A 56,684-nucleotide genomic window follows, 5' to 3' on the forward strand; every position below is an offset into this window, starting at 1 on the left:
CGAGCGGTCCGACAGCCTCGTCCTGGTGACCGCGGCCGGGCCGCTGGCGCTGGACGTCCCGGCCGCGCGCGTCCACGACCTTCCCGTGGAGCCCCTGACGGCCGGCGCCTCGCGCGAGTTGCTGACCGCACTCGGCGGGGACCGCGGGGCGGCGGGCCCCGGCGCCGGCGCCGAGGAGATCCGGCGGCTGTGCGGCGGCCTGCCGCTGGCGCTGCGCATCGCCGGAAGCTCGCTGCCCGAGCGCGGGGCCGGCGCCCTCGCCGCGGAACTGGCCGCCTACGGGCCGCTCGACCCGGTCGACCGGGCGCTGGCCCTGCGCTACCACGACCAGCCGGAGCCGGGCCGCCGGCTGCTGCGGCGCCTGGCGCTGGCCGGCCGTACCAGTCTCGGGGCGGCGGCCGCCGCGGCGCTGCTGGAGGCCGACGAGCAGGAAGCGGCACGGCGGCTGGGCGAACTGGCCGCGGCCGGGCTGATCGAGCACGTACGCGGCAGCCGCTACCGGCTGCACGACCTGGTGCGCCGCTTCGCGCACGCGCGCCTGCTCGACGAGGAGGACCCGGACGAGCGGGCCGCCGCCCAGGAGCGGCTGATCCGCAGCTACGCCGAACTCGCGGACTCCGTGATCCGCCTGGTGGACGGCCGCACCTCCACCCGCGCGGACCGGTTCGGGCCGCAGGGCTTCGCCTCGCTGGACCTCGCGCTGCGCTGGCTGGACGAGGAGTCCAGTTTCATCACCGCCGCCCTGCGGCAGGCCGACGGCGTCGACCAGCGGGTCGTGCAGCACCTGCTGGGCGCGCTGTGCGACTACTGCCTGCTGCGCGGGGACCTGTACCGGCTGGGCGAGATCAGCGAGCTGGCGCAACGGCACCAGCGCGAGGCCGACCAGAACGTGCTGGTGCGCTCCGTGCAGTGGCGCACGGGCATCGCCGCCCGGCAGCTCGGCGAGCTCGACAAGGCCCGTTCCACGCTGTCGTCCGTGGTCGACCTGTACTTCGAGGCGCAGCACCCGGCGGGCGCCGCCCGCGCGCTGTGCAGCCTCGGCATCACGCTCCAGCAGCAGGGCAGCCTGCACGAGGCGGAGGCCAGGCTCCGCGAGGCCCTGGAGCTCCAGGCGACCGAGGAACTGCGTGCCGACCGGGCATGGACGCAGCACGCGCTGGCGGCGGTGCTGCGGGACGCGGGCCGGCTGGCGGAGGCCGGCGAACTGCTGGCCGAGTCCCTGGCCCTGCACCGCGAGAGCGAGAGCGTGCACGGCCAGGCGTGGGCCCATCTGCAACTGGGGCAATGGCAGCTGGCGGTCGGCGACGCGGACCGCGGCGAGGCCGAACTCCGGGCCGCCGGCGAGTGCTACGCGGCCACCCGCGATCCGCGCGGAACCGCGTGGACGGCCACCCAGCTCGCCCGCGCCCAACTGCTGCGCGGCGACGCCCCGGCGGCCCAACGGGTGCTGGGCGACGCCCTGATGCGCCACCGGGCCAACGAGGACGCCCGCGGGGAGGCCTGGTCGCTGTACTACCTCGGCCAGGCGCTGGAGGAGGCCGGTGAACTCGATCCCGCGCTGCGGGCCCTGGAGCGTTCCCGCACGATGTTCAGCCGTATGCGGGACGTCTACGGGCTGGCCTGCGCCCGGCACCATTCGGCGCGGGTCACCCGCGACCAGCGCGCCGCCCTCACCGGCAACCTCCGCAACAGCGGCTTCGCCCGGCAGTTGCTCCAGGACGCCCGCGCCGACTTCCGCCGGATCGGCGTGCCGCACGGTGAGGCGTGGTCCTGCGTCGAACTGGCCGTCATAGACGCGGGCAACGGCCGCGTCCCGGAGGCGCTGGAGCTGCTGCGGGACGCCGGGCGCCTCTTCAGCGCCCTGCCCGACCGCCGCGGCGCGGACTGGTCGCGGTTCCTGCAGTGCACGCTGCTGCCGCTGCTGACCGAGGACGGCGCCGCCGAGGCACGCGAGGGGCTGGCGGCGCTGCTGCGGGACACCCACGAGGGGCGCGACCTGGACCTGGAGGAGTACGCGCAGGCGTACGCGCTGCTGCTGGAGCGCGGCGTCGAACCGGGCACCCCGTGGGAGGCCTGGCGGCTGGGCATGGTGCCGTCGCGCGGGGCGCGCATGGCGATGACGCCGCCACCGGCGGACCGCGCCCCCGACCGGCGTCCGGGCTGAGCGCCACGGCAGGAGGACCCCGGGCGGGAGACCGCCCGGGGTCAGCCGGCGCGGCCGGCGCCCTTGCCGGGAACCGGCTCCGCGTCGGCGGCGGGGTCCTGCTCCTCAACGAAGTCGATCTTGTGCATCTGCTTGTTCATGTTCTTCATCAGCCACCACAGGGACAGGCCGATGAGGGCGAAGATGACGAAGCCCAGAAGTCCGGGCGTCACCTTGTTCTCGTCGAGGTCCTTGACGGCGAGAGGAACGAGCTGGGCTGCGGCCGTGCCGAATGTCGCGTTCACGCGCTCAATTCTCCCGGATGCCCGCGAAGAGGTCGTCCTCGGGGAGGGTGGTGTCCACGCGGGACTTCGCGAGCTCGTAGTCCTCGTTCGGCCAGACCTCCTTCTGGATCTCCATCGGCACGTGGAACCAGGCGCCGTCGGGGTCGATCTGGGTGGCGTGCGCGAGCAGCGCCTTGTCCCGGATCTCGAAGAAGTCGGCGCACGGCACGTGGGTGGTGATGGAGCGCTCGGGCCGGTCGAAGGTCTTCCACCGCTCCAGCCACTCGCCGTACGGGGACTCCAGGCCGCGGGAGAGCAGCGCCTCGTGCAGGGCGACCGTGCGCTGCCGGTTGAAGCCCTGGTTGTAGTAGAGCTTCTGCGGCGTCCAGGGCTCGCCGGCCTCGGGGTAGCGCTCCGGGTCGCCCGCGGCGTCGAAGGCGACCATCGAGATCTGGTGGGTCATGATGTGGTCCGGGTGCGGGTACCCGCCGTTCTCGTCGTACGTGGTGATCACGTGCGGACGGAACTCGCGGATGAGCCGCACCAGCGTCCCGGCGGCCTCGTCCACGTCCTGCAGGGCGAAGCAGCCCTCGGGCAGCGGCGGCAGCGGGTCGCCCTCGGGCAGGCCCGAGTCGACGTAGCCGAGCCAGGACTGCTTGACGCCCAGGATCTCGCGGGCCTCGTCCATCTCCTTGGCACGGACCTCGTGGATGTGCTCCTCGATGTACGTGTCGCCCTGGAGCTTGGGATTGAGTACGGAACCGCGCTCGCCTCCCGTGCAGGTGGCGACCAGGACGTCGACGCCTTCGGAGACGTACTTGGCCATGGTGGCCGCGCCCTTGCTCGACTCGTCGTCGGGGTGGGCGTGCACGGCCATCAGTCGCAGCTGATCGGTCAAGGTTGGATCCTCAGTCAAGGGGCGGAGTAGCGACTTCTATAGTGACCGAAGCAAGGGGCTGATTAATTCCAGGGCGGGATTCCCCGCCCCCGGGAGGACTGATCGATGAGCGCGGTGACCCGGCAACTGCCCGAGGGCCGGTACGGCCGGGGCGCGGACGCGGATGCCCGCACCGACCGCAGACTCAAGGTCATCGGGGCCGTGCTGGGCGCGTTGACGCTGGTCCTGCTGGTGTGGATCGGCTGGGACAAGATCGGCGGCAGTGCGGTGAGCGGCCAGGTGATCGCCTTCCAGGTCGTCTCCGACCACGAGGTCCAGGTCCATCTGGAAGTGCGCAAGAACACGGACGTATCCGCGGTGTGCACGCTGCGCTCGGTCGCCGGGGACCACTCCGAGGTGGGCCGCCGTGACGTCCGGCTGAATCAGCACAGCGATCGCATCGACACCGTGGCCACGATTCGCACCACCAGTCGCGGGACTTCCGCGGAGCTGATCGGCTGCCAGCCGACACACTGATCATGCCGACTCGGACGACACCCTCCTGACCTGCGCTGATGCCCTCTTGATGGTTTTCCCCTCGCCGATTGTCGGGGGGAATTGTTAGGCTCGTGGTTTCGCCCTCCCGCGAAGACGCATCTTTCTGGGTAGGGCGTTCATTTGTAAGCAAGCGAGTACCGACGAGGAGCACCTGTGACCCAGACCAGTGAGAACGTCACCTGGCTGACCCAGGAGGCGTACGACCAGCTCAAGGCCGAGCTGGAGCATCTGTCTGGTCCGGCGCGCACCGAGATCGTCGCCAAGATCGAGGAAGCCCGCCAGGAAGGCGATCTCAAGGAGAACGCCGGCTATCACGCGGCGCGTGAGGACCAGGGCAAGCTCGAGCTCCGGATCCGCCAGCTGACGCAGTTGCTGCAGCACGCCAAGGTGGGCGAGGCCCCGGCGGACAACGGTGTGGTCGCGCCCGGCATGGTCGTCACGATCGCCTTCGACGGCGACCCGGACGACACGCTGATCTTCCTGCTCGGCTCGCGCGAGTACGTGTCGTCGGACCTGGAGACCTACTCGCCGCAGTCCCCGCTCGGCTCGAGCGTGAACGGCAAGAAGGTCGGCGAGGACGCGAGCTACGAGCTCCCCAACGGCAAGAAGGCCTCGGTGAAGATCATCGAGGCGAAGCCGTACAGCGGCTGACCGAAGCGGGCGCCTGCACACCGGCATCCCCGCCCACGGACACGGAAGGAGCCCCCGGCCTCGACGGCCGGGGGCTCCTTCGGTGTCCGCACGCTCACGCGGTCGCGGAGCGGTACTTGCGCACGGCCAGGGTCCGGAAGGCCAGGATGATCACGACCGACCAGATCACCGAGGCCAGCACCGGGTGCTGCATCGGCCAGGCGTCCGCCGCCTGGTAGCCCGGCGGAAGGTTGCCGAACAGCTCACGGCAGGCCAGCACCGTGGAGCTGAAGGGGTTCCACTCGGCGATGTGCCGCAGCCACGGGGTCATCTGGTTGGAGTCCACGAAGGCGTTCGAGATGAACGTCAGCGGGAACAGCCAGATCAGACCGCCGGAGGTGGCCGCCTCCGGGGTGCGCACCGACAGGCCGATCAGGGCGCCGATCCAGGAGAACGCGTAGCCGAGCAGGAGCAGCAGCGCGAACCCGCCGAGCGCCTTGGGCAGGCCCTCGTGGATGCGCCAGCCGACGAGCACCGCGACGATCGCGAGCACGACGACGGTCAGCGCCGTCTGCACCAGGTCCGCCAGGGTGCGGCCGGTGAGCACCGCGCCGCGGGCCATGGGCAGCGACCGGAAGCGGTCGATGAGGCCCTTGTGCATGTCGTCGGCGATGCCCGCGCCCGCGCCGGCGGTCGCGAAGGTGACGGTCTGGGCGAAGATGCCCGCCATCAGGAACTCGCGGTAGACGGACGGGCTCGTGGAGCCGCCGACGTTCATGGAGCCGCCGAAGACGTAGCTGAACAGCACCACGAACATGATCGGCTGGACGAGGCCGAAGATGACGACCTCGGGGATCCGCATCATGCGGATCAGGTTGCGCTGGGCGACCACCAGCGAGTCCCGTACGGACTGCACGAACGGGTTGGTGGTGGGGCGCGGCTGGGCGGTGGGTACCGCGTCGGTCGCCGTGGTCACTGGGACTCCTCTTCCTTCTCCTCGGCGGCGTGGCCGGTGAGCGACATGAAGACATCGTCGAGCGTGGGACGGCGCAGACCGATGTCGTCGATCTCGATGCCGCGGGTGTCGAGTTCGCGGATGACCTCCGCGAGCAGCTTCGCGCCGCCGGTGACCGGCACCGTGATCCGGCGGGTGTGGTTGTCGAGCGAGGTGTCGCCCTTGCCGAAGCCCTGGAGCACCTCGGTGGCCGTGGCCAGGTGCTCGCGGTCGTGCACCACGACCTCGACGCGCTCGCCGCCGGTGCGCGCCTTGAGCTCGTCGGAGGTGCCGCGCGCGATGACCTTGCCGTGGTCGATCACGCAGATGTCGTGGGCGAGGTGGTCGGCCTCCTCCAGGTACTGCGTGGTGAGCAGCAGCGTGGTGCCGCCGGCCACGAGGTCCTGGATGACCTCCCACAGGGCGAGGCGGTTGCGGGGGTCGAGGCCGGTGGTCGGCTCGTCCATGAACATCACCGGCGGCCGGACGACCAGCGCGGCCGCCAGGTCGAGGCGGCGGCGCATGCCGCCGGAGTAGGTCTTGGCCGTGCGGTCGGCGGCCTCGGCGAGGTTGAAGCGGTCCAGCAGCTCGGTGGCACGCGCCTTCGCGTCGCGCGCGGACATCTGGTAGAGCCGCCCCACCATCTGCAGGTTCTCGCGGCCGGTCAGGTATTCGTCGACGGCGGCGAACTGACCGGACAGACCGATCTGCCGGCGCACCTCGTTGGGCTGCTTGAGCACGTCGATCCCGGCGACGACGGCCTTGCCGCTGTCCGGCTGCAGCAAGGTGGTCAGGACGCGGACGGCTGTGGTCTTCCCGGCCCCGTTCGGGCCGAGCAGACCCAGGACGGTGCCTTCGGGGACGTCGAGGTCCACTCCGTCCAGTGCCCTTACGTCACCGAAAGTCTTCACCAGACCTTCGGCGTGGATGGCGCCTGGCATGCGTTGTCTCCCCTTCAGGGCGTGAGTGAGATGTGGGGGATGCGCGGGCGTGCGGCCGGAGCGCGGCACACGCCGATGCATCGCGAGCATCCCAGACGCGATATATCGCGTCAACCGGTTTTCCCGCGGCTCCCTCTCCCGCGTCCCACCGCGTCCGCAACACCCTCATCCAGCCTGCCCTACGCCACTGACAATCGGGCCCGGCCCGGAACCGCCCACGACAGCCGGCCCGGCACGCGGAGGTCAGAGCAGCACGTACCCCGCGGCCCGCAGCGCGGAGCCCACCGCTTCCCGGTGCTCCGGCCCGCGCGTCTCCAGCCGCAGTTCGACCTCGGCCTCGGTCAGGCCGAGCCGCGGATCGGTACGGACGTGTGCGATGTCCAGCACATTGGCGTCGCTCGCCGACAGGATCCCCAGCAGCGCCGCCAGGGCGCCCGGCCGGTCCGTCAGCCGCAGCCGGAACGACAGATAGCGGCCCGCCGCGGACATGCCATGACGAAGGATACGCTCCATGAGCAGCGGGTCGACGTTGCCGCCCGACAGCACGGCCACCACCGGCCCCTCGAACGCCTCCGGCCGGGCCAGCAGCGCGGCCACCGGGCTCGCCCCCGCCGGCTCGACGACCTGCTTGGCCCGCTCCAGGCAGAGCAGCAGCGCCCTGGACAGCTCGTCCTCGGTGACCGTGTGCACATCGTCCAGCAGGTCCCGGATGATGCCGAACGGCACGTCCCCGGGGCAGCCCACCTTGATGCCGTCCGCCATGGTGGCCACCGAGTCCAGCACCACCGGCCGTCCGGCCCGCAGTGACGGCGGGTACGCGGCCGCGCCCTCCGCCTGCACCCCGATCACGCGGACGTCGGAGCGCACCGACTTCACCGCCAGGGCCACGCCCGCGGCGAGCCCGCCGCCGCCGACGCCGACCACGATCGTGCGCACCTCGGGACACTGCTCCAGGATCTCCAGCCCCACCGTGCCCTGGCCCGCGATGATGTCCGGGTGGTCGAAGGGATGGATGAAGACGGCACCGGTCTCCTCCGCGTACCTGCGGGCGGCGTCCAGCGTCTCGTCCACCACCTGCCCCTCCATCCGCACCTCGGCCCCGTACTCGCGGGTCGCCGCGATCTTCGGCAGCGGGGCCCCGACGGGCATGAAGACGGTGGAACGCACGCCCAGCAGCGAGGCGGCCAGCGCCACGCCCTGCGCGTGGTTGCCCGCGCTCGCCGCGACGACCCCGGCCGCCCGCTCCTCGGGCCGCAGCCCGGCGATCCGCACATAGGCGCCGCGCACCTTGAAGGAACCGGTGCGCTGGAGGTTCTCGCACTTGAGGTGCACGGGCGCGGACACCAGCCCGGAGAGGTAGCGGCTGCCCTCCAGCGGGGTCGTCCGGGCGACCCCGGAGAGCATCTTGTGCGCACCGCGGACGTCGTCGATCGTGACCGGGTGCGACGGGGGCGGACCCACCGGGCGGCGCGCAGAACGTACAGGACTTGCCGGGCTTTCCATGAGCCCCAGTCTTGCAGCCGGGCGCCGGAGGAGCCGTGACCGAGGAGTTTTCCCCGGCAGGGTCCCGGGATGACGCTCTCCGCGTACTCTTCTCCCAACCTTCGCAGGACCGACAGAACGCGAGCTTCCGGCCATGCCCATTCCCTCGGAGACAACGACCGACCTCCTGGAGCGCCTCCAGCACCAGGTGGCACTCTTCGCCCGGCGCGCGGAGCAGACCCGACTGGGTGGCGTCGGCAAGGCCCGCAACTCCATGGACCGGGCCGCATACCTGCTGCTCAACCGGCTGGACAACGAGGGACCGATGGGCGTCAAGGCGCTCGCCGAGGGTATGGGCATCGACTCCTCGACCGTCACCCGGCAGGTCGCGCCGCTCGTCGACAGCGGTCTGGTCAAGCGCACTTCGCACCCCGAGGACGGGCGCGCGGTGGTCCTCGCGCTCTCCCCCCGGGGGCGCACGCGCCTCGAAGAGGTGCGCACCTCGCGCCGTGAGCTCATGTCGGTCGTGACGGAGGACTGGACCGAGCAGGAACGGGAGAATTTCACCGATCTCCTCGGCCGCTTCAACTCGGCGTTGGTGGACTATCACATGGCAATGACGTCCGGGGATGAGCAGAGCTCTTGACCTGAGGTCACCGTCTGCCGTCCCATGGCGCTGTGGGAGAGCGCCGGGCGGCAGCGGAACGCCAGCGCGACGCCGAGTTCGCGGCGTTCGCAGCGGGCGCGGCAGGGCGTCTGCTGCATTCCGCCACGCTGCTCGCGGGCGATCGCGACGAGGGGGCCGAGCTGCTGTACGCCGCGCTGTCGCGAACCTACGCCGACTGGTTCCGGCTGCGCGGCGAGGACCCGTACGTCCACACCCGCGGCGAGATCGTCCGCCGCTTCGCACTCAGGCCCCGGTGGCGCCGGCCGCGCGGCGGTCTGCTCGGGACGCTGACCGTCCAGGAGCGGCTGGTGGTCGTCCTGCGGCTGTACGAGGGGATCGCGGAGGAGCAGATCGCCGCTCAACTCGGCATGCCGGTCGACCGGGTGAGCGCGCTGTGCCTGCGGGCCACGACTGTCCTGCACGGCCCGCGCCCCGCGGCCGAGCCGGCGCCCCGGGTGCGGGAGGCGACCTCATGACGTGGGACCGCAAGGAGGACCAGGTCCGCCGGCTGCTGGACGGACCGCACCCCGTCGTGCCGGCCGGCCTCGCTCCACGGGCCGCCGAACGCGGCAGGCGCCTGCTCGCGCGCCGCCGCGTCCTGCATCTCGTCCTGTGGGTGCTGCTGCTGGCCGGCCTGATCGCCGCCCTGGTGGCGGCCGCCCTGTGGTGGCCCGACCCGCAGCCGCTGCAGACCACACCGCTGGTCTACTGGTAGCGGACGCCGCGGGAGCCGCGGCGTCCGCCGCGTCCGTCACGCGAGGGCGTGCCGCAGGTCCTCCAGCAGGTCGTCGACGGACTCGATGCCCACCGACAGGCGCACGAGGTCGGCGGGCACCTCGAGCGCGGAACCGGCCGCCGAGGCGTGCGTCATCCGCCCCGGGTGCTCGATCAGCGACTCGACGCCGCCCAGCGACTCCCCGAGGGTGAACAGCCGGGCCCGGTTGCAGACCTCGACGGCCGCCTCCTCGCCGCCGGCGACCCGGAAGGAGACCATCCCGCCGAAGCGCTTCATCTGCTTGGCGGCGACGTCGTGACCCGCGTGCTCGGCCAGGCCCGGGTAGAAGACCTGGGTGACCTTCGGGTGCGTGGACAGCAGGTCCGCGACCTTTTCCGCGTTGTCGCTGTGCCGGTCCATGCGCACCGCGAGGGTCTTGATGCCGCGCATGACCAGCCAGGCGTCGAAGGGGCCGGCGACCGCGCCCATCGCGTTCTGGTGGTAGGCCAGTTCCTCCCCGAGGCCCGCCTCGGCCGCGATCAGCGCGCCGCCGACCACGTCGGAGTGGCCGCCCATGTACTTGGTCGTGGAGTGCACGACCACGTCCGCACCGAGCGCCAGCGGCTGCTGGAGGTAGGGGCTGGCGAAGGTGTTGTCGACCACGAGCCGGGCGTCCGCGCCGCGCGCGATGTCCGCCAGCACGGCGATGTCGGTGATGCCGAGCAACGGGTTGCTGGGCGTCTCGACCCAGATGACACGGGTGTTGGGGCGGATCTCGGCCCGCACCGCCGCCGGGTCCGAGGTGTCGGCGACCGACCACTGCACGCCCCAGCGCTCCACGACCTTCGCGAAGAGCCGGAAGGTGCCGCCGTAGGCGTCGTTCGGGATGACGACGTGGTCGCCGGGCTTCAGGACCGTGCGCAGCAGGCAGTCCTCGGCCGCCAGCCCCGACGCGAAGGCCAGACCCCGCCGGCCGCCCTCCAGCGCCGCGAGGTTCTCCTCCAGCGCGGTGCGGGTCGGATTGGCGCTGCGGCTGTACTCGTAGCCGCCGCGCAGCCCGCCGACGCCGTCCTGCTTGTACGTGGAGACCTGGTAGATCGGCGTCACGACGGCCCCGGTCCGGTCGTCGGCCGCCTGACCCGCGTGGATCGCGAGGGTCTCGAAGTTCTGATGCTGCTGCTCGCTCATAGCGCCGAGAGTAGTGCGGCCGACGGGCCGGGGGCGTGCCGGCCGGGCGCGCGTACGCTTGCACATCATGGAATTCCTCTGGGTGCTGTACGGAGTGCTCCTGATCGCCGCCGTCGTGATGTGGCCCCGCCTGCTGCGCGGCCGCGCCGAGTGGGCCAGGGCGGCGGCCGACCCCGGCCTGTACGGGTTCGTGTCCCAGGACATGATCGACATCCGGCTGCCGGGACCCGACCCCGAACTGACCCAGGCCCTCACCGCGACCCAGCGGACGCAGGACTGGCACGCGGTGTCCGCCCTGCTCAAGGGCACCCCGGTGGAGGGCGAGGCCCGCTGGCAGCGGGTCCAGACGCTGGCCGGGGCCGCCTCGGTGGAGCTGGCGCGCGCGCCCGGCAAGGGCGGTGCCTGGCTGCACACCTGGCGGGTGGAGGAGCCGAAGGACCCGGGCGGTGCGGCCGTGCAGGCCGCGTTCCTGGTACAGCAGGCGCGGCGCGCCCCGGCGAGCTCCCCGGACGTGGCGATGATCCTGGAGGAGGCCCGCACGGTCGCCGCGGAGGCCGCGGCGCTGGCACCGGGCGACCCGGTCCCGTACATCGTCGACCTCGCCGCGGACGGCGACTTCACGGCCCCCTGGGAGAAGATCACCGCCCGCGCCCCGCACCACATGGGCGCCCACCTCGCCGCCCTGTCCCGGCTGCCCGAGGACGCCGCCCGCGACTTCGCCGAGCGCGCCGCCGCGTCGGGGCCGGAGGGCAGCCTGCTGCCGGCGCTGCCGCTCTTCCAGGTCTTCTCACACCTGCCGGAACTCATCCTGAGCAGCAGCTTCTACCAGAGCGAGGTCATCTCCCGAGCCGTCGGCGGCGCCCTCTACGCCACGGAGCACGCCTCCCCCAACGACCCGGTGCTGCCCCTGGTGCGGCACCTGCTGATCTCCTTCCTGGTGCGGGCCGAGCGCTACCCCGAGGCCGTCGAACAGTTCCGCCACGTCGACGGCTTCGCGGGCGCGGCCCCCTGGTCGTACGCCGCCGACCCCGCCGCCGCGTACGCCCTCTACCGCGCGCAGGCCATCGCCGGCCTCCAGCGCAACTCCGCTCCGGGCCCGGCCCGTTGACAACGCAGTCGTTCCCCCACCACGGTCTGCGGCTGCCCTCCGCCGAGGAGTCCCTGCCCGGCCGCGCCGCCCCGCCGCACGTCCTGCCCGCACGGCACCTGCTGCTCGGCACCCCGCTCGGCGGCCCCTACCCCGCCGGCCTGGAGGTCGCCGACCTCGCCCTCGGCTGCTTCTGGGGCGCCGAGCGCACCTTCTGGCGCCTGCCCGGCGTGTGGACCACTCTCGTCGGCTACCAGGGCGGCCACACCGCACACCCCGCCTACGAGGAGGTGTGCAGCGGCCTCACCGGCCACGCCGAAACGGTGCGCGTGGCCTTCGACCCCGCCCTCCTCCCCTACGGCCGGCTCCTGCGCGTCTTCTGGGAGGCCCACGACCCCACCCAGGGCTACCGCCAGGGCCACGACCACGGCACCCAGTACCGTTCCGCCCTGCGCACCCACTCCCCCGCGCAGCACGCCACCGCCCTCGCCTCCCGCGAGCTCTACGGATCCGCCCTCCACGCGGCCGGCCACGGGCCCGTCACCACCGAGATCGCCCCCGCCGGCCCCTTCTACCCCGCCGAGGCCCGCCACCAGCAGTACCTCGCCCAGAACCCCGCGGGCTACTGCGGCATCGGCGGCACCGGCGTGGCATGCCCGGTGGCCCCGGCCGGGGCCGGCCGGTGACCGCGCCGCCGGACCGCGTCCTCGCGGGCGGCTGGGTGTTCACGGAGAACCTCCGGCCGCTCTGCGAAGTCGTCTCCGACCTCATCGGCTACGCCTTCGACGACAGCGATTGGCAAGCGATCGACCACGGCCTGTCCACGACCGACGACGACCGCCCCACCGCCGACTGGTTCGTCTACCCGCTCGTCGGCCGGGGGCGCGTGGACATGCGCGTGGCCCGGTCGGCCGGCGGCTCGGTCGTCTCGCTGAGCCTCCTCGGCGACGCCGACGAGGCACTTGCGGCGCAGGCCGACGTCCTGCTCCGCGTTCTCTCGCAGTACCAGGTCCATGAGGGCCCTTGCGCGGCCCACTAAGCCCGCCCACCCGCATGAGGGGCTCCACGGGGCCGGGGCTGGCTCGATCGGCACCACTCGCACCGGGAAACTAAAGCGGCACCGGCCCGCTGCTGTCGCGCGCGGTCAGGCGGGGCTCGATGAGGTGGACGCCGGAGGAGGGGGCGGCGGCCGTGTGCCCGGCGAGTTCGGCCATGACGAGGTCGACGGCGCGGCGGCCCATCTCCTGTGCCGGGATGGAGACCGAGGTCAGCCGGGGGGCCGACTGGGTGGCGACCTGGTCGGGGCAGACGGCGACGACGGAGACGTCCTCGGGGACGGCGCGGCCCTGCTGACGCAGGAGGGACAGCAGGGGGCCGAGGGCGGCCTCGTTCTGGACGACGAGCGCGGTGGTGTCGGGCCGTTCCTCGAAGATGCGGGCGAGCGTTCCCGCGACCGATTCCCAACTGCCCTCGCAGGGCCGGTGGATGAGCCGTATGCCGCGTGCGGCGGCGCGGGAGCGCAGGCCCTGGACGGTGCGTTCGGCGAAGCCGGTGTGCCGCTGGTAGACCGCGACGGCCTCGCCGACGACGGCGATGTCGCGGTGGCCCAGGCCGGCCAGGTGGTCGACACAGAGCGCGCCGGTGGCCTCGAAGTCGAGGTCGACGCAGGTGAGTCCCGCGGGGTCGGCGGGCAGGCCGATGAGGACGGCGGGCCGGTCGCCTTCGCGGAGCAACGGGATGCGTTCGTCGTGGAGTTCGACGTCCATGAGGATCATCGCGTCGGCCAGCCCGCTCGCGGCGACCCGGCGCACCGCGGTCGGCCCCTCCTCGCCGGTGAGCAGCAGCACGTCGTGGCCGTGCTGCCGCGCGGTGGTGGCGACGGCGACGGCGATCTCCATCATGACGGGGACGTACATGTCTGTACGCAATGGCACCATCAGGGCGATGATGTTGGACCGGCTGCTGGCCAGCGCGCGGGCACCGGCGTGGGGGTGGTAGCCGAGTTCCTGGATGCTGCGCTCGACCCGGCGCCGCGTGGCCTCGGAGATGGACCGCTTGCCGCTCAGGACGTACGACACGGTGCTGGCGGAGACCCCGGCGTGCCGGGCGACCTCGGCGAGCGTGACCATCCGGCGACTCCCTCGGGTGAACGGGCGGCAAGCAGGGTGAAGCGTGGGTGGTGAAGCGCTTCGACAACTGACCGTATCCAGTGCGCGATTCCCTGTCCAGAGAGGCGTCGAAGCGCTTCAACTGCCCCTGCGTCACGCCCGTACGAACACACGGAGGACACTTGGCCGAATCCGCCACGCTGTTTACCTGTGGGGCTCTGGAGACCGGAGGAGCGCGAGGTGGATACTGCGTATCGAGGCGGGGGGCTTCGCCGGGGGATCGCCGCGGGGGGAACATCGCGAGCGCGCGCCCGGGAATGAGGACTCCCGCGTGTCATGACCCAGACACCAGGGGAGAAGTTGCACGCACACTGGAGCAAGGCGCGCGCGTCAGCGCTCGCAGCGGGAATCGTCACGGTACTGACGGCAGGCGTCGCCCTGCCGGCCACCGCGGCAGGACCGGCGGGAACGCCGGGAGCACAGTCCCCGGCCGACGCCGTGACCGCCCGGCAGTCCACGGGGCGGACGTGGATCACCCTGATCACGGGTGACCAGGTCGCCGTGAACGCCAAGGGCGTGCCCACGGCCCTGAAGCGCGCCAAGGGCCGCGAGGGCATACCCGTCCAGACGCGCCGGCAGCACGGCCACGTCTACGTGGTCCCGCAGGACGCGGCGCAACTCGTCGCTCAGGGCCGGGTCGACCGCCGGCTCTTCGATGTGACCACCCTCAGCCGCGCCGAGTACCGCAAGGCGGCGCAGCGGCACGGCCTCGGGCTGATCGTCACGTACCGGGGCGGCACGCCGGAAGCCAAGTCCGAACTGCACGCGGCCGAGGGCGCGAAGGTCACGCACACCTTCTCGCGGCTGAACGGCGAGTCCGTCACCGCCCCGGAGAAGGACGCGGCCGACGTCTGGTCGGCGCTGACGAACGACAGAAACGATTCGCCGTACGCCTCCGCGGAGTCCGGCCTGGGCACGGTCTGGCTGAACGCGATCCAGAAGGCCGCGCTCGACAAGAGCGTGCCGCAGATCGGCGCGCCGACCGCGTGGAAGGCCGGTTACGACGGTACGGGCATCAAGATCGCCGTACTGGACACCGGAGTCGACACCCGCCACCCGGACCTGCCCACGGGCACCAAGGTGGTGAAGGCCGTGAACTTCTCGCAATCCGGCGACGCCACCGACCACTTCGGCCACGGCACCCACGTCGCCTCCATCGCGGCCGGCACCGGGGCGAAGTCGGGCGGGAAGTACAAGGGAGTCGCCCCGGGCGCGCAGATCATCAGCGGCAAGGTGCTGGACGACGACGGCTTCGGTGACGACGCCGGCATCATCAAGGGCCTGGAGTGGGCCGCCGCGCAGGGCGCCAGGATCGTCAACCTGAGCCTCGGCGACACCGACACCCCGGGCATCGACCCGATCGAAGAGACCGTCAACAGGCTGTCCGCCGGCGCGAATGCCCCGCTGTTCGTCATCGCGGCGGGCAACGAGGGCGACGGGGCCTCCACCGTCGGCTCGCCCGGCAGCGCCGACGCCGCGCTGACCGTCGGAGCCGTCGACAAGACCGACCGGCTCGCCGACTTCTCCTCGCGCGGCCCGCGGGTGGGCGACGGCGCGATCAAGCCCGATGTCACCGCCCCGGGCGTGGACATCACCGCGGCCGCGGCCAAGGGCAGTGCCATCGACACCGACCCGGAGGTCCCGCACCCGGCGGACGGCTACCTGACCATCTCCGGCACCTCCATGGCGACCCCGCACGTCGCGGGCGCCGCGGCGATCCTCGCCCAGGAGCACCCGGACTGGACGGGGCAGCAGATCAAGGACGTCCTCATCGGCTCCGCGGAGGACGGCGGCTACACCCCCTTCCAGCAGGGGTCCGGCCGGATCGACGTGGCCCGCGCGATCGGGCAGACGGTCGTCGCCGAGCCGGCGTCGCTCAACTTCGGCACGGCACTGTGGCCGCACAACGACGACCCCGCGATGGCGAAGACCGTCACCTACCGGAACTCCGGTCAGCAGGACGTCACGCTCGATCTGTCGCTCACCGGCCAGGGGCCGCGCGGCGGGGCCGCTCCCGCGGGCTTCTTCAGCCTCGACCAGCAGCAGGTGACCGTCCCCGCGGGCGGCACCGCAGAGGCGACCGTGACCGTCGACTCCACCCTCGGCGGCACCATCGACGGCGCCTACAGCGCCTACGTGGTGGCCACCGGTGGCGGCCAGAACGTCCGCACCGCGGCGGCCGTGGTCCGCGAGACCGAGTCGTACAACCTCACGATCAAGAACCTGGACCGCACCGGACACGCGGCCCCGGCCTTCGACACGATGGTCACCAACCTGGACGACTTCAGCTCCCAGGAGCTGACCGCCGGCACCACTACGGTGCGGGTGCCCAAGGGCACCTACAGCGTGGACAGTCTGATCATCAAGCTGAAGGCCGACGGCAAGACTCCGCAGAGCGTCGACTGGCTGACCCGCCCGGTGGTGAAGATCACCGGCGACACCGCGCTGACCTTCGACGCGCGCATCGCGAAGCCCTACGTCCTGAAGCTGCCCGACACCGCGGCCAAGCGGACCGATCTGTCGGTCGGCTACGACCTGTCCTACGGCGACGGCGGCAGCGGGCTGACCTACGACACCGGCGACATGGCCGACTTCCGTACCGCGCACGTCGGTCCCGCGCTCACCTCGTCCCAGTTCCAGGCGGCGGTGTCGGGCACCTTCGAGCACGGCTCGAAAATCTTCAACGTGGCCTACGGGCGCACCAAGTCCTTCTTCACGGGCTACACCAAAACCGTGGCGAGCGGTGACCTGGCCAAGATCGCCACCACTGCCGGTGCCCCGGCGGCGAAGAAGCTCGGCCTGCTGTTCACCGAACCCGAGGTCAACGCCGCCTTCCTCATGACGGGCAGCGTCGCCGTCCGGCTGCCGTACACCAGGACCGTGTACGTCAACGGCACCGGCGTCACCTGGGCCCAGCGGTTCCTGCAGATCGACGCCTCGGGCAACCCCGAAGCGGCCTGGTTCGTCGACGAGCACGCCTACACCAAGGGCAAGAGCTACAACCGCACCTGGAACGTCGGCGTCTTCGGCCCGAAGCTCGACTCCCTGTCGGGACTGTTCCGCTCGGGTGACGAGATCTTCGGCTATGTCGGCACCTTCGACGACGGATCCGGCCACGACGGCGGCTCCCTCTACGACAAGGCCGGCACGACCCTCTACCGGAACGGCACGAAGGTCAGGACCGCCGACGGCATGCTCGACGAGGGCGTCACCTTCGTCGTCCCGAGCGGCAAGGCCGGCTACCGCCTCAGCACCACGGTGACCCGCAGCAAGCCGGCCGCCGTCAGCACCAGGATCACCACGACCTGGACGTTCACCTCCCAGCGCGCCCAGGGGAGGCTGCCCGTCTCCGTGGTCCGCTTCACCCCGGCGCTCAGCACGTCGAGCACCTCCGGGGCCGGAATCACCAAGACCATCCCGGTCACGGTCCAGGGCGCGGCGGCAGGCTCCAACCTCAAGTCGCTGAAGGTGTACTGGTCCGTCGACGGCGGCGCGCACTGGAAGGCGCTCACCGTCAAGAGCGGCAAGGTGACGCTGAAGAACCCCAAGGCCGGCACGGGCGTCTCGCTCAGGGCCCTGGTGACCGACAAGAAGGGCAACACGCTCGACGAGTCGATCTACAACGCCTACCGCACGAAGTAGTCCGCGCGGCCGACCGGGCCCGGAGGCAAGCGCCTTCGGACGGCCCGCCCGGAACGGAAACCTCCGTTCCGGGCGGGCCGTCCGCGTTGTGTACGCGTCCCGTCACAATCCCCCTCCCTCGTACGGGTGTTCGCCGGCCGGTTGTCAGGATGTGCTGCCCGATCCCCTTCCATCGACCTATGGAGTTTCTTTGAGACTCGGCATCACGAGGACGCACCGGCTCGGCGCCGCGCTCCTGGCCTCCAGTGCCCTCGTCGTGGCGGCCCCGGTGGTGGCCCCCGCCCAGGCGGCCACGGTCAAGGCCCCGACGGTGACCGCCAGTGGCGCCTTCCTGCTCGACAGCACGGCGAACAAGACGCTGTGGAGCAAGGCCGCCGACACCAAGCGGCAGATGGCCAGCACCACCAAGGTGATGACGGCCACCGTCGTCCTCGGCACTCCCCACCTCGACCTGAACAAGCAGGTCACCATCAAGCAGGCCTACCGGGACTACGTGGTCCGCAACGGCGCCAGCACCGCCGACCTGAAGACCGGCGACAAGGTCACCGTCAAGCAGCTGCTCTACGCACTGATGCTGCCCTCGGGCTGCGACGCCGCCATGGCGCTCGCGGACACCTACGGCACCGGCAGCACCGTCGCGGCCCGCACCAGCTCGTTCGTCAAGAAGATGAACAGCACGGCCGCGGCGCTGAAAATGAAGAACACCAAGTACGACTCGTTCGACGGCATATCCTCGGCCGGCAGCAACTACACCACTCCGCGCGACGCGGCTGTGCTGGCCCGCAAGGCCATGTCGTACGTCAACTTCCGCAATGTCGTGAAGAGCGCGACGTCGGTGCAGAAGGCCACCAACGGCCGTACCTACACCTGGTACAACACCAACAAGCTCCTCGGCTCGTACAGCGGCGCCGTCGGCGTGAAGACCGGCACCGGCACCACGGCCGGACCCTGCCTGATCTTCGCCGCCACCCGCAACGGCCGCACCATCGTCGGCGTGCTGCTCCACAGCACCACCGGCGACAACCGCTTCGCCGACGCCACCAAGATGCTCAACTACGCCTTCGGCACGAGCAGCCGGTCCTCTGCCGGCACGCTGAGGCTGCGTTCGCTCCCGGCCGGCGCGCAGCGCGACTGACCCGGAAGCACCCCAACAGCTGAGGAATCCCTGGAGCCCGCCGAAGCGGGCTCCAGGGATTCGCCGTCTCCCAGCCGGGGGCCGGACCGCGGGGCGAGGGGCAAGGGGCGAGGCCGTCAGGCCGCGGGCGTGCGGTCGGAGACGGTGACCTGCCCCCGCTTGATCGTGGCGACGCGGGTCGCCCGCCGGGCGATGTGGGAGTCGTGGGTGACCAGGACGAAGGTCAGCCCGTACTCCTTCCACAGACCCTCGAGGAGCGCCAGGATCTCGTCGCGGGTGCCCTCGTCCAGGGCGCCGGTCGGTTCGTCGGCGAGCAGCACTTTCGGCTTCTTCACCAGTGCCCGTGCGATGGCGACGCGCTGCTGCTGACCGCCGGACAGCTCACCCGGCAGATGGTGGAGGCGGTCGCCGAGTCCCACCGAGTCGAGCGCCTCGGCGGCGCGGGCACGGCGCTCGGCGGCCTTGACGGCGAGCGGCACCAGAGCGGTCTCGACGTTCTCCTGCGCGGTGAGCGTGGGGATCAGGTTGAAGCTCTGGAAGATGATGCCGATGCTCTCCGCGCGGACCTTGGTCAGCCGGGTCTCGCTCAGCCCTGCGAGGTCGACGCCGTCGAGCTCGACCGAGCCGGAGGTCGGCTTGTCGAGGCCGCCCAGCATCTGCAGCAGGGTGGACTTGCCGCCGCCGGTCGGTCCCTGGATGACGAGCTGGTCGCCGTCCTCGATGACCAGGTCCACGCCGCGCAGCGCGTCCACGACGTCCTTGCCGCGCGCGTAGCGCTTGGTCACGCCGCTCAGCTTGTACATGAGATGACTCCTGAAGCCTGGGAGGAGAAGGGGGTGGGAGCCGCGCCCCGCCAGGGGGAGGTTCGGGGCGCGGCTCCCGTCTCGGGGAGGGAACCGCGGCTACTCGACGCGGCGCAGGGCGTCGGCGGGGCGCAGCCGGGAGGCGCGCCAGCCGCCGAAGGTGCCGGCGATCAGGCCGCCGGCGATCGCCAGCACCACCGCCACGACGATGGTGTTGACGCTGACCGGGGCCTCGAGCGCGATCTTGAGAACGTGGGACGCGGCCTGCCGGGTCGCTCCGCCCTGCGCGCCGCCGAAACCGCCACCGCCGAACCCGCCGCCACCGCTCGCGCCGCCACGGCCGACGGACGCCTCCAGGGTCGGGCTGATCGCGGTGATCAGGTAGGCGCAGCCGAGTCCGAGGGCGATGCCGAGCACGCCGCCGATGAGGCCGTTGACCAGGGCCTCGCCCATGACCTGGCGGGTGACGCGGCCGCTCTTCCAGCCGAGTGCCTTGAGCGTGCCGAACTCACGGACCCGGCGGCTGACCGCGGAGGACGTCAGCAGTCCGGCGACCAGGAACGCGGCGATGAGCACGGCGATCGACAGCCACTTGCCCACGTTGGTCGCCAGGTTGGATGCCGTGGACAGCGACCCGGACACCGTGGACGCCAGGTCCGAGGAGGTCGTGACCGTGGTGCCGGCGATGTTCTTCTGGATGGCCTGCTTCACCGTGCCGATCTTCTGGGAGTCGGCGGCCTTGACGTAGACGGTGGTGACCTTGTCCTTGGAGTCCGACAGCGTCTGCGCCTGCTGGAGCGGGATGTAGACGTTCGCGGTGGAGGAGCCGCTGTCGGCGGTCGCGACGCCGATCACGGAGAACGTGGTGCCGGAGATGGTGAGCGTCTTGCCCACCGACAGCTTCTTCTGCTTCGCGTACGCGCTGTCGAGGACCGCGACCTTGGCATCGCCCTGCGCCGCGGTGAAGGTCTTCCCGGAGGTGATCTTCGAGGAGGTCAGCGGGCCGAGGTCCATGTGCGCCACGTCGGTGCCGTAGAGCGTGAAGTTGTCGATGCCGAAGTTGGCGCCGCCGCCGCGCACCGTGCCCTGCGGCCGGTTGCCGCCGAACCCGCCGCCCTGCCGGCCGCCGTTCTGGGACTGGTGGAACTGCCCGCGCTGGAACTGGCCGTTGATCTTGATGACGACCAGGCTGAGGCCGCCGACGGCCTGCTTGACCCCGGTCTGCCCCGCGACGTCGCTCACCACGGAGGACTTCAGCGTGGTGAAGCCCTGGACCATGACGCGGTCACTGTTCTGCTCCTTGTCGTCGCCGCGCGCGTCGAACTGGAACCGCGGACGCTCCGCGCCCGCCGAGGACGGATCGGCGGCCTTGGTGACGGTCATGTCCGTGCCCAGGCCGTAGAGCGACTGGAGCACCTTGCCCTGGGCCTGCGTCATGCCCGCCGCCACCGAGTTGACGGTGATGACCAGCGCGATACCGAGGGCGAGGCCCATCGCGATGACGAGCGCCGCTTTTCTGCGGCGACGGAGTTCGCGCCGGAGATACGTGAAGAACATGCGATTCCTCGCCGAGTTCGGAAGCCGGGGAACGGGAGGGAGAACAGGGTCTCGATCCCGCTGTCGCGACGGTAGAAACCGGCTGTGATGAGAGCGTGAGGCGGGGATGAGAGGGCGATGAGAAACCCGCGCCCTCCGCCGCCGCGCTCGCCGCGTCCCGCCGGCCGTGCTCAGTACGGGGCGGTGCGGGTGCCTCCTGCCGGGGGCCGCCGGCCGAACGGCCGCCGGGTGCGCTCAAGTTGCCGGTGACGGTCCCCCGGCCCGCCTCGATCGTCGCCGCCCGCGGGGCGTGCCGGGCGACGGGGGAAGTCGTGGGTGACCCGGACGAAGGCCGGCCCGTGCTCCGATGAGGACCGTGCATCACCTTGGACACGGAACACCCCTGAGCGGCCACGGCGAGAAGCCATGGCTGAGGATTTACGGAAGGCTGAGCACACACGTGGACCGGATGAGAAGGTCGGTGCCTGGATGGGAAGCGTTCTCACGTGCGCTTGAGGGTTCGCGCGGCCATGCACGATGGGGAGAGCCAGAGATGACGGACGGAACGCCGTGGGGCGGGGACGGTCACGGCAGTCGCCGGGGGTTCGGCGACGGCTCCGGACCGGTGCGCGCGCCGGGATACGGGCCCGCGGGCCAGGGCGGGGACGACGGCTTCGGCCCGCTTCCCCCGTCGTCCCACGGCCCCGCGCAAACGTCGCACCCGGCGATGCCCGCGTACGCACCACCGCCTCCCGCCCGGCCCCGGCGCGCCGCCCTGCTCCTGGCCCTCGCCGGTGTCGCCACCGCCGTGCTGGTGGCCGGGCTCCTCATAGCGAACCCCTGGAGCGACGGTTCGGCGGGGACGGCCTCGGGCCGGCCGGCGGCCGGCAAGGACTCGGCCGCGGACGCCGCGCGGATGCTGCGCGAGGCCGCGGACAACCTGGAGGAGGCCCAGGTGCTGTCGTACCGGGGTGAGTTCGCCCGCGACCCGGGAACGGCCACGCCCTTCGACCTCCAGACCACCCCGGGCGGATGGGGCCGCGGCTCCCTCGGCGACGAGGGCCAGACCGTCCGGATGCTCACCGCCGGCGACAACCGGCTGGCCAAGGCGGACGCCGCGTACTGGAGACTCCGCGGCTACTCCGGCGACCTGCTGGACCGGATCTCCGGCCATTGGCTCGACGCGGCCTCCGACCTCCCCGAGATCGACGACCTGACGGCCCCGCTGGCCCCCGCCAACGTCGCCGGTCTGCTCCGGGACGCGGCCGGCACCGCGTCCTCGTCCACCGCCTCCCCGACCCGGGTGGCCGGCCGGGCCGCCACCTTGCTGTCCACTCCCGGCGGCCTCTTCTCCATCAGCGACTCCTCGCCCCACACCCTGCTCCGCCTGGCCTCCGGCTCCTCCCCCGCCGCGACCGGGCCGCTCCGGCTGGCCGACGGCACGGACACCTCCGTCTCCGCGCTCTCCGGCACCGACCGCGAGGCCTTCACCACCGGCATCGAACGGGACCTGACGGACCTGAAGACCGCGGTCGACCCCACGGTCACCTTCACCACGGTCGGAAAGGCGCGCTTCTCCCCCTGCGGCAGCACCAGTTGCACGGCCCGCTTCACTCTCCAGAACTCCGCGTACGGGTCGGCGGCCGCGGAAGCCACCGCCGACGCCCCGGTCCACGCGGAGATCACCATCGACATCACGCTCGACGGCAGGAAGATCAAGCGCTGCGCCTACCAGCGGACGATGAAGCCCTCCGGCTCGCTCGCACTGACCTGTACGGCCTCCTACAGCGCCGCCACGACCAGCGAGCACACCGTCCGGGGCCTGCCCGCCGCCTGGGCGCGGGCCGTCCCGGACGACGAACTCGCCCGATTGCGTGCGGACTTCGCCAAGGGCACGGCGACCGGCGGTCAGGCGGCCTGACCCGCGTGGGGCAGCCGGGCCCTGCCGCCGTCGAGAGTGACGTGCAGACCCTCGGCGGTCACCTGCGCCGAGGCGGCCCGGAGCGCCGGCGGGTAGGCGCCGCCCGGCGTCCGTCCGGCGTCCGTCCGGCGTCCGTCCGGCGAGGCGGGTCTGCCCAGGAGGACGGCTCCGGTCACGGTGAGCGTCACCCGGCCGTCCACCACAAGGGGCGTAGGGTCACCTCGCCCAGCCCGCCGCCGAGTTCGAGGCCCAGGGTGCCGGCGGCGGGATCGGGCGCACCGCGGTCACCGGCAGGCCGCCCTGCCCGGCTCCCGCGGCCAGCGACGCGGCGGGGAACCGGAGGTCGGCGTGCGTCGTGGCCACGCACGCCGGGACAGCGAGGGCCGTTCCATCCCGTGCCGCGAACGACGACGGCCCCGGCGTGCGCGCCCTGCGCGACGACGGACGAAACGGGCCGCGGATGGCCCGCCACGGCCGGGACCGGGGGATCCCGGCCGGTCCGGCCGAACTGCTCCCCGTGATAGCGGTGGTCGGGCGGGACGGGCGGGCTTGGCGGTGAGAGCGGTCCGGCGGGCATGCGCCGCCGGCACGGGCTGCTTCCCGACTCCCGTCCGCCGAAAGGCTGATCGCGGCCGCGACCGGCTGTGTGTCGCCGACCGGTTTCACTGCCGTCGGCACCCCTGAAAACGCCGTGAAACGGCGATGAACGGCGGGGCGGTCACGCTCTGCGGCATGACGACGACGGCCCCGCGAGGGGTAGCGACCGGGGAGGGGACCACCATGAACGGCCTGCGACTGATCCGCCGTCACGCGGCGGCCTTCGTGCGCTTCGCCGGGCTGGGCTGCGCGGTCACCCTGGCGGCCTCGGCGGCCCTGGTGCTGCTCTCCCAGTGGATCCCGTGGATGGCGGCCAACGTGCTGACCACCGTCGCCTCGACCGTGGTCGCCACCGAACTGCACGCGCGGGTCTCGTTCGGCCACGGACGGCCCGGGCTGGCCGGTCACGTGAAGAGCGCGGGCACCGTCGCTGTCGGCTGGCTGGTGACCTCCACCGCGGTCGGCGCACTGGACGCGCTCCGCCCTGGCGCCGGGCTCGTCGTGCAGCAGGCGGTGTACCTGTCGGCCACCGCGCTCGTCGGGGTCGGCCGCTACCGCGTGCTGCGGCTGTCCGTTTTCGCGGAGCGCGTCCCGCCGCGGCCGCGAACCGGCGGCGGCGTCCGGCTGCGGCCCGCGTTGGACGCGGGGGCGTGAACCGGCTGGACGCGTCGGTCGGCACCTCCTGCCAATGCACCGGTTGCGCAAGGGCCCTCATCGATGCCGATGGGGGCCCTTGTGCCGGCTTTCGCGGCCTTCCCGTCCCGCGCCTTCGAGGGTGCTCAGGCCACCGGCGGTGGTGCGCTGTCCCGAGCCGGCGGGGCTGCCCTGCAAGATCCCCACCTGCCGCAGCCGCTCTGCCGACCTGCGCGTTTCACCGCGTATCCGGTTGGCGCCGACCGGTGAAACCACGCTGAAAGGTCGTTGAACGCGGCGCCCCGCAGACTCCGGGGCATGACGACAACGACCCACGCATCCGCCATCGCGGCCACGGGGCTGCGGAAGTCCTTCGGGGACAAGCCGGTCCTCGACGGCATCGACCTGCACGTGCCCGCGGGCACGGTCTTCGCCCTCCTGGGCCCGAACGGCGCCGGCAAGACCACCGCTGTCAAGATCCTCTCCACTCTCATCACCGCCGACGCCGGTGAGGTCCGTGTCGCCGGCCACGACATCGCCGCCGACCCGCAGGCGGTACGTGCCGCGATCGGTGTCACGGGGCAGTTCTCCGCGGTCGACGGCCTGATCACCGGCGAGGAGAACATGCTCCTGATGGCGGATCTGCACCACCTGTCCAAGCGCGAGGGGCGGCGGGTAGCCGCCGAACTGCTGGAGCGGTTCGACCTGACCGAGGCCGCGAGGAAGCCCGCCTCCACCTACTCCGGCGGCATGAAGCGGCGCCTGGACATCGCCATGACCCTGGTCGGGAGCCCGCGGATCATCTTCCTCGACGAGCCGACCACCGGCCTCGACCCGCGTAGCCGCCACACCATGTGGCAGATCATCCGCGAGCTGGTCTCGAGCGGTGTCACCGTCTTCCTCACCACCCAGTACCTGGAGGAGGCCGACGAACTCGCCGACCGGATCGCGGTGATGAACGACGGGAAGATCGCCGCCGAGGGCACCGCGGAGGAGCTGAAGCGGCTCATCCCGGGCGGGCACGTACGGCTCCGCTTCACCGACCCGGACGCGTTCCGGTCCGCCGCCGACCGGCTGCGCGAGGTGACCCGGGACGACGAGGCCCTGACGCTGCAGATCCCGAGCGGCGGCAGCCAGCGCGAGCTGCGTTCCATCCTCGACTGGCTGGACACCGCCGGCGTCGAGGCGGACGAGCTGACCGTGCACACCCCGGACCTCGACGACGTGTTCTTCGCGCTGACCGCCCCGGCCACCGTCCCCAACCAGTCCAAGGAGAACGTCCGATGAACGCCCTCTCCCTCGCGGTCCGCGACTCGAGCACGATGCTGCGCCGCAATCTGCTGCACGCGCGCCGCTACCCGTCCGCCACCCTGAATCTGCTGCTCGCGCCGATCATGCTGCTGCTGTTGTTCGTGTATATCTTCGGCGACGTGATGAGCGCGGGCATCGGAGGCGGCGGCGCCGATCGCTCGGAGTACATCGCCTACATCGTGCCGGGCATCGTGATGATGACGGTCGGCAGCACCGTGATCGGGGCGGCGGTGTACATCTCCATGGACATGAGCGAGGGCCTCATCGCCCGCTTCCGTACGATGGCGATCCACCGCGGCTCTGTGATCATCGGGCACGTGGTGGGCAGCGTGCTGCAGTGCATCGCCAGCGTGGTCCTGGTCGGTGTCATCGCCGTGGCCATCGGCTTCCGGTCGACGGACGCCACGCCCCTGGAGTGGCTGGCGGCGTTCGGGCTGCTGGTGATGTTCTCGCTGGCGTTCACCTGGGTCGCGGTCGGTATCGGTATGGCCAGCCCGAACGCCGAGGCGGCCGCCAACAGCGCGCAGCCGCTGATCCTCCTCCCGCTCATCTCGAGCGCGTTCATCCCGGCGGACACGATGCCGGGCTGGTTCCAGCCGATCGCCGAGTACCAGCCGTTCACCCCGGCGATAGAGACCCTGCGGGGACTGCTGCTCGGCACGGAGATCGGCAGCAACGGGTGGATCGCGGTCGCGTGGTGCGCCGGTCTGACGGTGCTCGGCTACCGCTGGTCGACGGCGCAGTTCAACCGCGATCCGAAATGAGCGTGCGGGCTGCCTCCCGCAGTTCGTCCCGCCTCAGGGCGGCGTACTCCGACATCGCGTCGGCGTACGCCGCCCCGTCGGCGTCTTCGGCGGCGCGCCGGGCGCGGTCGAGGGACATCGTGGGCTGGAACACCTGTGAGACGTGGAGTCGTTCGGCCAGGGCCAGCAGCCGTACCGCGGACGTGTCGCCTGAGGCGAGCCGGGCGAGGCCGAGGGCCAGGACGTGGGTGCCGTGGGTCAGGACCTCCGTGGGCGGGCGGGAGTCGTCGGCGAGCAGCGTACGCAGCCGGTCCTCCAGCTCGGTCACGAGACCGGCGACCGGCTCCAGCCGCCCGGCGTACGCGTGCGCGGCAACCGCGTGGGATCGGATCGCCCGCGCCCAGGCGTCCATGGAGGGGTCGGCGGGCGGTTCGTCGCTTGCGCGTATCCGCTCGACGGCCGTCCGCCATTGCTTGAGACCGAGTTCGGTGAGCCCGCGGGCGAGCGCGATCTCGGCCCAGGCGGCCTGGTCCGAGGTGAAGTCCGAGGTCTGCTCGTCCGGGCTCCGCTCGACCCGCCGTAGCCACTGCTCGGCCTCGTCCGGCTCGCCGCGTTGCAGGCATGCCAGGACAAGGCCGCGGCGCAGCCCCGTGGTGGGTGACTGGTCGCTGAGGTGCGTCAAGGTGTCCAGTGCTGCGAGCAGATGCCGGTACGCCTCGTCGCCGAGGCCGGCGTCGGCGCACAGTTCGCTGCTGCGGGAGTGGCCGAGCAGTCCGAGCGTCGGGTTGGGTACCGCGTCGACCATGGCGAGCATCCGGCGGGCGGAGGACAATGCGCGCTCCGGCTCGTACTCGTACTCCCATAGGTAGCTGGCCACGCACTCGGCGATGCCCGCCAGCAAGGGCGCTTCGCTCGCGCACAGTTCCTGCAGGGCCTCGTAGCCGGGCGGGCGCATGTCCGGGATCGCGCTCAGTACGACGGCGAGTGCTCGCAGCAGGGTGTCCGGCTTCGCGGGGGGCATCCGGCGCAGGACGAGGAAGTGGCGTGGCCCGGGCGGGCCGTACCCGATGAAGGGGGCGGCGGCGCAGATGGCGCAGAGGGTGCGGGTGACGTCGGTGTGCTGGGAGTCCGGGCGGTAGTGCGACAGTGGTGCCGCGGTGTCGGCGGCCAGGGTGAGGACTCGGTGGAAGCTCGCGGAGTCGGTGAGCCAGACGCCGGCCAGCACCGCGCCGGCCGCCGCGGTGGTGGCGTGGTCCTCGCGGGCGAGGGCGAGGCGCAGGGCGAGCACGAGGTTGTCCTGCTCGGCGCGCAGCCGCGCCCAGTGCCGCAGCGGTTCGAGGCCGAACAAGGCGTCGTGGTTGGTGAGTCCGAAGGCGCGCGCCCAGTCCAGGAACCGGTCGGTGACCGCCTGCTCCTCCCCGGCCGCCGCCCGGCGGGCGGCGCTGAACTCCCGCACCGTCTCCAGCATGTGGAAGCGGATCCCGGCCGTGGTGTCGGCGACCTTCAGCAGCGACTGGTCGACCAGTTGCTCCAGCAGGTAGGGCGCGTCGCCGTCCTCGCCGAGCAGGTGTTCCGCCGCGTCCTCGGTGAAGCCGCCGGGGAAGACCGACAGCGCCCGCAGTGCCGCCCGGGCGTCTTCCTCCAGCAGGTTCCAGCTCCACTCGACGACCGCGTGCAGGGTGCGGTGGCGTTCGGGTGCGTCCCGGGTCCCGCCGCGCAGCAGCGCGAACCGGTCGCCGAGGCGGCGGGTGATCTCGGGAACGGTCAGCACCCGTACCCGTGCCGCGGCCAGCTCCACGGCGAGCGGCAGCCCGTCCAGGTGGCGGCACAGCTCCGCCACCGCGGCGGGCGGGAGTTCGACGTGGTGGCGGGCGGCCCGGGCCCGGTGCTCGAAGAGCTCGATCGAGGTTGCCAGGCTCAGTTGCGGCAGCTGGTAGACCGCTTCGGAGCTCAGCCCGAGCGGTGCCCTGCTGGTGACCAGCACCCGCAGGTCCCTGGACAAGGCCACCAGCTCGCGTACCAGGTCGGCGGTGCCCTGGACGACCTGCTCGCAGTTGTCCAGCACGAGCAGTGCGGGTTCGGTGCCGAGCGCGGCGACGATCTTGGCGGGCGCGTCCGACCCTCCGCCCAGCGCGGACGCCACCTCGCCGGCGACGTCCTCGTTCATGCTGACTCCGGCCAGCGAGATGAAGTGCACCGTCCGCTGCTCCGCCTGGCGGCTGACGGCGTGCGCGAGGCGAGTCTTGCCCAGCCCCCCGGGGCCGACGATCGAGGTCAGCCGCGAGGAGCGCAGCAGCCCGGCCACGGCCGCGAGATCCTCGTGCCGCCCCAGCAGCGGATTCGGATCGTGCGGCACCCCGTACCGGACCGTGGGGGCCTCGGCCTGCAGCAGCAGCTGATGCACGGCCTTGAGGCCGGGGCCCGGGTTGGTGCCGAGGTCGTCGCGGAGTTCGCGCCGGTACGTGTCGTAGCGGGCGAGCGCCGCCGAAGGCCCGGCCGTGGCCGCCTCGGCGCCCAGCAGTTCGGCCAGTACCTCCTCGTCGCGGGGGGTCCGGGCGAAGACCTCGGTGAGCGGCGACATGGCCTCGGCCCGTCGTCCCAGCCGGGCGAGGGCGAGCGCGCGGGAGCGTACGAGGGAGTCGTAGAGCGGCGCCCGCTCGGCCCGCAGTTCCGCCACCGGGTCACCCGGTACGGCCTCGGCGTCCGGTGCGGTGTCCCAGAAGGCCAAGCCCTCCTCGGCACCGGCGAGGGCGGCGGTGTGATCCCCGGCCCGGGTGTGCCGGGCGCTCGCCTCGGCACACGTCACCACCGCCGAACTGTCGACCTGTTCCGCGCCCAGCGCCAGCCGGTAGCCGGTCGGCGTGCTGACGATGACGTCGGCCCCGAGCTGGGAGCGGGCCCTGGACACCAGGATCCGCAGCGCGTTGGCGGGGTTGGCCGGCAGCTCGTCCCCCCACAGTCCGTCCACGAGGCGCGTGGTGCTGCATCCGGAGCGCAGCTCGGCCGCGAGCAGCGCGAGCAGCCCGCGCAGCCGGGGCGCGGTGATCTCCTGTCCGCGGTAGGCCACGCGCGACAGGAGAGTCAGGTCGGTCATCACTCGGTCAGGCTATCGACAGCGGTTGTCTGCACGGCTGTTCAGGGCCGGGGAGGTGCTGGGCGGGGGTGGAGTCGCAAGGGCAGCGGCAGTCGGGGGTGCCCCCGTGTCTTGGGCCGAGGTGGATCGGTGCTGGTCGAGCGTCTGGAACGACGTCCCGTGCCTGCTGATGACCAGGTCGGCGAGGGTGTCTCTGCGGACCTCGCGGTGTTTCTCCGGAACGCTGCCGACGGCCGTCCGGTGAAGATCGTTCCTTCGGTCCGTGCTCCAGCCGGGCCTCGCGGATGCGCGAGAGCAGGAAGACCTCGTAGTCCGTGGAGAGCCCGAAGACGATGGCGAACATCGTCATCGGGACGTACGACTCCACCGGCACGGTCCCGGTGACACCGAGTCAGGAGGCGCCCCACCCCATTGGAAGGCGGCGACGACGACGCCGTAGGCCGCCCCGATGGACAGCAGGTTGAGCAGCGCGGCCTTCGCCCACGAGCAGGCCGCGGAAGACGGTGAGGAGCAGCAGGAACGCCGCCGCCCCGACGCACCCTTGCCCCATTGGAGTTGACGCGGCAGGGCCGGAGCGCACCACCCCGGACCCCCTTGCCGTGAGTCCGCTCGAAGGCGTTGGCTGGTCGTCCATGGAGTACACGCAGCTGGGCCGTACCGGCCTGAAGGTCGGCCGTATCGTGCTGGGCACGATGAACTTCGGCGGGCAGACGGACGAGCAGGACAGCCACCGGATCATGGACGCGGCGCTGGACGCGGGCGTCAACTTCTTCGACACGGCGGACATCTACGGCACGGCCGAGGAGAAGGGCCTGACGGAGAAGGTCATCGGCAGGTGGTTCGCCGGCGGTGCCGGCCGCCGCGACAAGGTCGTCCTCGCGACGAAGATGTACGGGAACATGTCGGCCGACGGAAAGGCCTGGCACGAGCAGTCCTGGCCCAACCACGACCGGCTCTCCGCGCTCCACATCCGGCGGGCGGCGGAGGCGAGCCTGCGCCGGCTCGGCACGGACCACATCGACATCTACCAGTTCCACCACATCGACCGGGCGACTCCCTTCGAGGAGATCTGGCAGGCGGTCGACGTGCTGATCCGCCAGGGAAAGATCCTCTACGCCGCCTCCTCGAACTTCCCCGGCTACAAGATCGCGCAGGCCAACGAGATCGCCGCGAACCGCGGCATGGTGGGCCTGGTCAGCGAGCAGTGCCTGTACAACCTGGCCGAGCGGCGGGCCGAGGCGGACGTGATCCCGGCGGCCCGGGCGTACGGCCTCGGGGTGATCCCGTGGTCGCCGCTGCACCAGGGGCTGCTGGGCGGCGCCCTGCGCAAGGAGCGCGAGAACAGCGGCTCGCGCACCAAGGCGGGCCGTTCGGCGGCGGGGCTGGCCGATCCGGCCGTGCGGGCCCGGGTCCAGGCGTACGAGGACCTGCTGGACAAGCACGGGCTGGAGCCGGGCGAAGTGGCCCTGGCCTGGCTGCTGACCCGGCCGGGGGTGACGGGGCCGATCGTCGGGCCGCGCACGATGGAGCAGTTCGCGTCGGCACTGCGGGCGGCGGAACTGGAGCTGGACGCGGAGCTGCTGGCCGGGCTGGACGAGATCTTCCCGGGGCCGGGGCCCGCCCCGGAGTCGTTCGCCTGGTGATTTCCGTCACGCCGCGCCCGCTGGGAGCCGCTTCGCCATGAGGCGCTCCGGGCGGCCGTCGGGCATGCTGCCCACGGGATCGGCGGTGAACGCGAAACCGTTGCGGCGGTAGAGCGCGGCGGCCGGCTCGTTGCCGTCCGCGACGGCGAGGGTGAGCACCGCGGCGCCGGTCCCCGCGGCCCAGGTCTCGACGGCCCGGATCAGCAGGTCGCCCACGCCGTGGCCGCGCGCGTCACGCGCCACCCACATCGAGATCAGTTCGGTGGCGCCGGGGCTCTCGCCCGGGACGCCGCTCGCCATGCCGGAGGGGACCCCGTCGAGCAGGGCGGCAAGGTGGGTGCCGGGCAGGGCGAGCCGGTCGCGCCAGCGCTCCTCGCGGTCCCCCGCGCCCTGCCAGTCGGCGAGCCGGGAGCCGAAGGCGTGCGGCGCGTCGGCGAGGGCGGCCAGCCGCATCCCGCGCCACAGCCGCCAGTCCTCCGGGGTGAGCATCCTCAGTTCGGTCATCCGGGCAGGTTGCCGTCGGGCGGGACCCGACGGCAACCTGTTTATGCGGCCCGGGGGCCGCGGTCCGACCGGCTCAGCGGGCGCCGAGCAGGTGGTTCATCGCCAGCTGGTCGAGCTGCTCGAAGGCGAACCCGCGCTGCGCGGCGGCCTCGACGTCGAAGTCCTCGAAGGCGGTGCGGTCGGCGAGGAAGCCGGCCAGGGTCTCGCCCTCGGCGAGGGTCGACTGCGCGAGCTGGTCCAGGCGCGAGGCCTTCAGCGCCTCCTGCACGGCCGGGTCGGCGCGGAACGCGGCGGCCCGGTCCTTGAGGATGAGGTAGTTGCGCATGCAGCCCTCGGCGGAGGCCCACACGCCGCCGAAGTCCTCGGTCCGCGGGGGCTTGAAGTCGAAGTGGCGCGGGCCCTCGTAGCCGGCCGTCTCCAGCAGGTCGACCAGCCAGAACGCGGAGCGCAGGTCGCCGGCGCCGAAGCGCAGGTCCTGGTCGTACTTGATGCCGGACTGACCGTTGAGGTCGATGTGGAAGAGCTTGCCGTGCCACAGCGCCTGGGCGATGCCGTGCGGGAAGTTCAGCCCGGCCATCTGCTCGTGGCCGACCTCGGGGTTGAGGCCGACGAGCTCGGGGTGCGCCAGCTCGTTGATGAAGGCGAGCGCGTGGCCGACGGTCGGCAGCAGGATGTCGCCGCGGGGCTCGTTCGGCTTGGGCTCGATGGCGAAGCGCAGGTCGTAGCCCTGCTCGAGGACGTACTCGCCCAGCAGGTCGAAGGCCTCCTTGAAGCGGTCCAGGGCGACCCGCACGTCCTTGGCGGCACCGGACTCGGCGCCCTCGCGGCCGCCCCAGGCGACGTAGACCTTGGCGCCGAGCTCGGCGGCGAGGTCGATGTTGCGGATGGTCTTGCGGAGCGCGTAGCGGCGCACGTCGCGGTCGTTGGAGGTGAAGGCACCGTCCTTGAAGACCGGGTGGGTGAAGAGGTTGGTGGTGGCCATCGGCACCTTCAGGCCGGTGGCGTCCAGCGCCTGGCGGAAGCGCTTGATGTGGCCCTCGCGGGCGGTGTCGTCCGACCCGAAGGGGATCAGGTCGTCATCGTGGAACGTGACGCCGTACGCGCCGAGCTCCGCCAGGCGGGTCACGCTCTCGACCGGGTCGAGCGCGGGGCGGGTGGCGTCGCCGAAGGGGTCACGGCCCTGCCAGCCCACGGTCCAGAGACCGAAGGTGAACTTGTCGTCGGGGGTGGGGGTGAAACTCATCGCGGCGGCTCCTATTCGTAAGACCGTTGAACAAATTAATATGCGAACGCCGCTTTGTGAAGGGAGCCGCAGCATGAGCCGCGACATGGGGCACGGAACGATCGCACTGGGTGTGGACAGCTCCACGCAGTCCACCAAGGTGCTGGCAGTCGAGGTAGAGACCGGAAAGGTGCTGGCCAGGGGCCAGGCACGGCATGTGGTGAGCGAGGGCGAGGGACGCGAGACCGACCCCGAGGTGTGGTGGAGAGCACTCGGCGAGGCGCTCGCCCAGCTCGGCCCGTACGCCGCGGAGGCCGGCGCGATCTCCGTCGGCGGGCAGCAGCACGGCCTGGTCGTGCTGGACGCGGACGGCAAGCCGCTGCGCCCCGCGCTGCTCTGGAACGATGTGCGCTCCGCGCCGCAGGCCGCCGCCCTGGTCGAGAAGCACGGCGCCGCCTGGTGGGCGGAGCGCTTCGGCAGCGTGCCCGGCACGAGCTTCACCGTCACCAAGTGGGCCTGGCTCGCCGAGCACGAGCCGGAGGCCGCCAAGGCCGCGGCGGCCGTGCGGCTGCCCCACGACTTCCTCACCGAACGGCTGAGCGGCGCAGCCGTCACCGACCGGGGCGACGCCTCCGGCACCGGCTGGTGGGCCACCGACACCGAGGCGTACGACGAGGCGATGCTGGCCTCGATCGGCCTGGACCCGGCCCTCCTGCCCCGCGTCCTGGGCCCCGGCGAGCGGGCCGGCGCCGTCCTGCCGGGCCTGCCGCTGCGCGAGGGCGCCCTGGTCGCCGCGGGCACCGGCGACAACGCCGCCGCAGCCCTCGGCCTCGGTCTCGCCGCGGGCCAGCCGGCGCTCAGCCTCGGCACCTCCGGCACCGTCTACACCCCCTCGGCGGCCCGTCCCGCCGACCCGACGGGCATCGTGGCCGGCTTCGCCGGCGGCCACGGCGGCTGGCTGCCGCTGGCCTGCACCCTCAACTGCACGCTCGCGGTCGACAAGGTCGCGGCGCTGCTCTCGCTGGACCGGGAAGCGGTCGCCCCGGGCGGCTCCACCGTGCTGCTGCCGTTCCTCGACGGCGAGCGCACCCCCAACCTCCCGTACGCCTCCGGGCTGCTGACCGGGCTGCGGCACGACACCACGCCGGGGCAGATTCTCCAGGCCGCCTACGACGGCGCCGCGTACGCCCTGCTCAGCGCGCTCGACCAGGTCCTCGCGGTCGACGGCACCCCCTCCGACGCCCCCCTGCTGCTGATCGGCGGCGGCGCCCGGGGCACCGCCTGGCGGGAGACGGTGCGCCGGCTGTCCGGCCGCGCGGTAGGCGTCCCGGTGGCCGACGAGCTCGTCGCCCTCGGCGCGGCGGCCCAGGCGGCGGCCCTGCTGACGGGCGAGACCCCGCAGGAGATCGCCCGCCGCTGGAACACCGCGCAGGGCCCGTCGTACGACCCGGTCCCGCGCGACGAGGAGTCCCTCGGCCGCATCGGGGCGGAGCTGTCGCGGGCCTTCGGGGTGAAGTGAGCGGTCCCTGGCGGCCGGGCCCGCGCGGAACGTCCTTCCGCGCGGGCCGCACCGGTGCGGGAGACGCTCGCCACCCTGCACGGCCTTGACAAGATCGCTTGGCGGAACGGCAAATGGAGGCATGGCAGACGACGACATCCCCGGGGTGCTGTCCGGCGTCGGACCCCGGCTGCGGGCCCTGCGGCGGGAGCGGGGCGTCACGCTCGCACAGCTCGGCGAGACCACCGGGATCTCGTCGAGCACTCTGTCGCGGCTGGAGTCCGGGCAGCGCAAACCGACGCTGGAACTGCTGCTGCCGCTGGCGAAGACGTACGGCGTACCGCTGGACGAACTGGTGGGAGCGCCGCCGACCGGGGACCCCCGCGTCCATCCGCGCCCCGTCACCCGGCACGGGCAGACCTTCGTGCCGCTCACCCGCTATCTGGGCGGGCTGCACGCGTACAAGATGATCATCCAGCCGCCCCAGGACCCGGCGGTCCGGCCCGAGCAGGGGCGGCACGAAGGGTACGAGTGGGTCTACGTGCTGTCCGGACGGCTGCGGCTGGCCCTCGGCGACCACGATCTGGTGCTGACCGCGGGCGAGGCCGCCGAGTTCGACACCCGCACCCCGCACGGCTTCGCCAACGCGGGGCAGCAGCCCGTGGAGTTCCTGAGTCTCTTCGGTGCCCAGGGCGAGCGGATGCACGTACGGGCCCGTCCGGCGGGCGATTGACCGGGCAGCGGGGCGTGCACGTGCGGGACAGAACGGCCTTCATCAGACAGCAGTCATCGAGCACCGAGCATCGGACGAGAGGGGATCGGCACGTGGCGGAGGGCCCGGGATCGCAGGCGGGCGTGCGGAGGCGGAATCTGGCCCTGGTGGCCCATGCCGTGGCCGAGCACCGCGAGATGTCGCGGGCCGCGGTGGCCGCGGAGGTCGGGCTGACCCGTGCGACGGTCTCGACGCTGGTGGACGAATTGCTGGCGGCCGGGCTGCTGGTGGAGCTCGGCACCCAGCGCCCCGGCACGGTCGGCCGGCCCGGCACGGCGCTCGCCCTCAGCGACACCGGCCCGGTGGGCCTGGGCGCCGAGGTCGGCGTCGACCACCTGGCGGTCTGCGCGATCGACCTGCGCGGTACCGTCCGCGCCCGGGCCCGCGTCGAGGCCGCCAACCGCGGCCGTACGGCCTCGGAAGTCCTCCGCGAACTGGCCACCCTCGTACAGGAGGTGACGGCGGAGGTGCACGGCAGCGGGCTGTTCCCCGCCGGGCTCACGGTCGCCGTCCCCGGGCTGGTCGGGCGCGACCGGCGGCAGGTGACGCGCGCCCCCAACCTCGACTGGGAGGACGTGCCGGCCGCGGAGTTCTTCGACGGCCTCACCCCCACCGCGACGCTGGTCGACAACGAGGCCAACCTCGGCGCCCTGGCGGAGCTGTGGCTCGGCGGCCACGAGGGCGTCACGGACTTCGTGCACGTCTCGGCCGAGATCGGCATCGGCGCCGCGCTCGTCATCGACGGCCGGCTGTTCCGCGGCGCCCGCGGCTTCGCCGGGGAACTGGGCCACGTACCGGTGTTCCCCAACGGCCCCCACTGCTCGTGCGGCTCCCGGGGCTGCCTGGAGCAGTACGCGGGCGAGGAGGCGGTGCTGCGGGCCGCCGGGATCGGCCCCGACCGGCTGGACGCTCTCAAGGCCCTGCACACCGCGGCCGCCGGGAACGACCCGGCGGCGCTGAAGGCGCTGGCCGCGGCCGGGCAGGCGTTCGGCATCGCGCTGAGCGGAGCGGTGAACCTGCTGGACCCGCAGGCCGTCGTGCTGGGCGGCACCCTGGCCGCGCTCGCCCCGTGGCTGCGCGGGGCGCTGGTGCGGGAGCTGGACCGCCGCGTGACGGACCGCCAGTGGCCCGCGGACGCGGTCCTGGTCTCCCGGCTGGGCCGCGAGGGCGTCCTGCTGGGCGCGGCCTACAGCGTCGTGCGCGACGTCCTGGACGACCCCCAGCAATTGCGAACCCCCTAGACGCCGAGGCCCGTTACGATGCGCTGCGCGCCGCACGGGGAGGTGGCGCGGATCGTCGTCGTCCCAGGGGGATTTCCGTGTTCGTGCTGTGCATTCTGCTGCTGATCGCGGCCGTCGTGCTGTTCCTCGTCGGCCGCGGCCGCACGGGGGGCTGAAAGCTGGGCGCCGCGCTCAGCGCCCTCGCCGGCGTGCTGGCGGGCGTCTTCGCCTGCGTCCACGTCGTGAGCGCCTACGAGGTCGGCGTGCCGGTGACCTTCGGCAAAATAGGCTCGCCCATGACCTCCGGCATCCACTTCACGTCCCCGTTCACCGGCATCACCTCCTTCTCCACCCGCCCGGCGGACCTCAACCTCTACGACAAGGACGTCGTCGAGGTCCGTTCCTCGCAGGGCGGTGTGCTGTACGCGGACGTCACGGTGAAGTGGGCCGTGGTGCCCGGCAAGGCCGTCGCCCTCTTCCGGCTGGCGGGCAACGAGGAGGCCATCCAGGAGCGCCTGGTCGTGCCGGACAGCCGGGAGATCATCCGCAACGTCTTCGCCGAGCACACCAGCGAGGAGGGCTACGCCTCCGCCCGCGAGGACATCGGCAGGGAGATCGACTCCCTGATCAAGGAGCGCCTCGCGCCGCGCGGCATCGACATCACCGCCGTCAACCTGCGCAATGTGCGGCCCTCCGACCAGTTGCAGACGCAGATCGACAAGAAGATCCAGCAGCAGCAGGCCACCGAGCGGGCGGTCGAGGCGGCGCGCACGGCCAAGGCCGAGGCCGAGCGCAAGCGGATCGAGGCGGAGGGCATCGCCCGCGCCAACAAGATCATCACGGGCTCGCTGAACGACAAGGTGCTCTACAACCAGTGCCTGGAGGCCTACAAGGAGGCCGCCAAGGCCCACCCGGTCTACGCGGTCCCCTGCGGCACGAACGGCAACGGCGCCCCCGTCATCGTGGACGGCTCCAAGGACTGACCCGCACACGCGCAGGGGCCCGGAACCACAACGGTTCCGGGCCCCTGCGCGTGCTCTTGGGCAAAGCCCTCCGAGAATCAGACCGCGCTGCCGGCCTTCCAGTCGGCCCAGCTCATGTTCCAGCCGTTGAGCCCGTTGGCCGGGTCGACGGTCTTGTCCTTGGAGTTCTTCACGATCACGACGTCGCCGACGATCGAGTTGGTGTAGAACCAGTACGCGTCGGTGGCGGTGTCCTTGGCGCCCTTGGTGTCGTTCAGGCCCACGCAGCCATGGCTGGTGTTGACGTGACCGAACACGTAGTCCGAGCCCCAGTAGTTGCCGTGGATGAACGTGCCGGACGTGGTCAGGCGGATGGCGTGCGGCACGTCCTTGATGTCGTACTCGCCCTTGCCGTCGTCGTCGGTGAAGCCGACGGTCGCACCGTTCATCCGGGTCTCGGTGAACTTCTCGGACATCACCATCTGGCCGTTGTAGGTGGTGTGCTCGTCCGAGCCCGCCGAGATCGGGACGTTCTTGATGACCTTGCCGTCGCGGACGACCTTCATCTGGTGGGTCGAGGCGTCGACCGTGGAGACCTGGCTGCGGCCGATCTTGAAGGAGACCGTCTTCTCCTGGACGCCGTAGACGCCGTCGGCACCCTCGACACCGTCCAGGTTCAGCTTGACCGTGACGGTGGAGCCGGCGGTCCAGTAGTTCTGGGGGCGGAAGTCCAGGCGGGTGCCGTTGAACCAGTGGCCGACGACCGGCTGGCCGCTGCTGGAGGACACCGTGATCCCGGACTGGACGGCCTTCTTGTCCGTGATGGCCTTGTTGAAGTTGATCGACACCGGCATGCCCACGCCGACGGTCTGGCCGTCCTCGGGGGTGTAGTAGCCGATGAAGCTGTGCGCGGCCGAGACGGTGGTGAAGGTCGAGTTCTCCGTCGCCTTGCGGCCCTTCGCGTCCTCCGCCTTGGCGACGATCGTGTACTTGGTGGCGCGCTCCAGCGGCGCGTTCGGCGCCCAACTCGCTCCGTCGGCGGAGATCGTTCCCTCGACCTCCTTGCCGTCCGCGGCCGTGGTCATCGTCACGGCGCTCAGCTTGCCCTCGGTGACGGAGACCTTGGAGCCGGAGTTGATGCTGACGTTGTCGGCACCGGTCTTGGGCGTGATGGCTATTCGGGCGTCGGAGGCGTCCTTCGCCGCGGCGTCGTCCACCGACGCCTGGGACTTGACGGTGTTATCGGTGCCGGCGTCCGCCTTGTCCCCCCCGCAGGCGGTCAGGGTGATCGCGCCGACGGCCAGCAGAGCTATCGCTGCCAGCTCTGCCCCCCGCTTGCGGGAGGGGCGCGGGTCGTTGGCTGTGCCGGTCTCGGCGCGCTTCACACGAATCTCCAATGTCTTCGGTACGCGATCCCCCAGCCCGCGGCTACGCGAGCCGCGGACCTCATTCGAGCCTCAGTCGTACTCTCGGGAACTGCCAGGGTCTTAGGTCCGTTCCTCCACGCCGCAGAGTGTGGGGAACAACACCAACGCGTTGCCCACAGCAGCTCATGCGGAACCCCGGACCCGATGTCGGGCCCGGGGCCTGTGAGGCACGCGCATATCAAGACGTGTTCAGCGGCCGCGCGGTTCCTTCCCCTCCGCATCGGCGTCGTCGGCGCTCTCGTCGTCGGCGTCGGCGTCGGCGTCGTCCTCTTCGTCGGCGGACACGTCGTCGTAGAGGTCCCACTCATCGGAGTCGGGGTCGTACTCGGTGTGAGCGCAGGACCAGGACGCCTGGACCATCTCGATCCCCGGCACGCTCGTGACCAGGTCGAACGGGTCGACCAGGTAGGCCAGCGCCTCCGACTCGTCCTGGCGGACCGAGGACTCCGCGTGCTGCCGCTCGCCGTCGGGCATGTACTCGTCGCCGCCGAGCTGGTCGAGCGCGGCATCCGTCAGCTCGTCGGTCCCCGTGATCTCCAGGACCAGCTCGACCTGGAGCCGCACGTAACGCGGCCCGCTCTCCCCGATGGGGATGTCAGTAGTGCTCATGTGGCGCAGCGTATGCTCGCGCGGCCCGCCGAGGGGGGAGGCACCCGGATCCGGGCGGCAGGATACCCGCGGGAGCGGCGCGCAGGTTGCGGAAGGGGGCGTTCCAGGTTCGAACTTCCCTCCGCACCCCTTGTCTCACTAACATCGGGCTCCACGGTCAAGTCACCGCATCCGCTGGGGGATCCATTGACCTCGTACCGCTCTCCCGCCTACGTCGCCGTCACCGCGGCGGCCGTACTCGGTGCGCTCTACTTCGTGCCGAACGCGTCCGCCAACCCGGAGCACACGACGACGACGGCTGCCGAGGTGTCCACGACGACCTCCACCACCGCGTCCGGCGGTGACGGGGGACAGCAGCTCGCGGACACCGGCAGCGTCGACACCACGCCGTACCTGATCGGCGGCACCGCGTTCCTCGGCATGGGCGCGGCGCTCGTGATCCATGCGAGCCGCCGCGCCCGCGGCTACTGACCGGCCGGTCTCAGGCGAGCGGCCCGGTCGCCGACTCGGCCGCCGCCACCAGGGCACCGCTGCGAACGAACTCGTACGCGGCGGCCAGGTCCGGCGCCAGGAAGCGGTCCGGGCCCGGGCCGGTCACATCCGCCTCACGCGCCGCCTTCAGCACCGCCTGTGACGCGGGCGCGGGCACCAGCACCTCGCTGCCCTGCACGCGCATCTCGATCGCCCGGGACGCGGCGACCAGCTCGATCGCCACGATGCGGGCCAGGTTGTCCACCGCCTGCCGCAGCTTCCGCCCGGCCGACCAGCCCATCGAGACGTGGTCCTCCTGCATCGCCGAGGACGGGATGGAGTCCACCGAGGCCGGGACCGCGAGCCGCTTGTTCTCGCTGACGAGCGCGGCCTGCGTGTACTGAGCGATCATCAGGCCCGAGTCCACGCCCGGATCGTCGGCCAGGAAGGCGGGCAGGCCGTGCGAACGGCTCTTGTCCAGCAGCCGGTCGGTGCGCCGTTCCGCTATCGAGCCGAGGTCCGCGGCCGCGATGGCCAGGAAGTCCAGCACGTAGGCCACGGGAGCGCCGTGGAAGTTCCCGTTGGACTCCAGCCGCCCCTCGGAGCCCTCGTCCCCGAACACCACCACGGGGTTGTCGACGGCCGAGGCCAGCTCGCGTTCCGCGACGGTCAGCGCGTGCGCGACGGTGTCGCGGCCCGCGCCGGCCACCTGCGGGGCGCAGCGGATCGAGTACGCGTCCTGCACGCGCGGCGCGTCGTCCTGGTGGTGCCCGGTGAGCCCGGACCCTGCGAGCACCCGCCGCATGTTGCCTGCGCTGGCGGCCTGGCCGGGGTGCGGGCGGATCGCGTGCAGTTCGGGGGCGAGCACCTTGTCGGTGCCGAGCAGCGCCTCCAGGGACAGCGCGGCGGTGACATCGGCGGAGGTGAACAGCAGGCGCAGGTCGTCGAGGGCCATCACGAGCATGCCGAGCATGCCGTCGGTGCCGTTGATGAGGGCCAGGCCCTCCTTCTCGCGCAGCTCGACGGGCTCGATGCCGTGCTCGGCCAGCAGCTCGGGGACGGGGCGCACGACGCCGTCGGGACCCTCCGCCTCGCCCTCGCCCATGAGCACCAGCGCGCAGTGCGCGAGCGGGGCCAGGTCGCCGGAGCAGCCCAGCGAGCCGTACTCGTGGACCACGGGGGTGATGCCCGCGTTGAGCAGAGCGGCCATCGTCTCGGCGACGACGGGACGCACTCCGGTCCGGCCGGAGGCGAGCGTCTTCAGCCGCAGGAACATCAGCGCGCGGATGACCTCGCGCTCCACTCGCGGCCCCATGCCGGCCGCGTGCGAGCGCACCAGGCTGCGCTGGAGCTGGGCGCGCAGCTCGGGGCTGATGTGCCGCACCGCCAGCGCGCCGAAGCCGGTGGACACGCCGTAGACGGGCTCCGGCTTGGCCGCCAGCGCGTCCACGACGGCGCGCGCCGCGGCGATCCCGGCCAGCGCCTCCGCCGACAGCTCCACGCGCGCGCCGCCGCGGGCGACAGCCAGCACATCCTCCACCGTGGCCCCGTGGGCCCCGATCACCACGTTATGCATACCCATATTCACGCACCCTACGGACTGAATCGCGAGCTGTCACGTGTCCGGTTTCCGACCTCACGGCGAAGCGCCGCGACCGGCGCGAGGCCTCTCGACCGCGTCCGGGCCGGCCCCTGCCGCCGACGTGGCCCCGGCCGCCGGAGGGCGGACGCCCCGACTCCCGCCGCCGGCGAGCGCCCACGCCGTGGCCCGCGGGCCGGTCGGCAAGCCGGACCACCGGCTCCCCCAGCACCGTGTCACACCGCACACGGACGGCACCTGACGGCGCAACCGGGACGACACCGGCACCGTCCCCGCTAGTCCCGGCCGCGGAAGCGCCGGCGCTCCACGTCGTGGCCCGCGGGCTGGTCGGCGAGCCGGACCACCGGGTCCTCCGGCGCCCCGCGGCCCGCCACGACCGGCTCGATGGAGTGCAGCGCCTTCGCCCGGTACTGGGCGGCGTCCGCCAGCCGGAACAGCCGCCGCGCCGAGGTGACCTGCCCGATCTCCGCGTCCGTCGAGGCCACCCCGACCGCGACCCCGTCGCCCAGGCCCAGCCACTTGGTCCGTACGCACAGCTCCTCGGCGACCCGGACCACGTCCTCGGCCCCGTGCCCCACCGACAGCAGGCAGAACTCGTCGCCTCCCAGCCGGGCCACCAGGCTCTCCGCCAGCGCCGCGCCGCAGAGCGAGAGCACCGAGCCGAAGCCGACCAGCAGGCGGTCGCCGACCGCGTGCCCGAGCTGGTCGTTGACCCGTTTGAGGCCGTTGAGGTCGCAGACCACCAGGCTGACCGGGGTCCCGTCGGCGCGGTGCCGCTCCAGGGCCTCCTCCAGGCGCTGGTCCACCGCGCGCCGGTTGGCCAGCCCCGTCAGCGGGTCGGTGAAGGCCAGCCGCCGCACTTCCGCCAGCCGCTCGGTCTGCGCGATCCCGGCGGCGGTGAGCGCGGCCAGAACGGTGGCGAACTCCGTGTCGTCCCGGTCGAAGACCGGCCGTCCGGCCGCCCGGGCGACGTACAGCTCGCCCCAGGCGAGCCCGTGCAGCAGGATCGGCGCGATCACGCAGGAGGATCGGCCGCGCCGGCGCAGCATGGCGACGCGCTGGTGGCAGTAGGCGCCGGTTCGGTCGCCGGCCGGGCCGTCCGCCGTCTCGACCCAGGCGTGCGGCTCACCGCCGTCCGTCCACCGGCCGTGCAGGAACTCCACGATCTCGGGGAAGTCGGCGACCGAGTAGACCTCCTCGGCCGGCTGTGCCTCCTCGTCGGGCGCGAGGTCGCCGTCGTTCACCAGGACCCGCAGCCGCCCGCGGTCGCGCTCCCACCGGGAGACCGCCGCCATGGTGCCGCCGAGGGCGACCCTCGCGGCGGTCGCGGCGGCGACGACCGCTTCCATGGGCGACTTCGCCGCGGCCACCGCCCGCGCCAGCTCGGCGACGGCGCGCAGCCGCACGTCCCCGCCGCCGGTGCCGTTCATGCGCCCGTCTCCTGTCGCCGCACTTTTTACCAGTTTGCGACGTTTACCGGATCGCGCGCGCTCCAAGCCCGCCCGGCACGGCCGTTTCCCGCGCCAATCACTCCCCCGGCCACACCGGGTCGCGCTTCTCGTTGAACGCCGCCACACCCTCGGCCCGGTCCCCGGAGAAGGCGACCGTGCGCCAGGCCGCGTCCTCCACGTCCAGTCCGGTGCGCAGGTCCGTGCCCTGGCCGAGGCGCAGCGCCCGCTTGGCGGCCCACAGCCCCACCGGGGAGTTCCGGGCCATCCGGGCGGCCAGCGCCAGCGCCTCGGCACCGTCCTGGCCCTCCTCGGCGAGGACGTCCACCAGGCCGAGCGCGAGCGCCTCCGCGGCCGGTACCCGCCGCCCCGTGAAGATCAGCTGCGCCGCGCGGGCGGCGCCGACCCGGCGCGGGAGCAACTGCGTGCCGCCGCCTCCGGGGATCACGCCGACCGAGACCTCGGGCAGCCCGACGACGGCCGTCGGGTCCGCGACGATCACGTCGCACGCCAGCGCCAGTTCGTAGCCGCCGCCCAGCGCGAAGCCGTGCACGGCGGCCACCGAGGGCATCGGCAGCTCCAGCACGGCGGTGTAGGCGGCCCGGGTGTGCGGACGCTGCCTCATCAGGTCGGCGTCGGAGAAGGAGTTGCGCTCCTTGAGGTCGGCACCCACACAGAAGGCCCGCTCATGGGTGGAGCTCAGCACGGCCACGCTCACCGACCGGTCGGCGGCCAGGGCGGCGCAGGCCTCGGTGATCGCCCGCGCCATCTCCGTGGAGACGGCGTTCATGGCCTTCGGCCGGTCGAGCACCAACTCGGCGACCCGCCCCGCGTCACCGTGCCGGCGGACCGCCACCCACTCACCAAACCGCTGCTCGGACATTGCCCCACGCACCCTTCGGGTCGGCCGTTAACGATCGTGAACCAACCCGAGCAGGGTAGGGGGCCCGCCCCGCAGGCGAAAGCGCCCCCGGCCCGCTCAGCTCCCGCGCCGGGCCAGCAGCCAGGGCTCCACGACGCCGAGACCGCGCACCGGCCGCCGCCACATCGGCTGCAGCGCGAACCGGTACTTCTCGTCCGACCCGGGCTCGATCCCCGCCTCCGACTCGGGCGCCTCGCCACCGGCGACCAGCGCCTGCGCGAGCTCCCCGTCCACGAGCACCGCGTCCCGGGGCGCTATCGAGGTCAGCCGGCTCGCCAGGTTCACCGTCGTGCCGAAGACGTCGCCCATGCGCGTGGTGACCGTGCCGAAGGCGATGCCGACGCGCAGCGCGGGCATCGTCTCGTCGCCGTTCATCGTCTCGATCAGCCGCATGCCGATCTCCGCGGCGGTACCCGGGTCGTCGGCGATGAACAGCACTTCGTCACCGAGGGTCTTGACCAGCCGTCCGCCGTGCGCGGCGACCTGGTCGGCGGCCGTGGTCTCGAAGGCCTCGACCAGTTCGCCGAGTTCCTCCTCCTCCAGCCGCCGGGTCAGCCGGGTGAAGCCGACGAGGTCGGCGAAGCCGACGGCGAGCCGCCGGTCGACGGCCTCCTCGTCGTCGGAGCGCACGACCCGGCTGGTGGCGGCGGCCAACTGCCGCCGCCAGACGTACGTCAGGAACTCCTCCAGCTCCGGCAGCAGCAGTTCGACCAGCGGATAGGCCACCTCGGCCCGGGTCAGGCCGGGCTCGGGCGGCTCGGTCAGCTCCTCCAGGAAGGAGTCGGTCTGCCACTCGGCGAGCCGCGCGGTGGTCTGACCCGTGGAGCGGGCGACCTGGATGGCGGTGTTCTCGCTGATCAGACCGGCCTCGACCAGGCCCGCCAGGCGGCGCAGCGCGAGCACGTCGGCCTCGGTCAGGGCCCGTGCCTGGCCGATGTCGGCGAAGCCCATGGCCCGCCAGAAGCGCGCCGCCAGGTCCATGGAGACACCGGCGCTGCGGGCTGCCTGGAACGGCGTGTAGAGCCGCTCGGCGCCCATGATCAGAGCCTCCAGGCGGAGCGCGATGGGGTCCTCGTCCGGACCGGGCACCCCAGCCTCTGGATCGTCCTCCGGCTCGGCTTCCGGCTCGTCGTCGGGTGCGGAGCCCTCGGGCCCGCTCTCCGGCTCCCGGTCCGGTCCGTCGTGCGACGGGAGGTCGCTCGCGTCGTCCACGGTCACCGCCCGCCCCCTCCAGGGTCCCTGCACTGGCCTTCCCGCACGCCTGCCGGCGGCTTCCGGACCAACCATACGACAGGTGTGGCCTGGCTCACTCTCCCGCCGGCCGCACATGGACGACGTCACCGGCGGCGACCGCCTGCTCGCCCGCGTCGGTGGCGACGACCAGGCGTCCGTCGTCGTCCACGGCGACCGCCCGGCCGGTCACCTCGGCGCCCCCGGGGAGCACCGCGCGCACCGTGCGGCCCAGGGTCGTGCAGCCGGCGGCGTACGCCTGCTGCAGCCGGGAGGCGGCCGGATCGCCTTCCGCGCCCAGCCACTCGCCGTACCAGTCGGCCAGGGACCGCAGTACGGCGCGCAGCAGCGGATCGCGGTCGGTGACCTTGGCCCCGGCGAGCGCCAGGGAGCCGGCGGCGGGCACCGGCAGCTCGTCCTCGCGCAGGGTCACATTGAGCCCGATGCCCAGGACCACCGCGTCGTCGCCCACCCGCTCGGCGAGGATGCCGCCGGTCTTGCGCTCCTCGCCGTCGATGGTCACCAGCACGTCGTTGGGCCACTTCAGGCCCGTGTCGACGCCCGCCGTGCGTGCGACGGCGGTGGCCGTTGCGACCCCGGCGAGCAGCGGCAGCCAGCCCCAGCGGTGGACGGGGGCCGCGGTCGGCCGCAGCAGGACGGAGAAGAACAGCCCGGAGCGGGCCGGCGCCTGCCACTGGCGGTCCAGCCGGCCGCGGCCCGCCGTCTGCTCCTCGGCGACCAGCACCGCGCCCTCGGGCGCGCCCTCGCGGGCGCGGGCGCCCAGGTCGCTGTTGGTGGAGCCGGTGGACTCGACGAGGTCGACGGAGGTCCACCGGCTGTCCGGGGTGACGATCGCCTTGCGCAGGGCCGTCACGTTGAGCGGCGGGCGGTCGAGGTCGGACCAGCGGTTCGATGTCATGTGTCCCAGCCTAGGAGCAGGGGTGTGGCCAACGCCGCACTGACCGGGCAGCATCCGCGCGGTTACGCTACGGAAACAGAATTACTCGCCAGTCACGTCACACCCTCAGATCCACCCGACGGGAACAGGAGAGCCGCCTCCCATGGCTGAGCCGGAGTACGACATCCACACGACCGCGGGGAAACTCGCGGATCTGCGCCGCCGAACCGAGGAGGCGACGCACGCAGGCTCGGCGCGCGCGGTGGAGAAGCAGCACGCGAAGGGCAAGCTGACGGCCCGTGAGCGTATCGAACTGCTGCTGGACGAGAACTCGTTCGTGGAGCTCGACGAGCTCGCGCGGCACCGCTCGACCAACTTCGGCCTGGAGAAGAACCGCCCCTACGGCGACGGTGTCGTCACCGGCTACGGCACCGTCGACGGACGCCCGGTCGCGGTGTTCTCGCAGGACTTCACGGTGTTCGGCGGGGCGCTCGGCGAGGTCTACGGCGAGAAGATCGTCAAGGTCATGGACTGGGCGCTGAAGACCGGCTGCCCGATGATCGGCATCAACGACTCCGGTGGCGCCCGCATCCAGGAGGGCGTGACCTCCCTCGGCCTGTACGGCGAGATCTTCCGCCGCAACACCCACGCCTCCGGCGTGATCCCGCAGATCTCGCTGATCATGGGCCCCTGCGCGGGCGGCGCCGTGTACTCCCCCGCCATCACCGACTTCGTGGTGATGGTCGACCAGACCTCGCACATGTTCATCACGGGACCGGACGTCATCAAGACCGTCACCGGCGAGGACGTCGGCTTCGAGGAGCTCGGCGGCGCCCGCTCGCACAACTCGGTCTCGGGCAACGCGCACCACATGGCGGGCGACGAGAAGGACGCCATCGAGTACGTCAAGGCGCTGCTGTCCTACCTGCCGTCCAACAACCTCCAGGAGGCGCCCGCCTACCCCCAGGAGGCGGACCTGGAGGTCAGCGCCGAGGACCTGGAACTCGACGCGCTGATCCCGGACTCGGCGAACCAGCCGTACGACATGCACCAGGTCATCGAACACGTCCTGGACGACGGCGAGTTCCTGGAGACGCAGTCGCTGTTCGCCCCGAACGTCATCACCGGCTTCGGCCGCGTCGAGGGCAGCCCGGTCGGCGTCGTCGCCAACCAGCCGATGCAGTTCGCCGGCTGCCTGGACATCGACGCCGGCGAGAAGGCGGCACGCTTCGTCCGCACCTGCGACAGCTTCAACGTCCCGGTCATCACCTTCGTCGACGTCCCCGGCTTCCTGCCGGGCACCGACCAGGAGTGGAACGGCATCATCCGGCGCGGCGCCAAGCTGATCTACGCGTACGCCGAGGCCACCGTGCCGCTGATCACCGTCATCACCCGCAAGGCGTTCGGCGGCGCCTACGACGTCATGGGCTCCAAGCACCTGGGCGCCGACCTCAACCTGGCGTGGCCGACCGCCCAGATCGCCGTCATGGGCGCCCAGGGCGCGGTCAACATCCTGCACCGCCGCACGCTCGCCGAGGCCGGTTCGCCGGAGGAGGCCGAGTCGCTGCGCGCGGAGCTGATGCGGGAGTACGAGGACACGCTGCTGAACCCGTATGTCGCGGCGGAGCGCGGCTACGTCGACGCGGTGATCATGCCCTCGGAGACCCGTATGCACCTGGTGAAGGGGCTGCGGACGCTGCGGAACAAGCGCGAGAGCCTGCCGCCGAAGAAGCACGGCAACATCCCGCTGTAAGGAGTGTGCCCACAATGATGATCAAGGTCGAACGGGGCAACCCGACCCCGGAGGAACTGGCGGCCGTCGTCGCCCTCGTCCAAGCGCGGGCCGCGGCCGCACCGGGCCCTGCCGACGGCCCGCGACGGGCCGACGAGTGGGCCGCCCCCGCGCGCAACGTGCCGTCCCGGGCGCTGCGCCCGGCACCCGCCGCCTGGCGTGCCACGTACTGGCCGCACTGAGCGGCCCGCGGCCCGCGTCCGCGGCGTACCGCCCGCGCCTGAGTATCCGTACTCAGGCGCGGGCACCGCGCGCGGCGCACCCTGGACGGATGCTGTGGTCCGACCCGTCCGACGAACCCCCCGAGGAGATGCGGCAGGCCCAGGCGATGATGCGCCGGGCGATGCTCGTGATCGCCGTCGCCGTCCCCGTCATCACGGCCCTGGTGGCCTGGCGCTGCTGACTACCATGACGGCATGACCGACAGCCGCATCGCCCGCACCCGCCCGCTCGTCCTCGCCTCCGCCTCACCGGCGCGGCTCGGACTGCTCAGGGACGCCGGACTCGACCCGCGGGTCGTCGTCAGCGGCGTGGACGAGGAGGCCGTCACCGCCGGCAGCCCCGCCGAACTCGCCCTGGTGCTGGCCGAGGCCAAGGCCGCCGCGGTCGCCGCGGGGCTCTCCGGCGACGAGGTGGTCATCGGCTGCGACTCCGTACTGGAGCTGGACGGCCAGGCTCTCGGCAAGCCCTCCGACGCGGAGGACGCCACCGCCCGCTGGAAGTCCATGCGCGGCCGTTCCGGCGTGCTCCGTACCGGACACTGCGTCATCGACCTGTCCCAGGGCGGCCGCCGGGTGTCGGCCACCGGCTCCACCACGGTCCGCTTCGGCACCCCGGACGACGACGAGATCGCCGCCTACGTCGCGTCGGGCGAGCCGCTGAAGGTGGCCGGGGCGTTCACGCTCGACGGGCGCTCGGCCCCGTTCGTCGACGGCATCGAGGGCGACTCCGGCAATGTCATCGGGCTGTCGCTGCCGCTGCTGCGCCGGCTCTTCGCGGACCTCGGTCTGCGCATCACCGACTTCTGGGTCTGAGACCGGTCCTCAGACCGCCGCGGGCGCCACGGGAGGCGGCGGGGGCGTGCTCCCGCCCGGCTCCTGGACGGCTGGGGCCGCCGGGGCCGCCGGGGCCGCGTCACCGGCGAACAGGACCAGGCTGAGCACCACCAGCCCCATGATCACCACCAGCCCCACGAACGCCGCCCAGCCCACCGGCGCGGCCAGCCCGGCGGCGAGCACGCCGTGGGTGACGGCACAGACGATCAGCAGGACGCCGCCGAGGCGCCCGGGGGCGCGGTCCCGGAGGGCGGCGCGGGCGAGGACGATCGCGCAGCCGATGAGGAAGAGCGCCATCACCACGCCGGCCGCCCACGCGCCGGCCGCCATGGCACTGGGCTTCAGCCCGCCGAGCGACATCTGCTGGTGCTCCACGGCGATGCCCATCACCCAGTTGACGACGGCGAAGCCGAACGCCTCCAGGACGAGCACCACAGCCGTTGTCGCGGCCACACTCCTGCGCACTGCACGCCCCCTGTCCCTGACCGGATTACCGCCGGTATCACGTAGGGCGCACGCTACTAACGGGTAGGAGTTGCGGCAAGGGTTTCGTCACCACCACCCGTATGGGGCGCCACTCCGGCAAAGATTTCCCCGGGCCTTCGTGGAGTTCCCACAAAACCAACACCCCGTCGGCCACGGTGGAGGCTGGTGACCCGGCCCACACCCCAGGGCCCCAAGCACCGGTATGAATAGGGATTTACCGTGGGAAGCCACGGCATCCGAGCCCCCCGCGGGGACCCGTGTCACCCTCCGTGTGGGCAAGCTCACCCCCAGGGGCGCCTCGGCACGAAGTGTCGCCAGTACCTAAACTCTGCTTGTTTCAAGGAGGGAGCCATCGTGCGCAAGGTCCTCATCGCCAACCGCGGTGAAATCGCAGTCCGCGTCGCCCGTGCCTGCCGTGATGCCGGGATCGCCAGTGTGGCCGTCTACGCGGAGCCGGACCGGGACGCGCTGCATGTGCGCGTGGCCGATGAGGCGTACGCGCTGGGCGGTGACACTCCGGCCACCAGTTACCTGGACATGTCCAAGGTGCTGGCGGCCGCTGCCGAAGCCGGGGCGGACGCCGTCCACCCGGGGTACGGCTTCCTGTCGGAGAACGCCGACTTCGCCCAGGCGGTCCTCGACGCGGGCCTGACCTGGATCGGCCCGCCGCCGCAGGCGATCCGCGACCTGGGTGACAAGGTCGCCGCCCGGCACATCGCGCAGCGCGCCGGCGCGCCGCTGGTGGCCGGCACCCCCGACCCGGTCTCCGGGTCGGACGAGGTCGTCGCCTTCGCGCGCGAGAACGGCCTGCCGATCGCCATCAAGGCCGCCTTCGGCGGCGGCGGACGCGGCCTGAAGGTCGCCCGCACGCTGGAGGAGGTCCCGGAGCTCTACGAATCCGCGGTGCGCGAGGCGGTCGCCGCCTTCGGGCGCGGCGAGTGCTTCGTCGAGCGCTACCTGGACAAGCCCCGGCACGTGGAGACCCAGTGCCTGGCCGACCAGTACGGCAACGTGGTCGTCGTCTCGACCCGTGACTGCTCGCTGCAGCGCCGCCACCAAAAGCTCGTGGAGGAGGCGCCCGCGCCCTTCCTGACCCCCGAGCAGAACGAGCAGCTCTACCGCGCCTCCAAGGCCATCCTCAAGGAGGCCGGCTACGTCGGCGCGGGCACCTGCGAGTTCCTGGTCGGCACCGACGGCACGATCTCCTTCCTGGAGGTCAACACCCGTCTCCAGGTCGAGCACCCGGTCACCGAGGAGGTCACCGGCATCGACCTGGTCCGCGAGATGTTCCGGATCGCCGACGGCGAGAAGCTCGGCTACGACGACCCGCCGATGCGCGGTCACTCCTTCGAGTTCCGCATCAACGGCGAGGACCCGGGCCGCAACTTCCTGCCGGCCCCCGGCACCGTCACGCGGTTCGACAGCCCGTCCGGCCCGGGCGTGCGCCTGGACGCGGGCGTGGAGGCCGGCAGTGTCATCGGCCCCGCGTGGGACTCGCTGCTGGCCAAGCTGATCGTCACCGGCGCCACCCGGCAGCAGGCGCTGCAGCGCGCCGCCCGCGCCCTGGCGGAGTTCCAGGTCGACGGCATGGCCACCGCCCTCCCGTTCCACCGCGCGGTGGTCGCCGACCCGGCGTTCGCCCCCGAGGTGCACGGCGGGAAGGGTCCGTTCACGGTCCACACCCGGTGGATCGAGACGGAGTTCGCCAACGAGATCCCGCCCTTCACCGCCCTCACCGACGGCGAGGAGTCCGACGAGTCGGGCCGTGAGACCGTCGTGGTCGAGGTCGGCGGCAAGCGCCTGGAGGTCTCCCTCCCGGCCTCGCTGGGCATGACCCTGGCCCGTACGGCGGCCGCCGGCGGCGCCCGCCCCAAGCGGCGCACCGCGAAGAAGGCCGGCTCCGCCGCCTCCGGCGACAGCCTCGCCTCGCCGATGCAGGGCACCATCGTGAAGGTGGCCGTCGAGGAGGGCCAGGAGGTCAAGGAGGGCGACCTGGTCGTCGTCCTGGAGGCGATGAAGATGGAGCAGCCGCTCAACGCGCACCGCTCCGGCACCATCAAGGGCCTGACCGCCGAGGTCGGCTCCTCGGTCTCCTCCGGCGCGCTGATCTGCGAGATCAAGGACTGATCCGCTCCTGGCGGCACAGTACGCACGGCACCGCACGCGGGCCCCGGCCGACGATCGGCCGGGGCCCGCGGTGGTCAGCGGCGGCGGGGTGCCAGGTCCGCGATCCGCGCGGCCTGCTGCTCCCCGGCCAGTTGGGCGGTGCGCAGCGGGGACATGCTCCCTGCGACGCCTCCGGCCGACTGGCCGGCGGCCCGGGCGCGCGGCTCACCGGGTGGGGCCGCGCTGCCACCGGAGTAGCCCGCCTGGGGGTGCTGGTGGCGACGGGGGCCCGGCACGGGCGGCATCTCCCGCCGCTGCCGCCCGTGGGGCATCCCGCCGTCCACACCGTCGGTCGACGCCACCGCGACCTGCACACCGCGGTCCGCCAGCGCCTGGAGCTCGGTCGCCGCACGGTCGTCGCCCGCGGGCGGCGCGTCGGTGACCAGATGGGTGATCAGATCCGTGGGCACGGTCTGGAACATGGTGTCCGTGCCCAGCTTGGTGTGGTCGGCCAGCACCACGACTTCCGCGGCCGCCTGGACCAGGGCCCGGTCGACGCTCGCGGAGAGCATGTTCGAGGTGGACAGGCCGCGTTCGGCGCTGAGGCCGGCCCCGGACAGGAACGCCCGGGAGACCCGCAGCCCTTGCAGGGACTGCTCGGCGCCGCTGCCGACCAGCGCGTAGTTGGACCCGCGGAGCGTGCCGCCGGTCATGACGACCTCGACCCGGTTGGCATGCGCCAACGCCTGCGCCACGAGCAGGGAATTGGTGACGACGGTCAGCCCCGGCACCCGGGCGAGCCGGCGTGCCAGCTCCTGGGTGGTGGTACCGGCACCGACGACAATGGCCTCGCCCTCCTCGACGAGACCGGCCGCGAGATCGGCGATCGCCGTCTTCTCCGCGGTCGATAGATGGGATTTCTGCGGAAAGCCGGACTCCCTGGTGAAGCCCCCCGGCAGCACCGCACCGCCGTGCCGGCGGTCGAGCAGTCCTTCTGCCTCCAGCGCCCGCACGTCACGCCGTACGGTCACTTCCGAGGTCTGGACGACGCGGGCGAGCTCACGGAGGGAAACCGCTCCGTTGGCGCGCACCATTTCGAGGATCAATTGGCGACGTTCTGCTGCGAACACGAAACTGACAGTAACGCCAATGACCGTCTGCTATCAGCAGTTTGCACCGATTAACAGAAGTTGTTCGTGAAGTCGGACGGCGCGTGCTATACGGAAAGCTGCGGTGCCGTGCCCCGCGGTTACAGCTCCCCCGCGGCCTTCCGGGTCGCCAACTGCCGTGCGGCCTCCGCGATGGAGCCCGACAGCGACGGATAGACCGTGAAGGTGTTCGCCATCTGCTCCACGGTCAGATTGTTGTCGACCGCGATCGAGATGGGGTGGATCAGCTCGCTCGCGCGCAGCGACACGACCACGCCGCCGACCACGATCCCGGTGCCCGGACGGCAGAAGAGCTTCACGAAGCCGTCCCGGATGCCCTGCATCTTCGCGCGCGGGTTGCGCAGCAGCGGCAGCTTCAGGACGCGGGCGTCGATGACGCCGGCGTCGACGTCGGACTGCGTGTAGCCGACGGTGGCGATCTCGGGGTCCGTGAAGACGTTCGAGGAGACCGCCTTGAGGTTGAGCGGGCCGACCGTCTCGCCGAGGAAGTGGTACATCGCGATCCGGCCCTGCATGGCGGCGACCGACGCGAGCGCGAAGATGCCGGTGACGTCGCCGGCCGCGTACACGCCCGGGGCGGAGGTGCGGGAGACCTTGTCGGTCCAGATGTGGCCGGACTCCTTGACCTTGACCCCGGCCCCCTCCAGGCCCATGTCGGAGCTGTTGGGTATGGCGCCGACCGCCATGAGGCAGTGGCTGCCGGTGATGACCCGGCCGTCGGAGAGGGTGACCTCGACGCGGTCGCCCACCCGCTTGGCGGACTCGGCGCGGGAGCGGGCCATGACGTTCATGCCGCGGCGGCGGAAGACGTCCTCCAGGACGGCGGCGGCGTCCGGGTCCTCGCCGGGCAGGACGCGGTCGCGGGAGGAGACGAGTGTCACCTTGGAGCCGAGCGCCTGGTACGCGCCGGCGAACTCGGCGCCGGTCACGCCGGAGCCGACCACGATGAGCTCCTCGGGGAGCTCGTCCAGGTCGTACACCTGCGTCCAGTTGAGGATGCGCTCACCGTCCGGCAGCGCGTCGGGGAGCTCGCGGGGCCGGCCGCCGGTGGCGATGAGCACGGCGTCGGCGGTGAGGGTCTCGGTCGTGCCGTCGGCGGCCGTCACGACGACCTTGCGGGAGCCGTCGATGGCCTGCATGCCCTCGAGCCGGCCGCGGCCGCGCAGGACACGGGCGCCGGCGCGGGTGACGGAGGCGGCGATGTCGTGCGACTGGGCGAGCGCGAGACGCTTCACACGCCGGTTGACCTTGCCGAGGTCGACGCCGACGACCCGGGCCGCCTGCTCGACGTGCGGCGTGTCGTCCGCCACGATGATGCCCAGTTCCTCGTACGACGAGTCGAAGGTGGTCATCACCTCGGCCGTCGCGATCAGGGTCTTCGACGGTACGCAGTCGGTGAGCACCGACGCCCCGCCCAGACCGTCGCAGTCGACGACGGTCACCTCCGCGCCCAGCTGGCTGGCCACGAGGGCCGCTTCGTATCCGCCGGGTCCGCCACCAATGATCACGATCCGAGTCACGTGCTCCATTGTCCCGCACGCGCCAAGTGATCACCTACGCGGCCCCGCGGCCCGGCCGTCGTGGTCGGGTGGCCGGGGTCCCTCTGTCGTACTCTCGTCACCATGTCGCTCTACGCCGCGTACGCCGGCAACCTCGACGCGCGGCTGATGACCCGCCGCGCCCCGCACTCGCCGCTGCGCGGAACCGGCTGGCTCGACGGCTGGCGCCTGACCTTCGGCGGCGAGCAGATGGGCTGGGAGGGCGCGATCGCCACCCTGGTGGAGGACCCGCTGCACCAGGTCTTCGTCGGGCTCTACGACATCGCGCCGGTCGACGACGAGTCGCTGGACCGCTGGGAGGGCATCCCCCTCGGCATCTACCGCCGCCACCAGGTCCGCGCGCACACCCTGGACGGCGACGTGACGGCGTGGATCTACGTCCTCAACGACTACGAGGGCGGTCTCCCCTCCGCCCGCTACCTCGGTGAGCTGGCCGACGCCGCCGAGTCCGCGGGCGCGCCCCACGACTACGTCATGGAACTCCGCAAGCGCCCCTGCTGACCGCCGGGGCACGCACCGGGGCCGGGCGGGGACGAACACGCGGCGATCCTCGTAGGAAGCGCTCACCACGGGACGCCGCGGACGGCACAACGCGACCGTCAATCGTCGGATCCTCCGAAGTTTCGCAGACCGTGACCTGAGACGTCTACGCGCGTAGGAGATAACCGGCTACCCTCATCGGCGTGAACTCTTCCGCACATCCCACCGCAGCCCGCTCTCCGCTGGGCGACCCGTACGCCGCCGCCACGGAGGCCGCCGCTCGCCTGCGCGAGCTCACCGGCGACGAGACCCACGACGTCGCCCTGGTGATGGGCTCCGGCTGGGTGCCGGCCGCCGACCGGCTCGGCGAGGCCGAGTACGAGTTCGCGATCACCGAGCTGCCGGGCTTCCCCCCGCCGGCCGTCGCCGGCCACTCCGGCAAGGTGCGCTCGGTGCGGATGGGCGACCGGCGGGCGCTGGTGTTCCTGGGCCGCAACCACTTCTACGAGGGTCACGGCGTGGCCACCGTGGTGCACGGAGTGCGCACCGCCGTCGCCGCCGGCTGCAAGACCGTCGTGCTCACCAACGGCTGCGGCGGGCTGCGCCCCACCTACCGGCCCGGCCAGGCCGTGCTCATCAGCGACCACATCAACATGACGGCCACCTCGCCGATCGTCGGCGCCAACTTCGTGGACCTCACCGACCTGTACTCGCCGCGGCTGCGCGCGCTGTGCAAGGAGGTCGACCCCTCCCTGGAGGAGGGCGTCTACGTCCAGCTCCCCGGCCCGCACTACGAGACGCCTGCCGAGATCAACATGGTCCGCACCATCGGCGGCGACCTGGTCGGCATGTCCACCGCGCTGGAGGCCATCGCGGCCCGCGAGGCGGGCGCCGAGGTGCTCGGCATCTCCCTGGTCACCAACCTGGCCGCGGGCATGACCGGCGAGCCCCTCAACCACGAGGAGGTCCTCGAGGCCGGCCGCGACTCCACCGCCCGCATGGGTGCCCTCCTCGCCCAGGTGCTGGAGCGGATCTGACCGTCCGGCGGGAGGCCGGCCACCGGGCGGAACCGGGGCGCGGAGACCCCGCCCGCCGGTACGCGCCTCCGGCGCCCGGCCCACCTGGTTAGGGAACCGGCGGGCGCGGGGAGGTAACCCCGGTAACCCACTGTCCCCCGGCACGCGCCGCCCCCACCCGGGCCGCCGCCCGCCGGACGGTCCCGGCACGCCCGCCCGCCCCGCGCGGCAGGCACGCCGGCCCCGAGACCGGCCACCGCGCGGCGGAGGCGGCACCGACGACCGAGACATCGCAGGAGCATCACGTGGCAAGCGCAAGCAGCAGCGCAGAGCTGATCCGGCAGGCCCGCACCTGGCTGGCCGAGGACCCCGACCCGGACACCCGGGACGAGCTGGAGGTGCTGCTCGCCTCCGCCGAGGCCGGCGACCAGGACGCGCTGGACGACCTGGCGGACCGTTTCGCGGGCACCTTGCAGTTCGGCACCGCCGGCCTGCGCGGCGAGGTCGGCGCGGGCCCGATGCGGATGAACCGCTCGGTCGTCATCCGGGCGGCCGCGGGCCTGGCCGCGTATCTGAAGGCGCAGGGCCAGGGCGACGGGCTGGTCGTCGTCGGCTACGACGCCCGCCACAAGTCGTACGACTTCGCGCGCGACACCGCCGCCGTCATGGTGGGCGCCGGGCTGCGCGCCGCCCTGCTGTCCCGGCCGCTGCCCACGCCCGTGCTCGCCTTCGCCGTACGCCACCTCGGCGCGGCCGCGGGCGTCATGGTGACGGCGAGCCACAACCCGCCCCAGGACAACGGCTACAAGGTCTACCTCGGCGACGGCTCGCAGATCGTGCCGCCGGCCGACTCCGGCATCGCCGCCGAGATCGCCGCGATCGGCCCGCTCTCGGACGTGCCGCTCGCCGGTGACGGCTGGCAGGTGTACGGCGACGAGGTCGTCGAGGCCTACCTGGATCGGGTCGCCTCGGTGGTGGACCGGCACTCCCCGCGGGACCTGTCCGTCGTCTACACCCCGCTGCACGGCGTCGGCCGCGACACACTGACCGCCGCCTTCACGCGGGCCGGTTTCGCCGCCCCGCACGTCGTCGCCGAACAGGCCGAGCCCGACGCGGACTTCCCGACCGTCGCCTTCCCCAACCCCGAGGAGCCGGGGGCGATGGACCTGTCCTTCGCCGCCGCCCGCGCGCTCGCGCCGGGCGTCGACACCGACATCATCATCGCCAACGACCCCGACGCCGACCGCTGCGCCGTCGCCGTCCCTGACCGCGGCGCCGAGGCCGGCTGGCGGATGCTGCGCGGCGACGAGGTCGGCGCGCTGCTCGCCACGCATCTGGTCCACCAGCGCGCCGCCGGCACCTTCGCGGCGAGCATCGTCTCCTCCTCACTGCTCTCCCGCATCGCCGCCCGGGCGGGCCTGGACTACACCGACACCCTGACGGGCT

Annotated in this window: 53 protein-coding genes and 1 pseudogene (2 of these 54 only partly in view); 29 read left to right on the forward strand and 25 right to left on the reverse strand. The window is 72.4% G+C overall.

What is annotated here, in order from left to right:
• Positions 1–2,164, forward strand: partial view of an AAA family ATPase gene (locus RV983_RS14405; protein ID WP_475990324.1) — the 3' portion only. The gene continues 998 nt to the left of window position 1, outside the view; 2,164 of the gene's 3,162 nt are visible here — the last part of the coding sequence; its start codon lies off the left edge, out of view; the stop codon is at positions 2,162–2,164.
• Positions 2,165–2,205: 41 nt separating this feature from the next.
• Here the strand turns inward: RV983_RS14405 and RV983_RS14410 are convergent, their stop codons facing one another.
• Both RV983_RS14410 and mca read right to left on the reverse strand, forming a co-directional pair.
• Entirely contained in the window at positions 2,206–2,448 is a 243-nt protein-coding gene (locus RV983_RS14410) for a hypothetical protein (RefSeq protein ID WP_475986193.1), read from the reverse strand.
• Positions 2,449–2,452: 4 nt separating this feature from the next.
• A complete protein-coding gene (gene mca / locus RV983_RS14415; protein ID WP_475986194.1) occupies positions 2,453–3,325 on the reverse strand; it encodes a mycothiol conjugate amidase Mca in 873 nt (290 codons plus the stop codon).
• A 105-nt stretch (positions 3,326–3,430) separates the two neighbouring features.
• On the opposite strand from mca, the gene RV983_RS14420 reads away from it, so the two are divergent.
• Both RV983_RS14420 and greA read left to right on the forward strand, forming a co-directional pair.
• Positions 3,431–3,841, forward strand: coding sequence for a DUF4307 domain-containing protein (locus RV983_RS14420; RefSeq protein WP_475986195.1), 411 nt, complete (start codon positions 3,431–3,433; stop codon positions 3,839–3,841).
• A 174-nt stretch (positions 3,842–4,015) separates the two neighbouring features.
• Entirely contained in the window at positions 4,016–4,513 is a 498-nt protein-coding gene (greA, locus tag RV983_RS14425; RefSeq protein ID WP_475986196.1) for a transcription elongation factor GreA, read from the forward strand.
• Positions 4,514–4,607: 94 nt separating this feature from the next.
• Here greA and RV983_RS14430 read toward each other — a convergent pair whose 3' ends face one another.
• The 3 genes from RV983_RS14430 to ilvA all read right to left on the reverse strand — a co-directional run bounded on the left by RV983_RS14430 (position 4,608) and on the right by ilvA (position 7,831).
• Positions 4,608–5,468 (reverse strand): ABC transporter permease, encoded by an 861-nt coding sequence (locus tag RV983_RS14430; protein WP_475986197.1) that lies wholly within the window; start codon positions 5,466–5,468, stop codon positions 4,608–4,610.
• On the reverse strand, positions 5,465–6,427 hold the full coding sequence (locus tag RV983_RS14435; RefSeq protein ID WP_475986198.1) for an ATP-binding cassette domain-containing protein: 963 nt from the start codon (positions 6,425–6,427) through the stop codon (positions 5,465–5,467). Before RV983_RS14435 ends, RV983_RS14430 begins: the two co-directional genes overlap by 4 nt.
• A gap of 243 nt (positions 6,428–6,670) precedes the next feature.
• On the reverse strand, positions 6,671–7,831 hold the full coding sequence (gene ilvA / locus RV983_RS14440; protein ID WP_475990325.1) for a threonine ammonia-lyase: 1,161 nt from the start codon (positions 7,829–7,831) through the stop codon (positions 6,671–6,673).
• A gap of 232 nt (positions 7,832–8,063) precedes the next feature.
• Here ilvA and RV983_RS14445 point away from each other — a divergent pair, with 232 nt between their 5' ends.
• Genes RV983_RS14445 through RV983_RS14455 form a run of 3 tightly spaced genes read left to right on the forward strand, consistent with a single transcriptional unit; the run spans position 8,064 to position 9,291 of the window.
• Entirely contained in the window at positions 8,064–8,555 is a 492-nt protein-coding gene (locus RV983_RS14445) for a MarR family winged helix-turn-helix transcriptional regulator (protein ID WP_475986199.1), read from the forward strand.
• 32 nt (positions 8,556–8,587) lie between these two features.
• A complete protein-coding gene (locus RV983_RS14450; RefSeq protein WP_475986200.1) occupies positions 8,588–9,052 on the forward strand; it encodes a sigma factor-like helix-turn-helix DNA-binding protein in 465 nt (154 codons plus the stop codon).
• On the forward strand, positions 9,049–9,291 hold the full coding sequence (locus RV983_RS14455; RefSeq protein ID WP_475986201.1) for a hypothetical protein: 243 nt from the start codon (positions 9,049–9,051) through the stop codon (positions 9,289–9,291). Before RV983_RS14450 ends, RV983_RS14455 begins: the two co-directional genes overlap by 4 nt.
• Before the next feature lie 36 nt (positions 9,292–9,327).
• Here RV983_RS14455 and RV983_RS14460 read toward each other — a convergent pair whose 3' ends face one another.
• A complete protein-coding gene (locus tag RV983_RS14460; protein WP_475986202.1) occupies positions 9,328–10,479 on the reverse strand; it encodes a cystathionine gamma-synthase in 1,152 nt (383 codons plus the stop codon).
• A gap of 67 nt (positions 10,480–10,546) precedes the next feature.
• Here RV983_RS14460 and RV983_RS14465 point away from each other — a divergent pair, with 67 nt between their 5' ends.
• The 3 genes from RV983_RS14465 to RV983_RS14475 are packed head-to-tail and all read left to right on the forward strand — an operon-like array spanning position 10,547 to position 12,605.
• Complete coding sequence (locus tag RV983_RS14465; RefSeq protein WP_475986203.1) at positions 10,547–11,587, forward strand: hypothetical protein; 1,041 nt, start codon at positions 10,547–10,549, stop codon at positions 11,585–11,587.
• Entirely contained in the window at positions 11,584–12,252 is a 669-nt protein-coding gene (msrA, locus tag RV983_RS14470) for a peptide-methionine (S)-S-oxide reductase MsrA (protein WP_475986204.1), read from the forward strand. The genes RV983_RS14465 and msrA overlap by 4 nt, the downstream gene beginning before the upstream one ends.
• Positions 12,249–12,605: a hypothetical protein gene (locus RV983_RS14475; protein ID WP_475986205.1), complete on the forward strand. Its 357-nt coding sequence runs from the start codon at positions 12,249–12,251 to the stop codon at positions 12,603–12,605. Before msrA ends, RV983_RS14475 begins: the two co-directional genes overlap by 4 nt.
• Positions 12,606–12,675: 70 nt before the next feature.
• On the opposite strand, the gene RV983_RS14480 is transcribed toward RV983_RS14475, so the two are convergent.
• Positions 12,676–13,695 (reverse strand): LacI family DNA-binding transcriptional regulator, encoded by a 1,020-nt coding sequence (locus RV983_RS14480; RefSeq protein ID WP_475986206.1) that lies wholly within the window; start codon positions 13,693–13,695, stop codon positions 12,676–12,678.
• A 315-nt stretch (positions 13,696–14,010) separates the two neighbouring features.
• Between RV983_RS14480 and RV983_RS14485 the strand changes: the two genes are divergently transcribed.
• Positions 14,011–17,376, forward strand: coding sequence for a S8 family peptidase (locus tag RV983_RS14485; protein WP_475986207.1), 3,366 nt, complete (start codon positions 14,011–14,013; stop codon positions 17,374–17,376).
• 190 nt (positions 17,377–17,566) lie between these two features.
• On the forward strand, positions 17,567–18,511 hold the full coding sequence (locus RV983_RS14490; protein WP_475986208.1) for a D-alanyl-D-alanine carboxypeptidase family protein: 945 nt from the start codon (positions 17,567–17,569) through the stop codon (positions 18,509–18,511).
• Between the two features lie 116 nt (positions 18,512–18,627).
• On the opposite strand, the gene RV983_RS14495 is transcribed toward RV983_RS14490, so the two are convergent.
• Together RV983_RS14495 and RV983_RS14500 are read right to left on the reverse strand one after the other, a co-directional pair.
• A complete protein-coding gene (locus RV983_RS14495) occupies positions 18,628–19,314 on the reverse strand; it encodes an ABC transporter ATP-binding protein (protein ID WP_475986209.1) in 687 nt (228 codons plus the stop codon).
• Positions 19,315–19,413: 99 nt separating this feature from the next.
• Complete coding sequence (locus RV983_RS14500) at positions 19,414–20,871, reverse strand: ABC transporter permease (protein ID WP_475986210.1); 1,458 nt, start codon at positions 20,869–20,871, stop codon at positions 19,414–19,416.
• A 532-nt stretch (positions 20,872–21,403) separates the two neighbouring features.
• Between RV983_RS14500 and RV983_RS14505 the strand changes: the two genes are divergently transcribed.
• The gene (locus tag RV983_RS14505) at positions 21,404–22,771 is read left to right on the forward strand and encodes a hypothetical protein (RefSeq protein ID WP_475986211.1); all 1,368 of its coding nucleotides are present in this window, start codon (positions 21,404–21,406) and stop codon (positions 22,769–22,771) included.
• Here the strand turns inward: RV983_RS14505 and RV983_RS14510 are convergent.
• Together RV983_RS14510 and RV983_RS14515 are read right to left on the reverse strand one after the other, a co-directional pair.
• Positions 22,759–22,959 (reverse strand): hypothetical protein, encoded by a 201-nt coding sequence (locus RV983_RS14510; RefSeq protein ID WP_475986212.1) that lies wholly within the window; start codon positions 22,957–22,959, stop codon positions 22,759–22,761. The two genes, RV983_RS14505 and RV983_RS14510, sit on opposite strands and share 13 nt — an antisense overlap.
• A 28-nt stretch (positions 22,960–22,987) precedes the next feature.
• Entirely contained in the window at positions 22,988–23,134 is a 147-nt protein-coding gene (locus RV983_RS14515) for a hypothetical protein (protein ID WP_475986213.1), read from the reverse strand.
• A gap of 417 nt (positions 23,135–23,551) precedes the next feature.
• Between RV983_RS14515 and RV983_RS14520 the strand changes: the two genes are divergently transcribed.
• The 3 genes from RV983_RS14520 (at position 23,552) to RV983_RS14530 (ending at position 26,076) form a co-directional block, all read left to right on the forward strand.
• Positions 23,552–24,022 carry a hypothetical protein gene (locus tag RV983_RS14520; RefSeq protein WP_475986214.1) on the forward strand — a complete coding sequence of 157 codons (471 nt, stop codon included), beginning with the start codon at positions 23,552–23,554 and terminating at the stop codon, positions 24,020–24,022.
• 297 nt (positions 24,023–24,319) lie between these two features.
• Positions 24,320–25,288 (forward strand): ATP-binding cassette domain-containing protein, encoded by a 969-nt coding sequence (locus RV983_RS14525; protein WP_475986215.1) that lies wholly within the window; start codon positions 24,320–24,322, stop codon positions 25,286–25,288.
• On the forward strand, positions 25,285–26,076 hold the full coding sequence (locus tag RV983_RS14530; protein ID WP_475986216.1) for an ABC transporter permease: 792 nt from the start codon (positions 25,285–25,287) through the stop codon (positions 26,074–26,076). The genes RV983_RS14525 and RV983_RS14530 overlap by 4 nt, the downstream gene beginning before the upstream one ends.
• On the opposite strand, the gene RV983_RS14535 is transcribed toward RV983_RS14530, so the two are convergent.
• Together RV983_RS14535 and RV983_RS14540 are read right to left on the reverse strand one after the other, a co-directional pair.
• Entirely contained in the window at positions 26,057–29,149 is a 3,093-nt protein-coding gene (locus RV983_RS14535) for an ATP-binding protein (RefSeq protein ID WP_475986217.1), read from the reverse strand. The two genes, RV983_RS14530 and RV983_RS14535, sit on opposite strands and share 20 nt — an antisense overlap.
• 244 nt (positions 29,150–29,393) lie before the next feature.
• Positions 29,394–29,684 (reverse strand): annotated as a pseudogene (locus tag RV983_RS14540) (MMPL family transporter); the annotation flags it as partial.
• 97 nt (positions 29,685–29,781) lie between these two features.
• Here RV983_RS14540 and RV983_RS14545 point away from each other — a divergent pair.
• Positions 29,782–30,792 carry an aldo/keto reductase gene (locus RV983_RS14545; RefSeq protein ID WP_475986218.1) on the forward strand — a complete coding sequence of 337 codons (1,011 nt, stop codon included), beginning with the start codon at positions 29,782–29,784 and terminating at the stop codon, positions 30,790–30,792.
• A gap of 6 nt (positions 30,793–30,798) precedes the next feature.
• On the opposite strand, the gene RV983_RS14550 is transcribed toward RV983_RS14545, so the two are convergent.
• Entirely contained in the window at positions 30,799–31,296 is a 498-nt protein-coding gene (locus RV983_RS14550) for a GNAT family N-acetyltransferase (protein WP_475986219.1), read from the reverse strand.
• Between the two features lie 73 nt (positions 31,297–31,369).
• The gene (gene xylA, locus RV983_RS14555) at positions 31,370–32,539 is read right to left on the reverse strand and encodes a xylose isomerase (RefSeq protein ID WP_475986220.1); all 1,170 of its coding nucleotides are present in this window, start codon (positions 32,537–32,539) and stop codon (positions 31,370–31,372) included.
• Between the two features lie 73 nt (positions 32,540–32,612).
• Here xylA and xylB point away from each other — a divergent pair, with 73 nt between their 5' ends.
• From xylB to RV983_RS14575, 4 genes are all read left to right on the forward strand, one after another.
• Positions 32,613–34,037: a xylulokinase gene (gene xylB, locus RV983_RS14560; protein ID WP_475986221.1), complete on the forward strand. Its 1,425-nt coding sequence runs from the start codon at positions 32,613–32,615 to the stop codon at positions 34,035–34,037.
• Positions 34,038–34,158: 121 nt separating this feature from the next.
• Positions 34,159–34,749, forward strand: coding sequence for a helix-turn-helix domain-containing protein (locus RV983_RS14565; RefSeq protein WP_475986222.1), 591 nt, complete (start codon positions 34,159–34,161; stop codon positions 34,747–34,749).
• A 122-nt stretch (positions 34,750–34,871) separates the two neighbouring features.
• Entirely contained in the window at positions 34,872–36,029 is a 1,158-nt protein-coding gene (locus tag RV983_RS14570) for an ROK family protein (RefSeq protein ID WP_475986223.1), read from the forward strand.
• 188 nt (positions 36,030–36,217) lie between these two features.
• Positions 36,218–36,991 carry a prohibitin family protein gene (locus RV983_RS14575; protein ID WP_475986224.1) on the forward strand — a complete coding sequence of 258 codons (774 nt, stop codon included), beginning with the start codon at positions 36,218–36,220 and terminating at the stop codon, positions 36,989–36,991.
• Positions 36,992–37,068: 77 nt separating this feature from the next.
• On the opposite strand, the gene RV983_RS14580 is transcribed toward RV983_RS14575, so the two are convergent.
• Both RV983_RS14580 and RV983_RS14585 read right to left on the reverse strand, forming a co-directional pair.
• Positions 37,069–38,355, reverse strand: coding sequence for a L,D-transpeptidase (locus tag RV983_RS14580; RefSeq protein ID WP_475986225.1), 1,287 nt, complete (start codon positions 38,353–38,355; stop codon positions 37,069–37,071).
• A 231-nt stretch (positions 38,356–38,586) separates the two neighbouring features.
• Positions 38,587–39,006 carry a hypothetical protein gene (locus tag RV983_RS14585; RefSeq protein ID WP_475986226.1) on the reverse strand — a complete coding sequence of 140 codons (420 nt, stop codon included), beginning with the start codon at positions 39,004–39,006 and terminating at the stop codon, positions 38,587–38,589.
• A 186-nt stretch (positions 39,007–39,192) separates the two neighbouring features.
• On the opposite strand from RV983_RS14585, the gene RV983_RS14590 reads away from it, so the two are divergent.
• Complete coding sequence (locus RV983_RS14590) at positions 39,193–39,477, forward strand: hypothetical protein (RefSeq protein ID WP_475986227.1); 285 nt, start codon at positions 39,193–39,195, stop codon at positions 39,475–39,477.
• A 10-nt stretch (positions 39,478–39,487) separates the two neighbouring features.
• Here RV983_RS14590 and hutH read toward each other — a convergent pair whose 3' ends face one another.
• The 5 genes from hutH to RV983_RS14615 form a co-directional block, all read right to left on the reverse strand.
• A complete protein-coding gene (gene hutH / locus RV983_RS14595; protein WP_475990326.1) occupies positions 39,488–41,053 on the reverse strand; it encodes a histidine ammonia-lyase in 1,566 nt (521 codons plus the stop codon).
• Positions 41,054–41,352: 299 nt separating this feature from the next.
• On the reverse strand, positions 41,353–42,507 hold the full coding sequence (locus tag RV983_RS14600) for a GGDEF domain-containing protein (RefSeq protein WP_475986228.1): 1,155 nt from the start codon (positions 42,505–42,507) through the stop codon (positions 41,353–41,355).
• A 97-nt stretch (positions 42,508–42,604) separates the two neighbouring features.
• Positions 42,605–43,408, reverse strand: a complete 804-nt coding sequence (locus RV983_RS14605) for an enoyl-CoA hydratase/isomerase family protein (protein WP_475986229.1) — start codon at positions 43,406–43,408, stop codon at positions 42,605–42,607.
• Positions 43,409–43,504: 96 nt separating this feature from the next.
• Positions 43,505–44,665 (reverse strand): adenylate/guanylate cyclase domain-containing protein, encoded by a 1,161-nt coding sequence (locus RV983_RS14610; RefSeq protein WP_475986230.1) that lies wholly within the window; start codon positions 44,663–44,665, stop codon positions 43,505–43,507.
• Between the two features lie 88 nt (positions 44,666–44,753).
• Positions 44,754–45,596: a biotin--[acetyl-CoA-carboxylase] ligase gene (locus tag RV983_RS14615; protein WP_475986231.1), complete on the reverse strand. Its 843-nt coding sequence runs from the start codon at positions 45,594–45,596 to the stop codon at positions 44,754–44,756.
• A 142-nt stretch (positions 45,597–45,738) separates the two neighbouring features.
• On the opposite strand from RV983_RS14615, the gene RV983_RS14620 reads away from it, so the two are divergent.
• From RV983_RS14620 to RV983_RS14635, 4 genes are all read left to right on the forward strand, one after another.
• Positions 45,739–47,328 (forward strand): acyl-CoA carboxylase subunit beta, encoded by a 1,590-nt coding sequence (locus RV983_RS14620; protein ID WP_475986232.1) that lies wholly within the window; start codon positions 45,739–45,741, stop codon positions 47,326–47,328.
• Positions 47,329–47,345: 17 nt separating this feature from the next.
• Positions 47,346–47,549 carry an acyl-CoA carboxylase epsilon subunit gene (locus RV983_RS14625; RefSeq protein ID WP_475990327.1) on the forward strand — a complete coding sequence of 68 codons (204 nt, stop codon included), beginning with the start codon at positions 47,346–47,348 and terminating at the stop codon, positions 47,547–47,549.
• 89 nt (positions 47,550–47,638) lie between these two features.
• Positions 47,639–47,770: a morphogenic membrane protein MmpB gene (gene mmpB, locus RV983_RS14630; protein WP_475986233.1), complete on the forward strand. Its 132-nt coding sequence runs from the start codon at positions 47,639–47,641 to the stop codon at positions 47,768–47,770.
• 13 nt (positions 47,771–47,783) lie between these two features.
• Positions 47,784–48,401 carry a Maf family protein gene (locus RV983_RS14635; RefSeq protein WP_475986234.1) on the forward strand — a complete coding sequence of 206 codons (618 nt, stop codon included), beginning with the start codon at positions 47,784–47,786 and terminating at the stop codon, positions 48,399–48,401.
• A 9-nt stretch (positions 48,402–48,410) separates the two neighbouring features.
• Here the strand turns inward: RV983_RS14635 and RV983_RS14640 are convergent, their stop codons facing one another.
• Positions 48,411–48,875 carry a hypothetical protein gene (locus RV983_RS14640; protein ID WP_475986235.1) on the reverse strand — a complete coding sequence of 155 codons (465 nt, stop codon included), beginning with the start codon at positions 48,873–48,875 and terminating at the stop codon, positions 48,411–48,413.
• 387 nt (positions 48,876–49,262) lie between these two features.
• Between RV983_RS14640 and RV983_RS14645 the strand changes: the two genes are divergently transcribed.
• Entirely contained in the window at positions 49,263–51,035 is a 1,773-nt protein-coding gene (locus tag RV983_RS14645; protein ID WP_475986236.1) for an acetyl/propionyl/methylcrotonyl-CoA carboxylase subunit alpha, read from the forward strand.
• 74 nt (positions 51,036–51,109) lie between these two features.
• Here RV983_RS14645 and RV983_RS14650 read toward each other — a convergent pair whose 3' ends face one another.
• Positions 51,110–52,144 (reverse strand): DeoR/GlpR family DNA-binding transcription regulator, encoded by a 1,035-nt coding sequence (locus RV983_RS14650; protein WP_475986237.1) that lies wholly within the window; start codon positions 52,142–52,144, stop codon positions 51,110–51,112.
• 119 nt (positions 52,145–52,263) lie between these two features.
• Complete coding sequence (locus RV983_RS14655; RefSeq protein WP_475986238.1) at positions 52,264–53,712, reverse strand: NAD(P)H-quinone dehydrogenase; 1,449 nt, start codon at positions 53,710–53,712, stop codon at positions 52,264–52,266.
• Positions 53,713–53,805: 93 nt separating this feature from the next.
• On the opposite strand from RV983_RS14655, the gene RV983_RS14660 reads away from it, so the two are divergent.
• From RV983_RS14660 to RV983_RS14670, 3 genes are all read left to right on the forward strand, one after another.
• Positions 53,806–54,243: a gamma-glutamylcyclotransferase family protein gene (locus RV983_RS14660; RefSeq protein ID WP_475986239.1), complete on the forward strand. Its 438-nt coding sequence runs from the start codon at positions 53,806–53,808 to the stop codon at positions 54,241–54,243.
• Between the two features lie 182 nt (positions 54,244–54,425).
• Complete coding sequence (locus RV983_RS14665; RefSeq protein WP_475986240.1) at positions 54,426–55,259, forward strand: purine-nucleoside phosphorylase; 834 nt, start codon at positions 54,426–54,428, stop codon at positions 55,257–55,259.
• A gap of 284 nt (positions 55,260–55,543) precedes the next feature.
• Positions 55,544–56,684 carry the 5' portion of a phospho-sugar mutase gene (locus tag RV983_RS14670; RefSeq protein WP_475986241.1) on the forward strand. Its footprint extends 566 nt past the window's final position, so the window shows 1,141 of its 1,707 coding nt (coding positions 1–1,141); the start codon lies at positions 55,544–55,546; its stop codon lies beyond the right edge, outside the window.

Source organism: Streptomyces sp. RLA123 (assembly GCF_056270165.1).

Excerpts from the sequence above, each read along its gene's own strand:
- RV983_RS14655 (WP_475986238.1), bottom strand. The coding sequence starts at position 53,712 with ATGGAGCACGTGACTCGGATCGTGATCATTGGTGGCGGACCCGGCGGA.
- RV983_RS14585 (WP_475986226.1), bottom strand. The coding sequence starts at position 39,006 with ATGAGCACTACTGACATCCCCATCGGGGAGAGCGGGCCGCGTTACGTG.
- RV983_RS14480 (WP_475986206.1), bottom strand. The coding sequence starts at position 13,695 with ATGGTCACGCTCGCCGAGGTCGCCCGGCACGCCGGGGTCTCCGCCAGC.
- RV983_RS14520 (WP_475986214.1), top strand. The coding sequence starts at position 23,552 with ATGAACGGCCTGCGACTGATCCGCCGTCACGCGGCGGCCTTCGTGCGC.
- ilvA (WP_475990325.1), bottom strand. The coding sequence starts at position 7,831 with ATGCTCTCCGGGGTCGCCCGGACGACCCCGCTGGAGGGCAGCCGCTAC.
- RV983_RS14615 (WP_475986231.1), bottom strand. The coding sequence starts at position 45,596 with ATGACATCGAACCGCTGGTCCGACCTCGACCGCCCGCCGCTCAACGTG.
- xylA (WP_475986220.1), bottom strand. The coding sequence starts at position 32,539 with ATGAGTTTCACCCCCACCCCCGACGACAAGTTCACCTTCGGTCTCTGG.
- RV983_RS14660 (WP_475986239.1), top strand. The coding sequence starts at position 53,806 with ATGTCGCTCTACGCCGCGTACGCCGGCAACCTCGACGCGCGGCTGATG.
- RV983_RS14565 (WP_475986222.1), top strand. The coding sequence starts at position 34,159 with ATGGCAGACGACGACATCCCCGGGGTGCTGTCCGGCGTCGGACCCCGG.
- RV983_RS14460 (WP_475986202.1), bottom strand. The coding sequence starts at position 10,479 with ATGAGCGAGCAGCAGCATCAGAACTTCGAGACCCTCGCGATCCACGCG.
- RV983_RS14600 (WP_475986228.1), bottom strand. The coding sequence starts at position 42,507 with ATGAACGGCACCGGCGGCGGGGACGTGCGGCTGCGCGCCGTCGCCGAG.
- RV983_RS14605 (WP_475986229.1), bottom strand. The coding sequence starts at position 43,408 with ATGTCCGAGCAGCGGTTTGGTGAGTGGGTGGCGGTCCGCCGGCACGGT.
- RV983_RS14435 (WP_475986198.1), bottom strand. The coding sequence starts at position 6,427 with ATGCCAGGCGCCATCCACGCCGAAGGTCTGGTGAAGACTTTCGGTGAC.
- RV983_RS14550 (WP_475986219.1), bottom strand. The coding sequence starts at position 31,296 with ATGACCGAACTGAGGATGCTCACCCCGGAGGACTGGCGGCTGTGGCGC.
- RV983_RS14445 (WP_475986199.1), top strand. The coding sequence starts at position 8,064 with ATGCCCATTCCCTCGGAGACAACGACCGACCTCCTGGAGCGCCTCCAG.
- RV983_RS14500 (WP_475986210.1), bottom strand. The coding sequence starts at position 20,871 with ATGTTCTTCACGTATCTCCGGCGCGAACTCCGTCGCCGCAGAAAAGCG.
- RV983_RS14620 (WP_475986232.1), top strand. The coding sequence starts at position 45,739 with ATGGCTGAGCCGGAGTACGACATCCACACGACCGCGGGGAAACTCGCG.
- RV983_RS14455 (WP_475986201.1), top strand. The coding sequence starts at position 9,049 with ATGACGTGGGACCGCAAGGAGGACCAGGTCCGCCGGCTGCTGGACGGA.
- RV983_RS14495 (WP_475986209.1), bottom strand. The coding sequence starts at position 19,314 with ATGTACAAGCTGAGCGGCGTGACCAAGCGCTACGCGCGCGGCAAGGAC.
- RV983_RS14420 (WP_475986195.1), top strand. The coding sequence starts at position 3,431 with ATGAGCGCGGTGACCCGGCAACTGCCCGAGGGCCGGTACGGCCGGGGC.
- RV983_RS14505 (WP_475986211.1), top strand. The coding sequence starts at position 21,404 with ATGACGGACGGAACGCCGTGGGGCGGGGACGGTCACGGCAGTCGCCGG.
- RV983_RS14535 (WP_475986217.1), bottom strand. The coding sequence starts at position 29,149 with ATGACCGACCTGACTCTCCTGTCGCGCGTGGCCTACCGCGGACAGGAG.
- hutH (WP_475990326.1), bottom strand. The coding sequence starts at position 41,053 with ATGCATAACGTGGTGATCGGGGCCCACGGGGCCACGGTGGAGGATGTG.
- xylB (WP_475986221.1), top strand. The coding sequence starts at position 32,613 with ATGAGCCGCGACATGGGGCACGGAACGATCGCACTGGGTGTGGACAGC.
- RV983_RS14525 (WP_475986215.1), top strand. The coding sequence starts at position 24,320 with ATGACGACAACGACCCACGCATCCGCCATCGCGGCCACGGGGCTGCGG.
- mmpB (WP_475986233.1), top strand. The coding sequence starts at position 47,639 with ATGCTGTGGTCCGACCCGTCCGACGAACCCCCCGAGGAGATGCGGCAG.
- RV983_RS14625 (WP_475990327.1), top strand. The coding sequence starts at position 47,346 with ATGATCAAGGTCGAACGGGGCAACCCGACCCCGGAGGAACTGGCGGCC.
- RV983_RS14530 (WP_475986216.1), top strand. The coding sequence starts at position 25,285 with ATGAACGCCCTCTCCCTCGCGGTCCGCGACTCGAGCACGATGCTGCGC.
- RV983_RS14545 (WP_475986218.1), top strand. The coding sequence starts at position 29,782 with ATGGAGTACACGCAGCTGGGCCGTACCGGCCTGAAGGTCGGCCGTATC.
- RV983_RS14635 (WP_475986234.1), top strand. The coding sequence starts at position 47,784 with ATGACCGACAGCCGCATCGCCCGCACCCGCCCGCTCGTCCTCGCCTCC.
- RV983_RS14485 (WP_475986207.1), top strand. The coding sequence starts at position 14,011 with ATGACCCAGACACCAGGGGAGAAGTTGCACGCACACTGGAGCAAGGCG.
- RV983_RS14465 (WP_475986203.1), top strand. The coding sequence starts at position 10,547 with ATGGAATTCCTCTGGGTGCTGTACGGAGTGCTCCTGATCGCCGCCGTC.